The organism is Clostridium sp. MT-14, assembly GCF_042436595.1.
Classification (GTDB): domain Bacteria; phylum Bacillota; class Clostridia; order Clostridiales; family Clostridiaceae; genus Clostridium_B; species Clostridium_B aromativorans.
The window spans coordinates 115,343-173,013 of record NZ_JBHMIY010000002.1 but is presented as its reverse complement, the minus strand read 5'-3'; the positions used below and the strand labels follow the sequence as shown (position 1 = coordinate 173,013).

Sequence of the window (57,671 nt, the reverse complement as noted above, 5' to 3'; positions counted from 1 at the left end):
CAAACAAGCCATTTTATAGTGATACAAAATAGAGAAACCTTACAGAAACTAAAATTGATGGTACAAAAAGAATTTGCCGACATGGAGATTAAAGAAGGTCTCTATAAAAGTATAAAGAATTCAATTTTGGCATCAAAAAAAGGTGGCTATGATTTCATGTACAATGCTCCTACATTAATTGTAGCTGCAAATCAAAGGGAATATGGCAATGCTATGGCAGACTGCTCAGTTGCATTGGAAAATATGATGTTGGCAGCAGTGTCTTTGAATATAGGCTCTTGTTGGATAAATCAGCTTCACTGGCTAGATGATAATAAATGTATTCATAGATATTTAGTGGAACTGGGCTTAAGGGAAAATGAAACGATTTGTGGAGGACTTGCGCTTGGATATTCCCAAACGTCAGAAATGGCACCTCTCAAGAGGACAGGAAATGTTGTTACTTATGTTAAATAATTATGATCTTAATTTTCTCAATCTAGTAGAAATGGTTGATTAATGAATAAGTTTATAAATAAGAGAAAAGAAGAAAAATTAGTAGATACTAAAAAGTGTAAGCACTGTTTGAGTGATATTCCCGTAGATGCAACTAGATGTCCGTATTGTACTTCGCATCTTGATTAATACATATAAACCTAGGCCTGTGATTTCAAGGTTAAATGAAGCCGCCAATTATGTATTATAAAAGTTCAATAAAAAGCAAAGGATAAATTTAAATTAATATTATTAGCAGGTATTGTTATTGTAATTTCTGATGCATTTATCTTAGAAAATAAGAAGCTGCCGAAACAGAATAACGCAAGTAAAATTTTAGAACAATTTAATAGAAAATTTAGCTCTTTTAAAGGCTTAGATATGAAAGAAGAAGACATAAGATTAAATTTTAAAATGAAACCTCTGAGTCTTCAACTTCCTATATATAATGATAATAATAGGTTATATATTCCGGTTTCTGATCTAATCTCACAACTAAAAAACGAACAAGAACAATTAGCAGAACAAATTATATATGCACTGTTGGTTCAAGTATTGTCAACGTATTATTATAAGTATTAAGGTTAGCTTGAGCACCTATAGGTATAGCCATCTTATAAGTGCCATGCCCAGATGCTAAATTTGTCATGAGAGGTTTATTCAATGGTATTATGACTTCATTAATTAAATCTGCATATGATTTACCATATGCAGGATCACAATTTGTGCATTCACCCATAATGATACCTGCACAATCCCTAAGTTTACCTGATAATATTAAATGGTTTATATGTCTGTAGACTGTATTAATAGGTTCATGAACTTCTTCAATTAAGAGTATCTTTCCTTTAGTATCAATTTCAAAAGGTGTGCCAAGGTTATCTACAAATGATGTAAGGTTACCTCCTACTATAGTTCCTGTTACATTGCCAGGAACCCTGCTTATTAAAGGCATTCCAGGAGGATTTTCAAGTCTTCTTGGTGAGGTAAGTGTAGATGTAGCAGTGAAAAATTGATTCATGTTGTATGCGGGGGTACTTGGTTTAAAGTCTATTAAAAGAAGACTATGAAAAGTAATTAAATTGGCCCATGCATACAAAACATTTAATAAGATTGTTATATCACTGTACCCAGTGATAATTTTAGGATTCTGTGTGATAACAGGATAATCAAGATATGGTATAATACCTGCGACGCCTACTCCACCTCTTGAGGGTATGATAGCTTTTACATCAGGATTCTTAAACATTTCCATTAAATCAGATGCCCTCTGTTGTTCCGTTGCAGCAATATATCCATCATAAGAATATGTGTAGTTCCCTAAGATTACATTAAAGCCCATATTTCTAAGAGTTTGTATACCAGTATTAATGGCATCCGCGGATAATGGGCTTCCTAAAGTAACTATTCCTATTGTATCTCCTGCACGTAAAATTTCTGGCCTTATTGCCATGTCAATTCACCTTCTAAATAATTTAATAACATATAATTTCAAATTTCCTCATGAACAGAAAATTTGGATTTATAAAATTACTAGGATATTATATGAAGTTACTCAAATAGTTGTTAATTAATAATAAAATGAATTTGAAAAAAGGCAGCATAGCTGCCCTTTTTCAAATTGTTTAATGTTTTATAACTGTTAGAAGCATTTTAAATCTTTCATGGGCTTCAAGTCCATGGGGAATATCAGAAGGCATTATTATTGTTTCACCTGCTTCAACATTAAAAACATTATCACCTATAGTGATTTCAGCTGCGCCGTCTAATATTTGGACCATAGCATCTCCGGAAGTTACATGAGTGCTGATGCCTTCACCTTTATCCAGCGAGAATAAAGTAATATTCACAGAAGGTATTTGTGCAATAGTTCTGCTTATAACCTGGCCTTCTTGATAAGATATTAGATCATTTAGATTAAGCACCTTGGAAAATTTTACATTTTTAAATAAGCTATTCATATTTTTACCTCCTTGTATAATTGAATCTTTATTTTAGTATAGCGTTTTTGGTGATAAAAATATGTAGCATATGTTACCGTGTTTACAAATAGTGACAGTAAGTTATGGCGAATACTGCATATAATATAAATGTACTAGGGAAATAAATCCTTAGTGAAAAAATGAGTATTACTCTTTAAATAATTAATTGTTTTGTAGAACAGGCGCTCTTTATTTAGAGTGCCTGTTTTGCGCAAAAGTAGGTGTAAAATGTGTGGAAAGGAATTTTAATGTGAGGCTTATAGAGAGGTCAGAAATGCCTCATAGGTATCTTCGAATGATTCATAAGGGTCGGGATTTCCACCGTTTGTACTTTTACATTGATTGCTGCTGTATTCTTGACCAATTGCAAAGAGTTCTCCAACAGTTATAGGATGTCCTGCATCACAAGCTACTTTACAAAAAGTATCCATGGGATCATCTGCTGAACGGGTTGCAAGCAGCTTCTTTTTTAGCAAAGGGTCTTTTTTAGCGTCAGAATAAAGTAGTTCCAATTCAATAATTGTTTTGTTCATGATTACAGCTCCTTATTTTAAATTAATATTATTATAGCATTATATCAAAATTTGAGCTATCATTCTGATAATTTTAGAAATAGTGGTGAAGTATAATAAAAACACTATTATATCTTAAAATATTAGAAAAAATATAAAATGAGACACCCTAAAATCAACTTTGATATTCGTAGATAATATAGAGAAGTTTATATTTAATATAAAAATTGTATGGAATCAATGGGGTGATGTTGTTGAATGATTATATTTTGGGTATAATATTTTCAATTGGGTATATATCACGGGGAAGATTAATTTTTAAGAATAAGAATAAATATTTTCTTGAACAAATACAAAAAGTTTGTGGAAATAATATATATGAACAAAAGGACAAGAATAATATACAATATGTATTGAGTACTAAATACTTTAATATAGAAAAATTAAAATCCATAGGCTGGAATAATAGAAGTTCTGATGTCCGAAAATTGCCTGAATTAAATCAATACAGCGATTTCCTAAGGGCATATATAGAATTGCACAGTAGGTTTGATTATTCCACTAGATATAGAAATAAACGGAAAAAAATAAAATATAAGGCTTTACGTTTAAGAATATACGGTAATAAGGTATTAATTAAGGATATAAACAAAATATTGAATATGGATGCAAATACTACGCTAAAATCTCCTCAAAATGAAAAAAATAATAAAACTTCCTGTATATCATATACGTCCATAAATGAAATAAAGTCCATATTTCAGTATATAGAAAAGAGACCTTATTTTAACAGCTTTTGGGAAGAAATTGAAAGCAAATTGAGAATGCCTATTATAGTGTAAAAAAATATACTTAACAAATAATTAACATGTATGATATGAACACATAATATTTTTATCATACAATAAAAAATGAAAAGCTTAATGATTAAATTATAACTAACCCTATGAGTACTGAATCCCCAATCAGTACTATTTTTTTTATATATTTTATTAATAAATAGCTAATTAACAGGATATTATTTGTCGTTATGACACATTATTGTCACAATGATGATGTATAGTAATAGACAGACTAAGGAAAATCTTAGTAAAAAATTATATAACCTATGTACATGAATTGCTGTGTAATTTGATTACGCAGCAGTTCGTTTTTTTGTACAAATGCAAAACTTAAAACATTAAGAAAATGTCCATAACTTATTCATCATATAATTAAACATCCCTGTGATAATAGTAGACATTAACTGTGATAATATTTTATTAAAATAGAACTTATTGACAAATAAAATTAAAAGCATACTGCTGAAAATAATTGATATTGAATTTACAATAATAAATTTAATAAATAAAGTACCTGTATTGCCATTGGATTTAAATACCCAAAATTTATTGAAGATAAATCCGTTCATAATTCCAAGAATATATGCTATAACATTTGCTTCTATGTAATTAACGCTGATCTTTATGAGAATATTGTAGGCAATCAAGGTTATAAGTGTATTTAAAGTTCCTGAAATAACATACTTTATAAATTGTTTTCTCTTTAATAATATATTTAAAAACATTTTTTATCTCCATAAAACTTTCTATTTATATAATTATATAATATTTTTAATTTTATAAACAAATTTAATATATTATTCTTAATACTTTCTTAAAAATAATTGCTGTTGTTATAAAAAGAATATATTAATAATAGGAATTTAAAGGAATTTAAAGATTTATGTGGAATATTAAATAAATATATTTATTTTGGGGGAATTTGTATGAAAAAATTTTTTTCGTTAACTTTTATAACTGCCCTGGTTTTAAGTTTTATAGTAATACCCTGTAGAGCAGATGACAATATTAGTCAAAGGTATGTTGATTATAAAGGAGTAAAAATGTATACTGAAGTTTATAACTACCACTCAAACTCAAAGGAAGCGATTGTATTCCTGCATGGATTGGGTGGCAGTCACAGCCACGGTGAATTTTTGTACAGCAAGAATAATCCATATATGACAATAACTTTAGATTATTTAGATCATGGCAATAGTGGTCATGTACCTTTTATTTCCTGGAATACTCAATTGAATTCAATAAAGGCGGTACTGGATTCATATGGCATAAAAAAAGCACATTTAGTTGGACATTCTTTTGGAGCAGATACGGCCATGATGTTTGCTAAGAAATATCCTGAAAGGGTAAAGGATGTAGTGCTGTTGGACAGAGCTTACTATAATTTTAAGGATTTTGAAAAATTCAATGTTACAGAAGATACCATGAATATTTTAGAGTATGAATCGGATTCAGGATTATCCTATGATGAATTTTTACAGTATATGGACATGGCATGGAATAATGATATCACTAAGACTTGGAATATCAGCAAAGATGTGTTGCTGCTTGGAGGCAACTGCAAGAATTTTCTCGGAGATCCTATTACAGGTACTCCTTCATTGGCAGGAATTATTTCACTGATCAAAGAGGATCCTTTGAAATTTGGAATCGATCCTGATGAGGCTAAATTACTGCCGGATATTACAGAAAACGATGTATTATCCCTGGTCGATTTTTTGAAAAAGAAGATCAATAATTTTGGAAATGTCAATAGGAGATTTAGTGTAATACAAACCAATTATGCCCATGGAGATATGGTCAGGGATCCGGAGGCTATGAATGCCATGGAAAATTACGTTATTGAATATTTACAGAGTCAAAATAAACATATATATAAAACTAAGTGCGGTGTTGATGAAAAATATAAGCGTTCGATTTATAAATACAATTTTTTGCATTAAGAATTCTTGAACTTATTTAATGGCAATTACATATAGAGTGGATATTTCAAGAATGCAATTTTAAAATACCCACTCTATATTACTTTAAATTTTGTTTATATGCTTCAACCATTTTTTTTACCATGTTTCCACCTATAGATCCAGCTTCTCGAGAAGTTAAATCTCCATTATAGCCTTCCTTTAGGTTTATTCCAATTTCTTTTGCTGATTTTATTTTGAAATGTTTTAATGCCTCTTTAGATTGAGATGTAGTTAATTTATCGTTGTACACTGATATAATAACTCCTCCTTTTTATATTTATAATAGATCCTATCACCTATAATTAAGTTTGTGCATTTTTATGAAAATTAGTACAGGTAATTGGATGAATACGTGTAATAAAATGTAAAATTAGATTATTCATAAAATGTTCAAAAAATAAACAACTATTTAATATATATGACACAGTGTTGTAACATCAGATGTATAAAATAAAAATACAATAAGTAAACGACCTAGTTATATAGATCTCCCTTAAAAAAGTAAGCATTGGAAATGTACAGTGCTTACTTTTTGTAATATATAAACATATTTAGCGGCAAATTCGATTTTATAATTAAATAAATGCATTTATATGTACAGATGAATATATTATAATAATGATTAGAGGGGAGGAATAGCTTTGAAAAAGACTTATGTTTTAGATACCAATGTTATTCTGTATTCACCAGGGGCCATGTTGTCTTTTGGAGATGGTGATGTAGTTATACCGGAGGTGGTGCTTGAAGAATTAGATGGATTTAAAAAAGATAAAAGCGATTTAGGTGCTAATGCAAGACATGCAGCTAGATTAATAGATGGACTGAGAAAAAAAGGAAAAATCAATAAAGGCGTACAGCTGACATCTGGAGGAAAATTCAGGGTTGAAATGAATCATTATGATGTAAAGCTGCCACCAGCCTGGGATAAGAGCAAGCCGGACAACAGAATAATACAGGTATGCAAGGGACTTAAAGATCAAGGCGAAAATGTCTGCCTTATAACAAAAGATATTTTTGAAAGAATTAAAGCTGATATTATAGATATAGAGGTAGAGGATTTTTATGAAAAAGTTGTTCCGGAGGATAAAAGCCAATATACAGGAAGGATAGATATATATGCATCAAAGCAGGACATAGAAAATTTTTATAGAGAAAAGTATATGGGAACTGATAAAATCACCTGTTATGATGAAGAAACTGAAGAATATTTCATACCGGTTCTCTATGTGAATGAATTTGTCATAATACACTGTTTTGAACATCCTAAACAAACTGCTCTTGGAAGATTTGATGGGCAAAAAATTGTTCCACTTAATTTTAAGGACAGCTCGCCTCTGGGAATAAATCCAAGAAATGTTGGTCAGAAATTTATGCTGGAAGCTCTCCTTACAAATGCGGAAAAGGCTCCCCTTGTGATAATAAAAGGACCTGCTGGTACGGCAAAAACTTTTTTTTCATTGGCTGTAGGACTTCACAACATGATGGAAGAGGACAACAGAATGTATAGAAAAATGTTAGTATGCAGGCCCAATGTTACTATGGGTGAAGATATAGGATTTTTACCAGGTACAGAACAGGAGAAAATATTTCCGCTTATGAGGCCAATATTGGATAATCTTGAGATATTGGTGGATTCTGATGAGAAGGAAAGATATAAAAATGAAAAAGAATTAGAGGATAAAGTGATGGAACTGTTTGATAGAAAAATTATAACTACAGAAGCGGTGGGCTATTTGAGAGGACGTTCTATTACAAAAAATTGGCTTGTAGTTGATGAAGCTCAAAATTTAACACCTAAACAGGTAAAGGCCATAGTAACAAGGGTGGGAGTAGGTACCAAGCTGCTGTTAATAGGAGATCCAGATCAAATAGATCAAGCGTTTTTGGATTCCAGATCTAATGGATTATCCTATGCATCGGAAAAGATGAAGGGAAGTCCCCTATGTTATCAGGTTACTTTAAAGAACGATGAATGTGAAAGATCTCCACTGGCCTATGAAGCTTCTAAAAGACTGTAAATGGAATAATATTAAAGATAATGGTACCATAAAAAGATATTTTACTATGAACATATTGTTATATGTTATCATAGTGAATATCTTTTTTATTTGGCCCGTTATGAAGTTTTTATGGTATTTATAATTATTTCTATTTAAAAATTTTATCGTTTATTGTACAATATTGAAAGATATATTTTTAATTTATCATGTATTTTTAGGTTAGAAAGGAAAGGTTTTAATATATGAAAAAAAGGAGAACATCGGGTAAAAAGAGAAAATCAGTTTGGAAACTGGTGCTTTGTTTTTTGTTATTTGAGTGTATATTTACCGGAATGACGGCCCCTTTCTTGATATTTTACGGTCCTTTTGAAAACATAAAGAGAACCGTAGTAGGTGCAGCTATGACAACTTTAAGTCATCAATACATTGCAAAATTATTTTTGTCAGATGAAGATATAAAAAAAATACTGGCGGGAAATGCTGTTGAAAATGTGGATAATGTAAAAATTTTAAATTTTGAAAATAAACATGATAGCAGTATAGAAAGGGAAGATATAAGTGATGATAAAAAGAAATTTAAGGGATATATATTGATAATTCATGATCCTACTAGAGTCAAGGTTGGATACAGCAGCAAATTGGGAGTAGTGGGAGAACTCACCAGCAGAATAGCAGGCAGAAATAATGCCGTAGCTGCTATAAATGGAGGAGGATTTAAGGACAGTTCCTCTGGGGACAGTAAATGGACCGGCACCGGAGGGAAGCCTACAGGTATACTGATGAGCAATGGTAAAATTCTGTCTAACGATTTAGAAGATCCCGATAAAAAATCAGGTGTAATGGCAATTACGAGTAAAGGGCAGCTTTTAGTGGGAAATCACAGTTTGAACGATATGAAAAAAAGAGGTGTCACAGAGGCCATATCTTTTGGACCTGCACTGGTAGTAAATGGAAAAGGAACCATAACAGGAGACGGCGGATGGGGAATAGCCCCGAGAACAGCTATAGGTCAAAGGGCAGATGGAGCTATAATTTTTCTTGTTATAGACGGACGTCAGACTAAAAGTATAGGTGCTTCCCTGAGAGATCTTCAGAATATAATGATTAAATATGGAGCAATGAATGCCACAAATTTAGATGGGGGATCTTCTTCCACTATGTATTATGAAGGAGAAGTAATAAATAATCCCTGTGATACTCTAGGTGAAAGATCTGTCCCGTCTGCTATTTATGTGAAGCCATAGAAACTGTTATAGAATTATTAAAGGGGAGTGTGAGATGAAAGTTTTTAAGAGAATTATTGTATGGATATCTATATCACTGGTAGTACAATTTGCGGGATTATTTTATATAAATAATTATTTTCTGTCTTCTCAGACAGAAATAAAAGCCAAAAAGGTTTTAAAAAGTGAACCTAAGAAAAAAGATGTTGTTGTAAAAATACCACAAAATGCTAAGGATGTCAGTGTTTCCTTTGATGGAAGATATGTGGCTTATTACCAAGATAACATTTTAAAGGTTGTGGATTCAAAAACTGGTGATGGAAAAAATGTAGAATTTGAGGATGGAACGGAAATATCTTTTTATAAATGGCTTAAAGATAGAAATAGAATGCTTATAGCAGAAAAACGTAATTCTGATGAAGGTTATAAATTTAACTTGTCATATTATGAAGCTGACAAGGATATAAAAGAAAACAGCAAGGAATTGGATTGTTATGATGAAAAGGCTCAAATCAATGATATACAGGAATCTCATTATACAAATGTAATATATGTTAAAATACAGAACAGAGGGCGGAGGACAAATATATACAGAATAAATATAATGAATGAAATGCAAAAAGTATATACGAAGTCCTATGTGATAGGCAATATAGGAATTTTATATCTCGATGATAAATTAATATATGAAGATGATATATATCACAATATATATGTTACAGGCAGAGAAAAGCCTATTACCATCAAAGGAGTTAAAAATCCTGTATGGATAGGGGCTGATGAAAATGATAGGATATACATTGGAGATGAACAGAATGGAAAGATATCAAATATTTATTGCGGCAGTATCGATTCAGATGAAGATACTTATGAAAATATAAATTTAAATAAACCTGTAAATAAAGATGACATATTTTTAATGCCCTCAGGGAAAATATACATAAATGACAATTTAAAGGGAATTGTTACTGATGTAGCAACTGGAAAACAATATATATATAAGGGAAATTTTATACAGATATTTGAAGGCGGGATTGCCTCCATAAGTAATGGCCAATTGGAAGAAGTATCGTTAAACTAAAATTAAAAAAGGAAGGAATGAAATATTTGACTGAAACTATATTAGAAAAAGTACTTATCATACCTGCTATATTGATAGGATTTGCATTTCATGAGTTTGCACATGCAATTACAGCAGATAGGTTAGGAGATAAAACTCCTAAATTTCAAGGAAGGCTTACATTAAACCCCTTTGCTCATGTGGATATTATAGGATTTATAATGATATTGCTGGTTGGGTTTGGCTGGGCGAAGCCGGTGGAGATCAATCCCAGTGCTTTTAAAAATAGAAATAAAGATGATTTGAAGGTTTCTGTTGCAGGCCCACTTGCAAATTTAATAATAGCATTTTTGGCTGCTATGCTGGTAGTGCTGTTGTACAAATGGGGAGGATTGGCTACAGAAACTTCTTCAATTTTTAATCTGGTGGTTAAAATTATACTGTACATTGTAAATATAAACTGTATGTTATTTGTCTTTAATTTGATACCAATACCTGGTCTGGATGGATTCCATATATTGAGAGATATTTTTCCTTCACTGTTTTATAAGATATCAGGAAGTATATACAGATATCAGATTATAATATTACTGTTGTTTGTGGCTACTCCACTGGCCAAGTATGTAGTGGGTATTCCATCTTTTATGATATATAAGACTTTTATCAGAGTAGCCAATAACATCTTTTGATTTAAACACGTTAATTACTGTGAATGAGTTGTATAATAATAATTTATCTCTTTAAATATAGATTGTACACCTTTTCCCCAGTTTTTATCTTGTGCATATTTTTTACCTATCCAAATAAAGGGGTTATTTTCTTTCGGTCTGTTTATAGATAGATTTATAATGGTATGAGCGGCTATTCTTGAGGAATCCTCTATATTTGTGTTATACTCCTTCCAGCTGTGGTATACATTAAAAGGGTTGTTGGCTATTTTATAAGCATTAGGTGTATTTGCAGGGACAAAATTTTGCTCCTGGCCCGTTATGGCAAAAAGTAAAATAGGATTTAAATTAAATTCCCTTGATGTATTGATTATAGTGGAGAAGTAAGGCTCTTTGCATAATAGTGAATTTCGGGTGTTTAAATAGGATTTTAGCTTATTTGCATTTATACTCCGATACTTCAAATATTCCGGCAGATATACATTGGGGAAATTCTTTTTGTAACTTTCTAAGGTTATACTGTCAATTAAATTTTCCATTTGTGAAAATTTGATTGCATTAAAATTTGATTGCAGCATAAATTGACTTATTATACCTATAATTAAAATAGCTGTTAAAATAACTGTCACAGGTCTTTTTGATAATTTAAAGGGCTTTGAATCAAAAATTGGGATGCGATTGAAGATACCTTCACTGCGCTTAGTTGATGGTGAGGGCATGTCTTTTTTAATGCTTTTTTCATAATTGGTTAGATCGATTTCTTCAATTTTGTTCTCTATATTGTTGTTTACCCATTGGGTGAGTTCCTTTCTGAAATTTTCTTTTAAAAATTCATTTTTCATACAGTAGCTGAATATGTCATACATGAAGATGGATTTTTGGTCTTTAAAAAGAGTTCTTTTCAAAATATCTAGTTTTATAGTTTGCCTGTAGGTTTCAGGAAGACCATTCAACTTTTTATCTAAAATATGATGTATAGTGTTGGAGAGCATTCTTGCCTTTTCTCTTGAACTAATTTTAAGATATTTTTTGTCTATATAATTTTTGAGAATTTGTATATCATCTTTACTGATTATCTTTTTGTTTTTAAGTTCTTCTACAAAATATTCCATAATTTCACAACCCAAATGCTATTCTATGTATAATTATTTTACTTATTGTTATCGTATATTGCAGAAAAAACTTTAATATGAAATATATTTGAAGAATGCTGTTGACAAGTTTCCTGTTAAAAGAGATAATAAATTTTGTTTTAGTAAGCTGCATATCGTAAATAGAAGAGGGGAATTTTCTAATATGAGACTCAGAAAAAAATGGTGGGCCAGACCTGAAATGGAGGCCAGCTTTTTTGCAATAACAGAACCTGAAAAATGTAAGGGAAAGTGGAAAGAAAAATTTGGGAACAATAATAGCATATACTTGGAACTGGGCTGTGGAAGAGGAAAATTTTTATGCGAGCAAGCTCTGAACAATAAAAATATAAATTATATAGGAATTGATTTAAAGGATGAAGTCTTAGTATATGCGTTGAGAAAAGTAAAGGAAAATAGAATAGAGAATGTAAGGATAGTGCCTATGAACATAGTAAATGTTGAGAAAATCTTTAGTGAAGGTGAGATTGAAAGAATATATATAAATTTCTGTAATCCATGGCCTAAAAGAAGACAAAAAAAAAGAAGGCTGACTCATACTGTATTTTTAAATATGTATAAAAAGTTTTTGAAGCCGGGAAGCCAGATATGGTTTAAAACAGATGATAGGGTGCTTTTCGAAGAATCTCAGGATTATTTTACAGAGAGCGGGTATAAGATAGAGTATTTGACCTATGATCTGCATAACAGCGGCTTTGATGAAAATGTAGTGACGGAATATGAGGAGAAATTTGTTCAATCTGGTATGAAAATAATGTTTTTTATAGAAGAATTAGCACGAAATAGGTAAAAATTCTAGGTATTTAGTAGATCTTATAGACATAATATGGTAGTATATATGTAATTGAATATAATAGACATAAGGGGGAGCAAATTATGGAAAATAGAATGTCATTACACCATAAACTGATTGGTATATTAATATTGCTTGTTGTAATACCATTACTTGTAATATCGATTTTTTCCTATTTCATTTTGTCTAAAATTACAAGTGATAATGCTGAAGAACTGACTTATCAAATAGCAAAGGAGAAGGTTTCATATATTGATTTACATAACCTTTCATTAAAGCATGATCTGCAGTCATTATCAGTTAATAAAGATGTGCTTTCACAGAACAAGGGAGAGCTGTTAAATGCACTGGGCAGCATAACACAGAGCAACAAGGATATAATGCAGTCATATTTGGCGGATGAAACAAAGCAGATGGTAGTATATCCTCAAAGTGTGAAATTACCTGCAGGATTTGATCCAACATCCAGACCCTGGTATAAAGATACCATGGCTGCAAATGGGCGGATATATGTAACTGCACCTTATAAAGATGCCTTTACAGGTAAACTTGTCATAACCATTGCTAAAAAAGTTCAGCTTAGTAATGGCAAGAAGGGCGCTGTAGGTTTTGACATTGATCTATCCACATTAAGAGACAAGTTAGTTACGACTAAAGTGGGAAAAAGTGGATATGCACTACTGGTTTCAGCAGACGGCACAATTATTGCGGATTCTGATAAGAGCAAGGTAATGAAAAACATAAAAGTGGAGATTCCTTCTGGACAGTCCGTTTTAAGTGCAGGTCAGGGAAATGTGAAGTATGGAAGTGGAAAGGAATCTAAGATAGCTGGATTTAATAAATCCAAAGAAACAGGATGGACAATTATGGCGGTCAGTCCCAAAAGTGATTATGCGCAGGGATTGAATGCAGCTATCACAACGGCCATTATAATTTTATTGATTATGCTGGCAATAGCTGTTGTATGCGGCATATTTATTGCAAAATATGCGACAGAACCTTTAACTCATATACAGCAATTTGCCAAGAGATTGTCAGAATGTGATTTCAGTACTCCTATAATTGTAAAGAGAAAGGATGAATTTGCAGATGCAGCTCTTTCACTCAATAAGGCTCAGGAAAATGTGAAATCTTTGGTGAAGACCATAATTGACAATTTTGAGAATATGAGTGCTTCTGGTCAGGAACTTTCTGCAACTGTCCAGGAAATGACGTCTAAATTTGAGAACATAAACAATTCTATAAATGATATCGTAAACGGTTCTCAGGAGACAACAGCTTCTGCTGAAGAAGTTACTGCATCTGTGGAAGAGATAGATTCAAATATAAATCAATTATCAGATAAGGCAATTAATGTAAATACAAATGCAAGCAAGTCTAAGGAAAATGCTCTTTCTGTCCAGGAAAACGCTCAAAATGCCATAAAGGAATGTAAAGACATCTATAAAAATGAAGAGATGAATATACTAAAGGCTATAGATGAAGGAAAAGTAGTTTCAAAAATAAAAGAGATGGCAGATATAATAGCAAGTATTGCGGAGCAGACTAATTTGTTGGCATTAAATGCAGCCATTGAAGCTGCGAGGGCAGGGGAACATGGTAAAGGATTTGCGGTAGTTGCAGAAGAAGTGAGGACACTTGCAGAACAATCTTCTGAAACAGTTTCTACAATTCAAAATGTTGTAGTAAAAGTTCAAGAGGCCTTTAAAAATCTTTCAAATACCAGTCATCAAGTTTTAAAATTTATTGATGAAAATGTAAATGTCCAATTGGATAATTATCTGAGTACCGGAGAAAAATATTATAAGGATTCTCAATTTACATCTGATTCTCTGAAGCAACTTACGTCGATGACAGAGGAAATAAAAAGTACAACGAATGAAGTGACTAAGGCAATTAACGGCATGGCTGGAATTGCACAAAAATCTTCTGAAAGTACTAACCAGATTCAAGATGTTATAAATGATGCAGTGCAGGGTATGGTACAGATTGATAAAACTGCCAAAGACCAAGCGGATTTAGCTCAAAAGTTAAATGAAATCATTCAAAAATTTAAAATTTAATTCTATAAGGTGTTACTTACAGTAGGTATATCTGCATAAATAGGGAAAAGCTGGTTATATAACCAGCTTTTCAACATATAAGTCACTTTCTTTTTTCAAATCCAAAAAATTTCCCTCATCTAAAAGCAGAGGATTTGTCAAATCATTTACATGAACTTGAATCACCTTGTATTTTTTACCATTGTTTAACAGTACATTTTCTCCCATGAAATAATTTATTATATGGTTTAAAAATACATCACAGTATCTACAATCGAGCTTTCCAAGACTTTGTTCTTGAATGATCTTCAGAGCTTCAAAGGGGCCCCTTACTTTCTTATAGTATCTTGAGGAGTTTACTTCATCAAATAAGTCTGCAATAGCTATTATTTTAGCAAATAAATGGATTTTATCTCCAGCTATACCTAATGGATATCCGGATCCATCCATTTTTTCATGGTGCATCAACACTCCGTAACTTACAGAAGGATCCAGATATGGAATGCTTTTTATAAAATTATAACCTATGACAGGGTGGGTTTTAATAATTTTATACTCTCTAGAAGCAAGAACTCCATTTTTATTCAGTATATCTCTATTTATTTTTGTTTTGCCAAAATCATGTAATATTGCTGAATAGGTCAATAAATTTAGATCACGTTGATTTAAATTTAGCCATTTCCCCAGTATAAAGCTTATAGCGGATACATTTATACTATGCCTGTAGATGGCATCTTTTCCGCTGCCGTAAAATACAATATTTCTAATGACTATCCCCGTTGATTTAAATTCCTCCTGTATCTTTTTTGAAAAAGATCTTATTTCATTCATTTCAGGAACTTTTAACTCAGATATATTATTAAATATACGTTTTAAGCTCAGAGAAAATTCATTAAAATCATTCTCTATTTTTTGTATTGTATTTGTTTCAACAATTAAAGGACTGTCAGAATCATTTTTTACGTAGACTTCTACTTTGTCCACAAGATAGTTTTGCTTTAAATTATTTATAGTAGACGCTGTAATAATAATATTTTTAGCCAATAACATTTTACCTTCAAAAATTACATCACTTGAAGACATCATTCCAGGTTTTAATTCATCAAGTGAAAGTAACTTCTTTTCCCATGTCATATTGTCTCACCTCATATATCGTTAATTTAGAAATATATAGTAATTAAGTATTTTATCGTATCCTTTTCATAATTCTAAATATGATTGAGGCAAAATAAACCATTTTTATTATTTTCTAATCTACATGTAATTAATTTTTGAAGCTGTGAATTGGAGCAGGGATTCTACCGCCCCTATTTATAAAAGACTCACTGGAAAATTTACTTACGGACATTATGGGAGCTTTTCCAAGGAGGCCTCCAAAATTTGCTTCTTCTCCTACAGATTTATTGTAAACTGGGATTAATCTTACAGCAGTTGTCTTACAGTTTATCATTCCGATGGCGGCTTCGTCTGCAATTATTGCTGATATGGTGGATTCAGGTGTGTCCCCTGGTATCCCTATCATATCAAGTCCTACAGAGCATACACAGGTCATGGCCTCTAGTTTCTCCAAATTGAGGGAACCCGCATTTACAGCATGTATCATTCCTTCATCTTCACTTACAGGTATAAATGCGCCGCTTAGACCTCCAACTTGTGATGCAGCCATTATACCACCTTTTTTGACTGAATCGTTTAAAAGTGCAAGGGCTGCTGTTGTACCTGGACATCCGCAGCTTTCCAGTCCCATTTCCTCAAGAATTCTTGCCACACTGTCTCCTACAGCAGGTGTAGGAGCAAGAGACAAGTCCACTATTCCAAAGGGAACATTTAATCTTTTTGAAGCTTCACCAGCTACTAATTGTCCCATTCTAGTTATTTTGAAAGCAGTCTTCTTTATAGTTTCGGCTACTGTGTTGAAGTCCTTATTTTTTACTTCCTCCAATGCTGATTTTACAACACCAGGACCACTGACACCAACGTTTATTATGGCATCGGCTTCTCCAATTCCGTGAAATGCTCCGGCCATAAATGGATTATCCTCTACGGCATTTGAAAATATCACTAGTTTGGCACACCCTATACTGTCATCTTTTCTGGTGAGATAAGCGGTTTTTTTCACTACTTTTCCCATATCTTTTACTGCATCCATGTTTATTCCAGCTTTTGTAGTCGCTACGTTTACTGAAGAACATACTTTATTGGTGGATGCCAGTGCTTCTGGTATAGAGTCTATGAGTATCTTATCCCCTTTTGAGTAACCTTTATGTACAAGCGCTGTAAAGCCTCCGATAAAATCTATACCGAGAGTCCTGGTAGTTTTGTCTAGAGTTTGTGCAAATTTTACATAATCCTTATCTGAAGTTGATTGGGCCACAAGGGAAATGGGTGATACAGATACTCTTTTATGTATTATTGGTATACCATACTCTATTTCAATCTGTTCTGCAGTTTTAGCCAGATTTTCGGCATATTTGGTTATTTTATCATATATTTTTGTCCGTGCCTTTTCTCCATCGCTGTCGATACAATCCATAAGTGATATGCCCATAGTGATAGTTCTTATGTCAAGATTTTCCTTGTCTATCATTTTTATTGTTTCCATTATATTTTTAGTATTTATCATTATTGTTCACACTCCAGTTTAAATTTCTTGCATAGAAGTAAATATATCTTCTCTTTGAATCTTGACATCAACGCCTATTTCCTCTGCCTTATTTTCAAGAGCATTTTTTATACTTGTAAAATCTGCATTCATTTTACTTAAGTCTACAAGCATTATCATAGTAAAATAGTTTTCTATTAGAGTTTGATTGATATCCAAAATGTTTATGTTATTTTTAAATAGTACAGAGGTTATTTTATAAATTATGCCCACTTTATCTTGTCCAATTACCGTTATAAATGCTTTCATTTACTATGTCCATCTCCTTTTAATATTAGTTAATTTACACTAAAGTACAATTTATTTGAGAAAATAAAAAGAGATTAAAATAAGGTTTAATCTCTGGTAAACAAGGAATTAGAATAGTAAAATAGCTGAAATCTACTATTTTAAATAAAAAATCCCCCGTCCCTTTTACCTGAGAGTTTCACTGTAATCAGTTTTCCCCTTCGGTGCTCTTTGAGAGTCTCTCCAGAGGCTTGTCAGTTAACGGTCTATCAATGTATTCCACTAACTTCATCCAGCCTATTAAATTGTTAAAGTGATTATAACATGTTTCATAAATTAATTCAAATACAATATTTCAATTTTAAATCAAATTAAAAAAGAATTCTTGAGTTGTTAAAGCCCAAGGATCCTTTTATTTTAATGTACTATTTTGCTTTTTTAGCGGCATCGAGTATAGCATCAAAATTTGGCTGATTTGTAACCTCTGGAACATACTCCACATAAGTAATTTTATTTGAACTGTCGACTACAAAGGCAGCTCTGGCTAAAAGACCTAAATCATCCATATATGTTCCAAAATTTTTACCGAAGGTTCTATCTTTAAAATCAGATACCGTAATCACATTTTTTATTCCATTAGCTGCGCACCAGCGGCTCTGGGCAAAAGGCAGATCCATGGATACTGTATATACAGTTACACCAGGAATTTCTGATGTTTTTTCATTAAAAGTTCTGGTTTCTAGATCACAAACTGGAGTATCTAGGGAAGGCACTGTTAAAAATATTCTAACTCCCTTTGTATTCCCTAGAGAAATAGTATCCATTGCATTATTTATAAGTGTGAAATCTGGTACAGTATCACCGACTTTAAGGGCATTTCCAGAAACCTTCACAGTTTTTCCCTGAAATTTTAAATTCATTTATATCCCTCCAAATAAAATATATTAATTGAGAATAATTATTTATTATCATATTTATAATAGCATAAATGTGCAAAATATGCAAATTTATTATAATTTTTATTTCACATGTTGTATAGAATTAATGTATAATATCTTTTAGAGTATTACAGATTAATTTTGCTGTGGAGAGTGGGAATTTTATATGGAAAACTTAGGAGGAAAAGTTGCAGTAATTACTGGGGCATCTAGAGGTATAGGGAGAAGTATTGCTGTAAATATGGCAAAGTGCGGTGCCAGTGTGATAATAAATTTTAATCAAGACGAGGAAGGGGCTTATAAAACTCTTGAAATGGTGAAACATATAGGCTCTATTGGAGTTGTTTTGCAGGGAGATGTAAGCTTGTACAATAGTGCCGAAAAAATGATAAAAAGCACTATAGACAAAATGGGAAAAGTCGATATACTTGTAAATAATGCAGGGGTTTGCTACATAGGGCTTTTTATGGATATGCAGCAGAAACAGTGGAATTCTATAATAGATGTTAATTTTAAGGGTATGCTGAATTGTACCCACTGTGTACTAAAACATATGATTTCAAGAAAAAGGGGCTCTATAATAAATATCTCATCTATGTGGGGAAATGTAGGTGCCTCTTGCGAATCAATTTATTCTGCCACCAAGGGAGCCATAAATCTTTTTACTAAGTCACTTGGGAAAGAAATGGCACCGTCTAATATTAGAGTTAATGCTGTGGCGCCTGGAGTAATAGATACCGATATGAATGCCTGTTTAAAAGCTGATGATAGAGATATGTTGAGAGAAGAAATTCCAATGGGCAAATTTGGAAGCAGTGATGAAGTGGCAAAAGTAGTGTGCTTTTTAGCAGGAGAATCTTCATCCTATATAACTGGACAAATAATAACTGTGGATGGCGGAATGTCATAGTTAAGTAGGGCTTTTTTAAAGTAAATTTTAAATCAAACGATAAATATATATAATGCTAAAAATTTGATTTTGTAAGTAAAGTAAATACAATTTAGTAAAATATTATTAATGAAAATAGGATGATAATTATGTGTAAAGTTATAATATTGGATGATATGGCGTATATGAGATATAGAGTAAAAGACATTCTGGAAAAGACAGGAATCGAAGTATATGAATCGGGAACTTCCTTTGATTTCTTTAACAAACTTCATGATAAAAAAGAGGAAATAAATTTAATAATATTGGAAGTGGGCCTCAGTAATGAAGATGGTTTTGAAGTGCTTAGAAAAATAAAGGCCAGGAATTTAAGTATTCCAATAATGATACTTACAAAGATGAATACTAGAAGCGCATTTATAAAATGCATAAAAGAGGGAACGTCAGAATATATATTAAAGCCTTTTAACAATAAAGTGCTGCTTGAAAGGATAAATAAGCTTATAAAATCCAGTAAAAACAAAGATGAGCAGGGTGAAATAATATATTTAAATTTTCAGCAGTATATTACAAAGCAGATTATCAAAGCTAGGGCTGAAAATACCAAGCTCTCGATTATAATGGTCAGCTTGATAAAAAAATATTTTACGGCAGCGGATGAAAAAATAGATATAAAGGACAATTATCTTATATTGATGGACTCACTTTATGAAAAATTAAGACCTATTTTTAAAACACCGGATTTATTTGAAAAGTATGGATTTTCTACTCTTGTAGGTGTGCTCCCACGATGCCAAAAAGAAAAGGTTCTTTCTATTGTCAATAGAATAGATGGAATATATAACAGAATTAAATCTATAGATGAAAAATACAGCGAATATCACCTTGAGTACAGTTATGTTGTTTTTCCCGATGATGGAAAAGACAAGTCACAGCTTTTGGATAAGCTGACATCAAATATGAAAAATAAAATGGATGGAAAATAAACTGGCTTTTTAAAAAAAGATGTTTTATTATTAAAGGGGTTGGATATTAAGTTTTTAAGGGAGATGAGTATATGATATATTCATTGGTATTTGGTTTGGTAACCATGGCGTTTGGTATTATACCTAAAATAGTTAGACCTAAAAAGATCAATTCCTGGTATGGGTATCGAACTGAGATTTCCATGAAAAATCAGGACACGTGGAATGAGGGAAATAGATATTCTACTAATCAGTATATACTTGCAGGAATAATTCTTCTTATTTTAGGTAAAATAGGTTACTATTTTCTACAGGGGAAAGGCTATCTAGTTCCATTGATAGGCTTTATACCTGTTTTAATGGTTACAGTGTTTACTACTGAGAAACACCTGAAGAAAACCTTTGATGAAAACGGTAAGAGAATTGATAAATCCAGTAATTTAAAACAAAATAATATTGATGATTGATAAATAACATTGTGAATGAGATTGTAGAAAGTCAAATATTCAATTTAAAAGGGGGACAATCATGGAGGTTGTAGCTGTCTGGAAAGGTTGTCAGTATTTTAAGAATTGTAATAAAAAAATAGATGCATTTGTCATAAAGTGCACATTATATGAAACTAAATGCAAAATAGAACCTCTTCTTACGGGTATTCAAAAGCATGATTTGTTTATGAGCAATAAAACCAGATCCAGTGCTCATCCAGATTTTTATTTTTTGGTATCTGATGATATAAAATATATTGAACCACTTGAATGGTTTTGTGATGTTTTCAGTCTTTTGGGGCAAAATTCACCCTATAAAAAAATAAAAAATTTAAAAATAGAAAATTTAGAAGATATTAAAGATATTAATTATTGATTGAGGACAATCTGGAGGGAATCCAGATTGTCCTCAATCAATATAGCTAAAATATTTGATATTTAAACTCTTATATAATCCGAATGAACATATCCAATTATAGATCCTGCCTGTACTTTATACCAACGGCCATCAGTACTTAAAATTGTAACTTTACTTCCATAAGGAAGAATTGTGAGAACACGGCCTGTCCATGGACTGTTTCTTAAATTTAAGACTGAAGATCTATTATTTAAAATTACAGTGCCGGTCTTGGATTTAGAAGCTGCCGATGTAGACGAAGATTGGGAAAGACTTATATAGCTAGAGTAAACATAGCCTGTTCTACCATTTGCAGTTACTTTGTACCAGCTGCCGGAACTTCCCGAAATAGTAACCGAAGTTCCATTTGACAGGGAACCTATTATGGAACCCTGAGGTGCTGTTCTCAGATTCAAAGATGAAGAGCTATTTTGAAGTTTAACATAACCTGTTTTTGAACTGGAGGAAGAAGTTCCGCTAGAAGTTGAAGTACTGCCTCCCCCTGAATTTATGTAGGTAGAAGCTACATATCCATAGGATGAATTTAACTTGATCTTATACCAGCTTCCCACAGAGCCAACTATTTCAACGGACTGTCCCTTTCTTAAGCTTCCAAGTATTCCAAAGGACGTGCCTGCCCCATTTCTTACATTTAAAGATGAATTACTGTCTGAAATATTTACAATTCCGGTCTTATAAGTATTGGTACCTCCGGAAGAGCTGCTGCTTGAAGATGAAGTTGGAACTGATTGCCTTCCGTTCCCCACATATATGTATCCTTTTAGATATAAGTTGCCCCTGTTTTTTATGGCTTCTTTTGAGAGAGTTTTTACATTCCCGTCATAATTGCCCCTTATGCTAAAATTGCCTTCGTTAAAATATACGGTATTACCCTCCACTTTTTCTACAAAGCCAACATGTCCGTATCCAACGGGACCACCACCCCATACTATTATGGAATTTGCCTTTGGTTCAGAACCATAAGGATACACATTATCCCTTGCATTGGCATACCACCAATCAACCGCATTTCCGTAAAATTCCGAAGGAAGTGCAATCCCTAATTTTTCAAGAACCCTTCCATATGTAAACCAGGTGCATTGCCCGCTGTAGCCGCATTTGGCAAATATATTTCCAACTGCAGTATAGGCGCTGCTTTGAATATTTGGTAAAATACCAGCAGCATGTACGGTATTTATTATATTTTTGTTGTTAATAAGAGATGCAGAAATAAAAAAAGCAAAGACTAATTTCTTGTACTTATTCATGCTGTGTCCTCCTGAAAATATAATTCAATCTAAAACTTACAAAATCATTATAATTATCGTAATTAGCTAGAAATAATTTAGTTAATTGTACTATATTTTTTGGAATAATTCCATGAAATTACATAAGCTTTATGTATATTGACAAGAATAATTTCCAGATAAATAGTAAAATTTCGTGTTGACATAAAAAAAGAACCTGTTATAATTAAAAACAAATAGATTTCGTAGTTTACATTATACTAGGGAGGTAAAAACAAAGTGAAAAATATCATTGGGAGGAAAATGAAAGCAGTAAATAGAAATTACTATTACTTTACTTTTAGCTGGGGCTATTTTTATTTTAGCGCTGGTTATTTTTGCTTTCAAAAATATTTAAGATTCCTTCTAATGAGTAGATATAGTTATGTGTGTTGATTCAAATCTTCTTGCATACTGGGTGAAAATGTAATTGGTTAACTTTAGACAAGGCTCATTAAGAGGCCTTGTCTTTTTATTTTATTTAAATTTATTTACGGGAGGAATTTATAATGATAGTGATTATGAAGCCAAAGTCGCCATTGAAAGAGATAATGATGTTAAAACAAAAAATTGAGATGGATAATGATGTATCGGTAAATGTAATACAGGGAAAGGAGTATTGTGTGCTGGGTCTTATTGGAGATACTACGACAGTTGATGCAGGCAAAATTAGAGCTAATGAATTTGTGGAAAATGTAAAAAAGGTACAGCAGCCCTACAAACTTTCTAATAGATTATTTCATCCAGATAATACCGTGGTAAAAATAAAAGATGGGTCTATTGGCGGAGATGAGCTAGCTGTTATAGCAGGTCCATGTTCTGTAGAAAGTGAAGAACAGATTGTAAGTATTGCAAAAGATGTAAAAAAGAGCGGAGCTAAATTTTTAAGAGGAGGTGCTTTTAAGCCCAGGACTTCACCTTACAGCTTTCAGGGACTCAGAGTCAGAGGACTGGAGCTTTTGAAAATAGCCAGGGAGGAGACAGGACTTCCCATAGTTACGGAGATCATGTCCACTGACATGATAGATAGATTTGTTGAAGATGTGGATATAATACAGGTTGGAGCGAGAAATATGCAGAATTTTGAGCTCTTAAAACAGCTTGGGAAGACTAAGAAACCCATTCTTTTGAAAAGAGGAATTTCAGCTACTATTGAAGAATTGCTCATGTCTGCTGAGTATATAATGTCCGGTGGAAATGAAAATGTAATACTCTGTGAAAGAGGAATAAGAACTTTTGAGACTTACACAAGAAATACATTGGATTTAAGTGCTGTACCAGTTATAAAAAAATTAAGTCATCTTCCAGTAATAGTAGATCCTAGTCATGCAGCAGGAATTTGGTGGATGGTTGAACCATTGGCTAAAGCGGCAGTGGCTGTAGGGGCAGATGGGCTTATGATAGAAGTTCATAATGATCCTGTCAATGCAAAATGTGATGGACAGCAGTCCATAAAGCCAAAAGTGTTCCAAAAGCTTATGAAAGATATAGATAAGATGATAAATGCGGGAATGAGCAGGGAGTACGATGTTGTGAACATATAATACTATGATATTTAAGGAGGTGAAGTTACACGTGGAAGATTGTGACTTTAAAGTGAATATAGCTGTTGTTGGAATGGGACTTATTGGGGGGTCCTATGCTATGGCACTTAGAGTTCTAAATCCAAAGAGTATAATTGGAATAGATAAAGACAAAAAAGCTTTAGATAATGCTCTGCACAGGGGTATTATAGATAGGGGATATGAAAGCGGTGGAAGGTTCTTGAAGGAAGTTGATCTGGCTATAATAGCTCTTTATCCTAGGGATACAGTGGAGTTTGTAAAAAATAATCTAAGTAATTTTAAAATGGAAGTGCTTATAACAGATACTTCAAGTGTAAAGAAGGACGTGGTAAACAATATAAATGCATTTTTGCCTGATGGAATGGAATTTGTTTCAGGACATCCTATGACAGGCAGAGAGTGCAGAGGAATAGAGTTTGCCTCAGCGGATATTTTTACAAAAGCCAACTATATAATAACACCAAGCAGTAAGAATACTTCCAGGGGACTTAAAGTAATAGACACCATGGCCAGAAAAATGGGCTGCAGCAATGTGACTTATGTTAGTCCGGAAGAGCATGATGATGCAATCGCTTTTACCAGTCAGCTTCCACATGTTGTAGCTGTTTCTCTTATGAATTCCCATGAGGAAGGCTTTATAGACCATATGGCGCTGTTTACGGGGGGAAGTTTTAGGGACGCCACCAGGGTGGCACAGATCAACTCAGGGCTGTGGAGTCAATTGTTTATAATGAATTCTAATAAATTGGTAGATGAAATAGAAAGATTTCAAAGGAGTATAGATAGATTAAAAACAGCTATAATATACAGGGATATGAAGAGCATAGATCATATTTTTCAAAATGCAATTCGCAGGAGAAAAGCTCTAGTTAAGAGGTAAGGATAGTGATTTTATGAATATTATTAGTATAAATCTTAAAGAAAAATGTTATAAAATCTATATAGAGAGAGGAAGTTTAAAATGTATAGGAGAAAAATTGAAATCTGTATACAAAAGTAGAAATATAGTTGCAATTACTGATTGCAATGTGGGAAAATTATATTTGAACACACTTAGAGAATCACTTTTGAGTGCTGGATTTAAAGTGAATTCAATATCCATACCGCCGGGAGAAAAAAGTAAAACTCTGGATGTACTGAAAGGGGTATATGAGAATTTATGCAAGTTCAATACTAGAAGAAGTGATATTATAATTTCTCTTGGAGGTGGAGTAGTAGGAGATCTGGCGGGCTTTGCTGCAGCTACTTATTTAAGGGGAATAAGATACATTCAGGTGCCGACTTCGATTTTGGCACAGGTTGACAGCAGTATAGGAGGAAAAGTAGCAGTGGATTTACCCTGGGGAAAAAATCTGGTAGGAAGTTTTTATCATCCAGATGCTGTATTTATAGATCCTGAAGTGCTTGTATCTTTAAATGATAGATTTTTTAGTGATGGAATGTCTGAAGTTATAAAATATGGATTTATACGTGATAAAAGTATTTTAGAAACTTTAGCTTCCCTTCCCAGTAAAAACGATGTTTTAGATAATATTGAAGATATAATATGTAAATGCTGTAATATAAAAAAACAACTGGTGGAGATGGATGAAAGGGATTTAGGAGATAGGATGATGTTGAATTTTGGGCATACTCTGGGGCATGCTGTAGAGAAGTATTATAATTATGTAAAATACAGCCATGGAGAAGCTGTAGCCATTGGTATGGCTGCTATAACTAGAAGAACTGAAGAAATGGGCATTACTAAAAGCGGGACTTATGATTATATGAAATACATATTGGAGAAATATGTGCTTCCCACTTGTATACCGGATTTAAACAGGGAGGCTGCTGTAGATTCTATAGCGCTGGACAAAAAATCATCAAGTAATGGTACTTTAAATCTTATAGTTTTAGAAGAAGTGGGAAAAGCAAGAATAATGAAAGTAAAGATACCTCAAGTGCAGGAGTTTTTATTTTTAGATGAAACAAAATGAGAGGAGAATGTATTTTGAGGTATTTATACATAAAACCATCTGAATTAAAGGGAAAAGTGATTGTTCCCACTTCTAAAAGCATATGTCACAGAGCAATAATATGCGCTTCACTATGTGATGGTATTAGCAATATAGGAAATGTGGATTTTTCCAGGGATATAGAAGCTACCTGTGATGCCATGGAGAATTTGGGTGCAGAAATACAAAGGGGAAAAAATAATTTGATTGTAAAAGGAAATTCCAGGATCCATGTAAAAAATACCAGTATAAATTGTTTACAGTCAGGTTCTACCATAAGATTTTTAATACCTATAGCTGCTACAATTGATGAAGAAATTATTTTTACAGGTGAGGGAAAATTGGTGAAGAGGCCTCTTGATATTTATTATGATATATTTGACAGCCAAAAAATATATTATAAAAATTTTAAGGGAAAGCTGCCCCTGATTTTAAAGGGGAAATTGAAATCGGGGGAATACAGGGTTAGAGGAGATGTGAGTTCTCAATTTATAACAGGGCTTTTGTTTGCCCTTCCAAGGTTAAATGGAGATTCTACAATATATGTAACCACTCCGTTGGAATCCAAACCCTATGTGGATATTACACTGGATTTACTAAAAAAATTTGGAATAAATGTGGATGAAGATGGACATGGAAAATATACAGTTAGGGGAGGGCAGAAATATAAGAGCAGAGACTACTATGAGGTGGAAGGAGATTTTTCACAGTCCGCCTTTTGGCTTATCATGGGAGCCCTTGGCAAAGGTATTACTTGCTGCGGATTAAAAAAAGACTCTCTTCAGGGAGACAAGATCGTAGTAGATATACTCAGAAAAATGGGTGTGAAAATTGAATGGGAGAAAGGCGGCTTAGTTGTCAGTCCCGCCCGTAAAATTTACAGCAGCACTATTGATGCTTCACAATGTCCTGATCTTGTACCTGCACTTGCAGTTTTGGCCTCTGTGAGCTGTGGTACTACTGAAATTAAAAATGCAGGAAGGCTCAGAGTTAAGGAGTCAGACAGACTTAAGGCCATATCAACGGAGTTGAATAAAATAGGAGGGAATGTAGTAGAAAAAGAAGATGGACTCATTATAGCAGGGAGGGAAAAACTCACAGGCGGCGAGGTGAACAGCTGGGATGATCATAGGATAGCCATGGCTCTGGCATCGGTGTCTTCAAAATGTCAGAACCCTATGATAATAAAAGGAGCCGAATGTGTGAAAAAGTCCTATCCAAATTTTTGGAAAGATTTTAAGAACTTAGGAGGAAATATAAATGAGCGGAATATGGGGAAATAAAATAAAATTATCCATCTTTGGCGAGTCCCATGGAAAATCTGTAGGCATTACTATAGACGGATTGAAGCCTGGTATAAAAATTGATCTGGAATATATAAGAGGACAGATGAAAAGAAGGGCACCGGGATTTACAGAATTTTCTACAGCCAGGAGAGAGGAGGATAATTTTCAGATTTTAAGTGGGTATTTTAAAGGTAAGACAACGGGCACACCTCTTTGTGCAATTATACTGAACAATGACACTCACTCAGAACACTACGAAAAAACTTCGGATATATTGAGACCGGGGCATGCAGATTTTACTGGAAAAGTTAAATATAATGGCTTTAATGATTACAGAGGAGGAGGCCATTTTTCGGGGAGGCTCACAGCACCGCTGGTTTTTGCTGGTGCATTATGCAGAAATATATTAGAGGAAAGAGGAATAATAATAGGAAGCCGTATAGAGAGCATAGGCACAATTAAAGATAAGAAAAGCTTTGACGTTGTTTCTACCGATGAGAATATGCTCAGGGAGCTTTCAAAAGACAAATTTCCTGTACTAGATGAAGATTACTGCAAAAAAATGAAGGACAGTATATTAAAAACCAAGTCAGAAGGGGATTCCCTTGGAGGAATTGTAGAGACGATAGTTTTAAATTTACCAGCAGGTATAGGTGATCCATTTTTTGATTCGGTGGAAAGTACTCTTTCCCATCTTTTATTTTCTATTCCTGCAGTTAAGGGAGTGGAATTTGGAATGGGATTTAATATGACCACTATGAAAGGCTCAGAGGCCAATGACGAATACTATATGTCAGAAGATCATAAAATAAAAACTTACACGAATAATAACGGAGGAATTCTAGGAGGAATCACGGATGGCATGCCTCTTGTATTTAGGGCAGCTGTAAAACCAACTCCCTCTATAGCAAAACCTCAAAGGACTGTGAATATTAGAAATGAAAAGAAGGAGATTTTGAAAATAGAGGGAAGACATGATCCCTGTATTGTACCCAGGGCTGTGCCGGTAATAGAGGCGGTTACAGCTATTGGAATATTGAATTTAATGGATGAGTGAAGTGGGGGTGATATTTTGGAAAGTTTGGATGAATTAAGGAATAAAATAAATAAATTAGATGGAGAAATGGTTAGAATTTTTATTGAGAGAATGAATGTGGTTTCTAAAGTAGCTGAGTACAAGAAAGAAAATCATATGAATGTACTGGATGAAAATAGGGAAGAGAATATCATAAAAACACAATTAGAGAATTTTAAACAAAGCTCCATGAAAAACGAAATAGAAACTTTTTTGAGAGACATTATGAGTATAAGTAGAGACCTTCAAGAGAAAAAGATAAAGGAAGATAATAAACCGGAAATAATGGGGTATAACCATTCCTGTAAAGTCGGATTTCAGGGTATACTGGCGTCTTTTAGTTATGAAGCTCTAATTGACTATTTTGGGGATAAGGTTAAAACCCTAGGCTTTGATAACTTTGAAGATGTGTTTAATTCACTGGAAAATGGGAATGTAGATTATGGAATCCTTCCAATTGAAAATTCTTCTACTGGAGGAATTTCTCAAGTCTATGATCTGCTTGAAAAATATGATCTTTATATAGTGGGAGAGAAGTGTATTAAAGTAAACCATAACCTTCTAGGTGTTCCGGGAGCTTCAATAGAAGACATAGAGGAAGTATATTCACATAGTCAGGCATTTATGCAGAGCAGTAAATTTTTAAAAAAACACAAACATTGGAAGCTTATACCTTATTTTAATACAGCTAAAAGTGCTGAATACATAAAGAAAGAGAATGACAAGAGTAAAGCTTCCATAGCCAGCAGGAAAGCTGCGGAATTTTATGGATTGGATGTATTGAAGGAAAATATAAATTACAACAGCTATAATTATACAAGATTCATAGTAATAAGCAGGAATATGGTATATGATAGAAAATGCGATAAAATCACTATTCTCATTACTCTACCCCATAAAGTTGGAAGTTTATACAATGTACTCAAGTTCTTCTGGGAAAATAACTTAAATATGACTAAAATAGAGTCAAGACCTATGGTAAACAGACCGTGGCAGTATTTTTTTTGTATTGATTTTTATGGAAATATAATGGAGATGGGGACTAAAAGTGCACTGGAGGGAATAAAAAAAGAGAGCTCCTATTTTAAATTACTGGGAAATTATAGGGAAGGATAAGACAATTGACAGTTGACAAATTACAATTGTCAATTGTGCATTGTAAATTGTCAATTGCACTGGAGGTGAGTTTAATTGAGTGATTTTTATGGGCTTATAGGAAAAACATTAGTGCATAGTTTTTCTCCTGTTATACATCATCTTATTTTGGATGTTATGGGGAAGAGTGGAGAATATAATCTCTTTGAAATAGAGGGAAAAGATCTAGGCAAATCGCTGGAGAGCTTAAAAATTTTGGGGTGCAGAGGTATAAATGTGACCATACCCTATAAAGTTGAAATTATGAAGTATTTGAATGAAATATCCAAAGAGGCAAAGGACATAGGGGCCGTGAATACCATAGAGTTTATCGATGATGAATTGATAGGTCATAACACTGATTATTATGGTTTTGGATTGACCTTAAAAAGATATGATATAGAGCTATTTAATAAAACCGTAATACTGTTGGGTACAGGAGGAGTTTCCAAAGCTGTAGCCAGATATATTTTAGACAATGGGGCCAGGGATATGGTATATGTAAGTAGAGATCCGCATAAATTTCATGAATACGGATTTAAAGTTATAAGCTATGATGGACTGCGTAAAATAAAAAAAGGTGATATTATAATAAATTGTACACCCTGTGGAATGTACCCGGATATAAATGATTGTCCTGTAGATAGAGAAATTTTAAGTAAATTTAACACAGCAGTGGATTTGATATACAATCCTCAAAGTACTTTATTTCTGAAGTTGTCAGATGAGTTAGGACTTAACACCGTGAATGGATTGTATATGTTGGTGGCCCAGGCTGCAGCATCTCAGCGAATTTGGCAGGGAAGAGAAATACCTTTGAAAATTATAGATAAAATATATGATGATTTGAGACAAGGGAAAAAGATTTGATTTATGAAGAGAATATATAAAAATGTAGTTCTCATAGGTATGCCTGGATCCGGGAAAACTACCATAGGCAGAATGTTATCCAAGGAATTAAATAAGGGTTTTATAGATATAGATGATTATATAGAAAAACAGCAGGGACGTACTATTTCAGAAATTTTTGAAGGTGGAGAGAAGTTTTTCAGGAATTTAGAATTAAAGGCAGTAAGTCAAGTGAGTCAAAAAGAAAAAATTGTGATATCCACAGGCGGAGGAGTAATAAAAAATGAGGAAAATATATTAAATCTTAGGAAAAAAGGATTGATAATTTTTATAGATAGACCGCTTGAAAAAATAATCTGTGATTTGGATATAGATAACAGGCCCCTTTTAAAAAATAATACAGGGGAAATTGAGAAAATTTTTAAAGACAGATATCATATTTATATGAATTGCTGTGACTTTTCTGTTAAAAATGTAGATACTGTTGAAAGTGTATTGAAGAGTATAATTAAAGTTTATACCGGGAATCTGTAACTTTGTATGATAATAAACTGACGGTAAATTTATTTTGCTGTCAGTTTATTATCATATTTTTCATCATAATGGTAGTATTATATGTTATATAATACTATTGGAACTATTATATATCATATACAGAAAAATCGAATTTTAAGGGGTTAGATTCTAAATTGGGGAGGATATTTATGGAAAAATTAAAGGCCATTTTAACCGAAATTGCAGTTGCGGTTATAATATTACTAGTTATATGTATGGCATCACTGGTGGATATAAAATCGAGAGAATCCCCCCAGACCTCACGGATGCTGGAAGATATGAACATTACCCTTCAGCAGTATAAAAAATCAATAGATAATTTAGGAAACATCGTGCAAAAAGAGAACATAGAGCTGCAGAAGCTAAAAAACGATATGAATTCTGCTGGATTAAAAAATACTTATAAATGGAATGAAACAGTAGTGGCGTATAATAGTAAATTTACAGAATATAATTCACACGTAAGTGAATACAACAAAAAAATGGACGATTATAATAAAAGATACCAGGAGTATGAAAGCATAAAAAAGAAAAATGAAAATATAATAGAATGGATTAAAGCTGTAATTGGAGTAAATTAGAATCATTTATCAAGGTGCGTAGCAGTACTTTAGGAAGCTGGGGGTATTAGCCAATGGCAGCATTCTTATAGGATGAGATATGGAAATGAGTAAAAGGTGGGATAAAGATGAAGAGTAAAGGTAAAAATTTTCCAATTTTATTTCTGATTTTTGGACTGATTTTAGTAGGAATTATCTCTACAGTGTCCATAAAAAATTATGTTAGAATGAATTCCGGTAAAAAAGTTATCCATCAGGGTATTTTATTTAAAGAGAATGAAGGTGAAAAAATATTTTTTAAAAAACCTTCTGCATCTCCAAATAAAACTTCCATAAAAATATATAAGAGTAAAAGGGTAATGGAACTTTATGGAGATGGAAATTTAATAGGAAGATTTAAAATTGGGCTTGGAAGAGTTCCCCAGGGTAAAAAAGAAGCAGAAGGAGATAAAAAGACTCCGGAAGGAGATTATTATATATGCTATATAAATTCTCAGACAAAGTATACATATTTTTTAGGAATAAGTTATCCCAACGTAGAAGATGCACAAAATGCATTGGATAAAAATATTATCAATAGAACTCAATATGAAAGAATAAAATATGCCATTAAAAATAAAAAACAGCCGCCGTGGAATACTCCCCTTGGAGGTGCCATAGGGATACATGGAGGTGGTTCTAAATATAATTGGACTTATGGGTGTGTGGCTTTATCCAATGAAGATATGAACATATTAAAGAAGTATGCACATCTTGAAACATCTGTGAAAATATATAAGTAAAAAAAATTTTAACTCGTTACCATCAAGAGGAATATATATGTTAAAAAAAGCACAAAATAAGATAGAAAACGAGGTAAGGGGTGTTTTGATATGTCCAAATGCAAGAGAAATAATGTTATATTAGCTTTAAGTTTATTGATAGTATTTTTAATTGGTGCATTTACAACTATGGGATATAGGGCAAAATCCCTGGCAAAAGAAACGCGGGATCCAAGGAATTATTATTTTGTAATTACTGGAGAAAAAACTATATGTAAAATTGATTCCGTTACAAATCAGATTGTGAGCAGAATCAATGTGGAAGGAAGACCTGAAGATATAAGGGTATCTCCAGATGGAAAAACTTTAGCAGTAGTAGTATTGAATATTAAAGATGAAGACGATAACGGATTTATCCTATTTTACAATGTTCAAAACGACAAGCTTGTAAAGAAGCTGCAAATTGGGAGGCATCCTTCACGAATTGCTTTTGTTCCTAATAGGAATTACATAATGGTAACTAATACTAAAGACAATGACATATCCTTGATTGATTCTGAAAATTATATTGTGCTTCAACCCATATCCACTGGAAGGAGACCAAAAGCTCTCTGTCTATCTGCTGATGGCAAATGCTGTTATGTGGCGAATACTGGAGAGGATACTATAACTGTAGTGGACATGGAAAATTTTAAAAAAGTAAAAAAGTTAAGAGTGGGGAGGTATCCTACGGATATATCCTTGAATAAGGACAGTGGTAATATCATGGTCACTCTAAGCAAGGAAAAAGCTGTGGCGCTGGTAAATCCACGCAGGTCAGGTATTCAAAAGGTGAATTTAACGGATATACCTAAGAATATCTGCAGATAAAATTCAAAACGCAGATATGTGTAATGTCTGTGAATTTACTATAGTATTGATAAATATGTTAAAAAGGTATATACAAAATGAAAATTTGAGTTATAATGTAGATATAGAATGATTATTAATCGATAATAAAATTTAAACAAGAAGTTGATATTGTTTAAATTTTATATTTTTTATAAAATACCACCCCACAGGGGTGGGGAGGAGGTAGAGATGAATGAAGAAAAAAAGAGGGCTTTTCAGGCATTAAAAACTTCAAAGGGTCAAATTGAAGGAATAATGAAAATGATAGAAGATGGAAGATACTGTATTGATATATCCAATCAAATTGTAGCAGCTCAGGCTCTATTGAAAAAAGCAAATTTGTTAATACTAAAGCAGCATTTAAATCATTGTGTGAAGGATGCCTTTCTTCATAATTCTGGAGAAGAAAAGGTGGATGAAATAATGAATTTATTAGGTAAGTTGCTAGACAAGAATGGATAAAAATATAAATGTGAATTTGTTTTAGGGAGGTTTTAGAATGAAAAGTAAAATTTTTCAAATAGAGGGAATGAGTTGCGCAGCCTGCGCTAGAACAATAGAAAAGGTGAGCAAGAAAGTAGAAGGAGTGGAGGAGGCCAGTGTAAATTTTGCTACTGAAAAACTAGCTGTAACTTTTGATCCTTCTAAAATGAAAATTGACAGCTTGAAAAAAGATATCGAGAAGGCAGGATATAAAATTTTAGAAGAGGAAAGTGCTGCTGACAAAGAAAAAAAGAAAAAAGAAGAAATTGGAGAATTGAAAAGAAGGTTTATAATATCTGCTGTATTCACAATTCCACTTCTTGTTGTAGCTATGGGTCCCATGATAGCCGAAAGTTTAAATGTAATGCCTCCTGCAGCAGTGGATCCTATGGTTCATCCCAGGGCATTTGCGGTAATTCAGCTTTTATTAGTTCTTCCGGTGATAATAGTTGGGAAAAAGTATTTTACTATAGGATTTAAGTCATTGTTTAGAAGAAGCCCAAATATGGATTCGCTTATAGCTATAGGGACATCGGCAGCATTTTTGTACAGCGTGTTTTCCGTATTTAAAATATTACAGGACAACAGTTATTACCATATGTATTTTGAATCTGCAGGGGTTATACTTACTCTTATAACTTTGGGAAAATATTTTGAAAATCTGGCTAAAGGAAAGACTTCTGAAGCAATAAAGAAATTAATGGATTTAGCTCCTAAAACTGCAAATATAATGAGAGATGGAGAAGAAATAAAGATTCCAATTGATGAAGTGGAAGTTTCTGATGTGCTTGTAGTAAGGCCTGGAGAAAAAATCCCTGTGGATGGTGAAGTTATTGAAGGAATGACTTCTGTAGACGAATCGATGCTTACAGGGGAGAGTATACCGGTGGAGAAAACTCCGGGAAGTAAAATTATAGGTGCAAGTATAAATAAAAATGGTTCTATAAAGTATAGAGCTACTAGAGTGGGGAAGGACACTGTACTCTCTCAGATAATAAAACTGGTTGAAGAGGCTCAGGGATCTAAGGCACCTATTGCAAAACTGGCTGATATAATAGCTGGTTATTTTGTGCCTGTAGTGCTTGTATTGGGTATATTGGCATCTATAGGCTGGTATGTATCTGGGCAATCTGGTGTATTTGCAGTAACCATATTTATATCTGTACTTGTAATAGCTTGTCCTTGTGCACTGGGATTGGCTACACCAACGGCTATAATGGTGGGAACTGGCAAGGGGGCAGAGTATGGGGTACTTATAAAAAGTGGTGGAGCTTTAGAAATTGCCCATAAAATACAAACTGTAGTATTTGATAAGACCGGCACTATAACTGAAGGGAAACCAAAAATTACAGATATAGTTCCATTAGACACAGTGAAAGAGGATTATTTACTTCAAGTTGCAGCTTCTGCTGAAAAAGCATCGGAGCACCCGCTGGGAGAAGCTATAGTTAAAGAAGCTAAGAATAGGAGCATTTTATTGAGAAAGGTAAATTCTTTTGTTGCTATACCCGGCCGCGGCATTGAAGTTTCCGTGGGAAATGATGATGTGCTTTTAGGCAATGGAAAACTTATTCTAGACAAAAAAGTTTCTCTGGAGAATATGGAGATGGTGTGGAAAAAACTTTCTAGTGAAGGCAAAACGCCTATGTATGTAGCATTAAATAATAAATTAATAGGAATAATAGCTGTAGCGGACACGGTTAAAGAAAACAGCAGAAAGGCTGTAGAAAAGCTCCATTCCCTTGGTATAGAAGTGGCTATGATAACTGGAGACAATAAAAATACAGCTCAGGCCATAGCGGAGCAAGTTGGAATAGACAGAGTGCTTGCAGAGGTTCTTCCAGAGGATAAGGCCAATGAGGTAAAAAAGCTGCAGAATGAGAATAAGAAAGTAGCTATGGTTGGTGATGGAATAAATGATGCCCCAGCTCTGGCACAGGCGGATGTAGGCATAGCAATAGGCTCTGGCACAGATGTGGCTATGGAATCAGCGGATATTGTCCTTATGAAAAGTGACTTGATGGACGTGGTTACGGCCATAGATCTGAGCAAAAAGACCATAAAGAATATAAAAGAAAATTTATTTTGGGCTTTTGGATACAACTCATTAGGTATACCTGTGGCCATGGGAATACTTTTTATATTTGGAGGACCACTTTTGAATCCTATGATAGCAGCACTAGCTATGAGTTTTAGCTCGGTTTCAGTGCTTTTAAATGCACTTAGGCTTAAGAGATTTAAACCAGTGTACAATTGAGAAATTTAATCGGCAATTTAAGTTGGAAGTTTGAGTTAAAGCTGACAATTTAAAATAAATATAAAAATGTAAAGAGGTGTAGATATGTTTTTTAAAGGAAAAATAAAAAAAATAGCACATGTAGAGGGAATGAGCTGCCAGCATTGTGTTGAACATGTTAAATCAGCTTTAGAGTCAATAGAAGGAGTTTCAAGTGTGAAAGTGGATTTGGGAAGTAAAACTGCAGTTATAAAATCTTCTTCTGAAATCAACAATTCGGATATAGAAAAGGCTGTTAAGGATGCAGGCTATGAAGTAAAAGATATAGAGTAAAAAGTACAATATATTTTGATAATGCTGATGTAAAAATAGCTAATGAAGGTTTCTTCATTAGCTATTTTTAATTTAGTCATATTTATTTAGACAAATTATTGACATTTATAGATTATTAAAATATACTAATAGTATAAACATATGAATAATTACTCATATATTCATATGTAAATTTTAATACATATAGAAGGAAATATTATAAGCAGCTGTATAAAAGAAAGAGATGGAGGGAATTTGAATGAATGTGACTGTGGACGGCAAATTAAGTGACAGTAGGATTATAGATGTTAAAGGTAATGATAAAAAAAGAGAGTTTATACTGGAGAACTTATGCTGTGCTAATTGTGCCAGTAAAATTGAAAGTCGGGTAAAGAATATTCCTGAAATAAAGACTGCATATTTAGATTTTCTGTCTAAGAAACTTATTGTACAATTGGAAGACGAACAAAAGCTGGATTATGTTGTAAAAAAAATAGAAAATATAATAAATACGATAGAACCGGAAGTAAAGGTACTATATGGCACGAAAAATCTTAAATCGGAGGAAAAAGGAAATTGTGATGAAACAAAAAATAACAGAATGGAAAATATAATTCAGGGAATAGGTGTTGTGCTCTATATAAGTGCTATAATTTTTAACTTTCAGTTCAAAATAGAAATGACATTGTATTTGATAAGCTATATTATAATTGGAAGAGAAATATTATTAAAAGCTTTTAGAAATATAATTAGAGGACAGGTATTTGATGAGAATTTCTTAATGTGCATTGCAAGTATAGGTGCTCTTTCCATTAAGCAGTTTCCAGAGGCTGTGGCAGTAATGCTGTTTTATAGAATTGGTGAGTATTTTCAGGATAGAGCTGTAGATAATTCCAGAAAATCCATATCAAATTTAATGAATATAAAACCGGATTTTGCCAGTGTAAAAGTGGAGGATGGAGTAAAAAAGATGGCTCCGGAGGAAGTAAATATTGGAGATATAATATTGATCAAGCCGGGAGAAAAAATACCTCTTGATGGAAAAGTAATAAACGGAGATTCCATGATTGATACTTCAGCTCTTACTGGAGAATCACTTCCAAAGAAGGTTTCTATAGGCGATGAGGTATTGGGTGGATTTATAAATAAAAATGGAGTGCTGTCTGTAAAAGTAACCAAGGAATTTGGACAATCTACTGTGGCCAGAATATTGGATTTAGTTCAAAATGCCAGCAGTAAAAAAGCTCCTACTGAAAATTTTATAACCAAATTTGCCAGATATTATACTCCTGCAGTAGTTATATTGTCCTTTATGCTAGCTGTCCTTCCACCTGTTCTCATGAGTGGAGAAACTTTTTCCGACTGGTTTTATAGAGCATTGATATTTTTGGTAGTTTCTTGTCCCTGCGCACTTGTTATATCCATACCGCTGGGATTCTTCGGGGGAATAGGAAGTGCTTCTAAAAATGGAATCCTTGTAAAAGGAGGAAACTACTTAGAAGCTCTAAATGATGTAAATACGGTGGTATTTGACAAAACGGGTACTCTGACTAAAGGGGTATTTGAGGTTGCGAAAGTGAAAAACTGCGGCGATTTTAAAGAAGAAGACATTTTAAAATATGCATCCTATGCCGAGTCTTATTCGAATCATCCTATTTCAACTTCAATATTAAGAGCTTATAATAAAGGAATAGAGAGGAATTTGATAAAAGACTATAATGAAATTCCGGGAAAAGGTATACAGGCTAATGTAAATGGTGTTCAAGTGCTGGTTGGAAACGGAAATTTGATGCTGGATAATAAAATTGCGGGAGAAAAAGTTCAGGAAATAGGAACTGTAGTACATGTGGCAGTTGACCGCAATTATGCAGGATATATAGTTATATCTGATGAAATAAAGGAAGATTCCAGAGAAGCAGTGGAAAGTTTAAAAAAAGTGGGCATAGGAAAGGTGATAATGTTAACTGGAGATAGCTATTCAGCAGGGAAAAAAGTAGCGGAAAATATCGGATTGGATGAGGTGTATACAGAACTTCTCCCAGATGGAAAAGTGAAAAAATTAGAAGAAATATACGGCAGAAATAATGGAAGACATAAATTGGCATTTGTAGGGGATGGAATTAATGATGCTCCGGTGCTTGCAAGAGCAGATGTAGGAGTGGCCATGGGAGGAATTGGTTCAGATGCTGCCATAGAAGCTGCGGACGTGGTTATAATGACGGATGAACCTTCAAAAATACCAGTAGCCATTAAAATAGCGAGAAAAACCAAAAAAATAGTTGTACAAAATATAGTGATTGCCCTGGGAGTAAAATTTGTAATTTTGGTTTTGGGAGCTCTGGGAATAGCCAATATATGGGAAGCAGTATTTGGAGATGTGGGAGTTGCCCTTATAGCGGTGTTTAATTCTATGAGGACCATGAGATTTTAATCTATATAAACTTCAAATTGTTGTATAATATTACACGTAAGAATTAAAGATTGGGAGGATATATATGCTGGAAGAATTGTATAAATTGCAAAATGGAACAGATATAAGGGGAATTGCCATTGAGAACAGGGAAAAGGATATAAATTTAACTGCTGAAAGAGTGAAAATGATAACCAGAGGATTTGTGATATGGCTTAAAGGTAAAAAAAGCATAGGAAATGAAAAACTTAAAGTTGCAGTTGGTATGGATTCAAGACTGTCAGGTCCGGAAATCAAGGATGCTGTATCCGGAGAACTTTTAAATCTTGGATGTACTGTATGTGACTGTGGATTGTGTACTACGCCGGCTATGTTTATGACTACCGTACATCCAGACTATAAATGTAATGGTTCTATTATGATAACGGCGAGCCACCTGCCCTATTATTATAATGGATTGAAATTTTTTACTGAAAAGGGCGGCTGCGAGAGTGATGATATAAAATATATATTGACAAAAGCTCTGGAGGGTAATTATGAAGATGCCTGTAGGAGGGGAAAAATTTTAAAAATAGATTTTATAAGTGAATATTCTAAGCTGCTGATTGAAAAGATCAGGGAGAGTATAAATTCAGAAACAAATTATGAGATACCGTTAGCAGGTCTTAAAATCATAGTGGACGCTGGTAATGGAGCAGGAGGATTTTTTACAAGCAAAGTCTTGGAGCCATTAGGTGCTGATACCGATGGGAGCCAGTTTATCAATCCAGATGGAAGATTTTCCAACCATATTCCCAATCCAGAGGCTAAAGAGGCCATGGATTCCATAAGAAACGCCGTAATTGAAAATGAGGCTGATTTGGGAGTAGTATTTGATGCAGATGTAGACAGGGCAGCTATTGTAGATGACAGCGGCAGAAAAATAAACAGAAACGCTCTCATAGCTTTAGCCTCTTCTATAGTTTTAGAAGAACATCCGGGTACTGCTGTAGTTACTGATTCTGTAACTTCGAGAGGATTAAGTGAATTTATTGAAAATTTAGGGGGAATACATCACAGGTTTAAGAGAGGTTATAGAAATGTTATAAATGAAGGTATAAGATTAAATAATGAAGGAAAAGATTGTTTTTTAGCCATTGAAACATCAGGCCATGCAGCTTTAAAGGAAAATTATTTTTTAGATGATGGTGCTTATTTAATAGCAAAAATACTGATAAAAATGGCTAAACTTAAAAAACAGAGAAAAAATATAGAAAGTTTGATAGACAGTTTAAAAACTCCACTGCAGAGTTTAGAATTTAGGTTTCCTGTTTTAAAGGACAATTTTATAGAATATGGTTCTACAATAATAGAGAATCTAAAAGAATATATAAAAGGAATTAAAGGATGGAAAGAGGCAGCCAATAATTATGAGGGAATAAGAGTGGAGTGTGACAATAAAAATGGGGATGGATGGTTTTTATTAAGACTTTCTCTTCATGAACCGGTGTTGTGCTTGAATATTGAGTCAGATGCTGAAACGGGATCAGGGGTAATTGTGGATAGGCTAAAGCCATTTTTTACAAAATATGAGGATTTAAACAGCAGTAGTTTCAAATGAGCACATAATTTTTACTATATACGGTATGTGCTATACTAGATATCTTAATTTATACTATACATGATAAAAATGATATACTATAATATATTATAGTATATCATTTTTATATCTATAATATTTTAAGAAGGAGAAAGTAAATATGATTTTCTATGATGAAAACAATTTAGATATAATAGAAAAAGATTTAAGATATCTTCAATTATTATCCAAAGAATATCCTACAATTTCCAGCGCAAGTACGGAAATTATAAACCTTGAAGCTATATTGAATTTGCCTAAAGCTACGGAACACTTTATAAGTGATATTCATGGAGAATATGAATCCTTTACCCACATGCTTAGAAATGCCTCTGGAGTAATAAAGAGAAAAATAGATGATGTATTCGGAAATTCGCTTAGTGAAAAACAAAAAGCGGCATTGGCTGCAGTAGTGTATTATCCGGAAAGGAAGTTAGAGCTCATCAAAGAAAAAGAGGTAAATCTTCAGGATTGGTATAGAGTGACCTTATACCAGCTCATTGAATTGTGCAAAAATGTATCTTCAAAATATACCCGCTCCAAAGTTAGGAAGGCTTTACCAGAGGATTTTTCATATATAATAGAGGAACTTCTTCATGAGCAGGAAGATAGAGTGGACAAACAAGCTTATTATAATGGTATAATAAAAACTATTATAGACATAGATCGCGCTCCTGAATTTATCATAGCAATATCCAATGTAATACAGAGGCTGGTAGTGGATAGACTTCATATTATAGGAGACATATATGACAGAGGACCTGGAGCTGAAATAATAATGGATGCCCTTATGGATAATCATTCCGTAGATATTCAATGGGGAAATCACGACATGCTCTGGATGGGAGCGGCTTCCGGCTGCAGATCCTGCGTGGCAAATGTACTCAGGATATCTCTTAGATATGCTAATCTAAAAACTGTAGAGGATGGTTATGGAATAAATTTGCTTCCACTTGCGACTTTTGCCCTGGAGTTTTATAATGATGATCCTTGTAAAAGTTTTATACCGAAAATATTGGACAAGAAGATAAATGAAAATGAATTACAGCTTTTGGCAAAGATGCACAAGGCTATTGCCATAATGCAGTTTAAGATAGAAGGTCAGATAATAAAGAGGCATCCTGAATTTAAGATGGAAGATAGATTGTTATTAGATAAGATAGACAGAAAAAAATGGGAAATAACTTTATATGGTCATACTTATAAATTAAATGACACTAGTTTTCCAACTGTTGATTGGAGTGATCCCTATAAGTTGACGGACAGGGAACAGGAAATCATTCAAAAATTGACAGATTCTTTTGTAAACAGTGATAAGCTCCAGAGACATATTAAATTTTTATATGGAAAAGGCAGTATGTATCTGGTTTATAATTCCAATCTTCTCTATCATGGATGCGTTCCCCTCAATAAGGATGGAAGTCTTAGAGAAGTTAAAATAGGAAAAATAAGCTACAGGGGGAAAGAACTTCTGGACAGATATGATCGTATAGCCAGAGATGCCTATTTTTTCAAGCCCAACAGTCCTGCAAAAAGATATGCAATGGACATGATGTGGTACATGTGGTGTGGGGAGGATTCACCTATGTTTGGGAAAACCAGAATGACCACTTTTGAAAGATATTTTATTGATGATAAGGAGGCGCATTATGAGCCTAAAAATTATTACTACCAATACAGGGATAACGAACAGGTATGTAAGAATATACTGTCAGAATTCAATTTAGACCCGGATACTTCCCATATTATAAATGGTCATATTCCCGTAAAGACTAAGGAAGGAGAAAGCCCTATAAAGGCAAATGGACGGCTGCTTGTAATAGATGGCGGCTTCTGCAAAGCATATCAGCCTGAAACTGGAATTGCAGGATATACACTTATATATAATTCTTATGGATTACTGCTTACTTCTCATGAACCTTTTTCAGCTATAAAAAATGCCATAGAAGAAGACAAAGATATTATATCTTCTACTGTAATTTTGGAACATGTAGCTAAGAGAAAAAGGGTGGCAGATACGGATATAGGGAAAGAGCTGAAAAAGCAGATAGCTGATTTGGAAAAGCTTTTGATAGCCTATAGAAAGGGGCTTATTAAAGAATATAATAATCATATAGAGTAAATTATAGTAATTAATAGCTGCTTCATCAAAATTTGAATATTTTTGTGAAGCAGCTAAATTTAATTTATAATTTTTAAAGGAATTTCATTTTTAATGTAGAAACTCTATAAGTATTAGAGTATATGAAGAGGGGACTGAGTTAATGAATATTGATTTCGATAAGATAATATACTATTCTGCAGTGCCTATTTTTGTAGCATTATTTATTTTCCTTTTGGTGGTTTTTATTAAAAATTTAAAGAATAATAAAAAATAATTTAGTTAATTCACAAATTTTTATAAGTGTAATACAGCATAACCTGTGTTATAATGTTAATAGAAGTTATAATAAAAATCCATTATAAAAAACTGGGAGGGAAGAAATTGTTGAAATGCCAAATATGTGGTAGACCAGCGGATAGGCATCATATAGTTTATAAAAGTCAGGGGGGTGTGGATTTCCCTTTAAACTTTAAGTATTTATGTCCTGAGCATCATAGGGGAGATTATGGACCTCATAAGAATAGAAAATTGGATTTGAAATATAAGCTGGAGATGCAGCAAAAACTTAAAAACTTGCTTTACAAAGAGTTCTATACGTTGGATGAATTAATTGCTCTTCTTCAAATAAACAAGGGTATGTTGAAAAAACTTTTAAAGGATTGTAAATTGCACAAAGAAGGATATAGGAGTTTTGACGTAATATACAGGCTTATGGGAAGAAAGATATACACAGAATATATGATGGAAGAATATTATGATTTTATAGCGAATTTCTAATAACAGTTTTAAAATTGTATTTTAAATAATGGTAATATCAGTTATAATTAAAAAATAAACAGCAGGTTAATTTACTTTAATTTGCTGTTTAATATAAAAAATATTTACTGGACACTAATTTATAAATTATCTCTAAATAAGCACTTTATATTAACTTAAGTTTTACAAAATATAAAAGGGATAATAGATATAGTCACTTTCTAAAAAATTAAGTTAGATAAGGGGGTTATTGACATGAAAGAGAATATACTTATGTTGTTAACGCTGGAGGAAATAAGTAATATAACTAAGGGCTTGAAAATTGCAGTTGATGCTGTAAATGAGGACAATATAAAAATTGATGAAAAATTAGTGGATGATATAGAGGACGTACTTAGAAAATTACTTCAAGTAGAAGCTGAATGTTCAAAGTAACATTTTCTAAAATCCAAGGCTGTTAGGCCGATTATCATATAAAATCTATATGTTTTTATTTTAAATATTGACATTGATAATTGGCCTATTAATAGGGCTTGAATTTTTATGAACACTGAAGTTATCTAATTGAGTTACTATATTTAATTTTGAAATTGAGTATTAAATAAAGGCATTGAGGGGTAAAAACGTATGAATATAGCATTTTTTCTCACACCTAAGGCAGAAGTAGTTTATGAAACACCAAATTCGACTATGAGACAAGCGTTGGAGAGAATGGAGCTGTATAGGTATACAGCTATTCCTCTTATTGATGACAAGGGAAAATATGTGGGAACTCTTACAGAGGGTGATTTACTTTGGAAGCTTAAGAACACTCCTGATTTGAACTTTAAAAATACAAACAAAGTGCTCCTAAAGGAAATTTCAACCCGTATGAATAATAAATCGGTTAGAATCAATTCTGACATGAAGGATTTAATATCACTTGCTGTAAATCAAAATTTTGTGCCGGTAATAGATGATAAAAATGTATTTATAGGTATAATAAAGAGAAGTGATATAATAAATTACTGTTATAGAGAACTATTTGATAAAAATGACAATTCAATTATCAAAATAAAAAATAATCTGGGTTAAATCTTGGTTTGAAAAAATATGTGTTGACATTATGAAAAACAAGTGATATTATATTTTTAATTTAAATATTAAATCCTTTGACGAGGAAGAGTAACTATGTAGTTAAGTGACAGAGAGTTGGAAAAGGTGGAATCCCAATACTGAGTATGTAGTGAATGGACCTAAGAGGAGTAAATTGAAATCTACTCAAGGTAGAAAGTAGTGGTTAACGTCAGCCGTACGTTATAACGGATAGGATATGTTTGTATCTGAAAGAGAGGTGTTTTTAAATAAACACAATTTAGGTGGTACCGCGGATATCTCCGTCCTAGTTTTCTAGGATGGAGTTTTTTAATGGGAAAAATTTGAAAATTGGTGGTGTTTGTTATGCTTTGAAATGAATATATAAAAAATATATATAGATTACATCACTGTCTTAGAATTTAGTATTTAAAATTATAATTTTAGGAGTGTATCAATTATGAACTTAAAAAAAATGATTATAAATTCCATATTACTTGCAGTTGGTGCAGTACTGCATCAGATAGTGCCTCCAATTTTATTTGGTATGAAACCTGATATATCCCTTGCAATGCTTTTTATAATACTTATATTTAATAAAGATTACAAGACCTGCGTTTGTTCAGGTGTTATAGCGGGAATATTAGCAGCAGCAACTTCAACTTTTCCAGGAGGGCAATTTGCCAATGTAATTGATAAATTCATAACTATAAATGTGATGTTTGTCTTAATAAAGCCTTTTAGAGATAGAATAAGCAATCAGATAAATATAATACTGGCTACAGCAGTTGGAACGATAGTAAGCGGTACTACATTCTTAACGGTAGTTTTGTTTACGGTAGGACTTGGAGCTAGCTTTACAGCATTATTTTTAAGTGTAGTTTTGCCTGCAGCTGTTGTAAATACTGTAGTAGGTGCGGTCTTATTCAATATAATAAATGTGGCAGTGAAAAGGGGAGCAATTAAACAGGTATAATTTAAATAAAACCAAAATCACTGGAATTTTTAACAAGATTTCAGTGATTTTTTCATATTTGCTATTAATTTAATAGTTTATAAAACGTTAAATTACATAAACTCTAAATACACAATCAATAAAATACTTCAATAAAAAATCTATATGAAATAAGGAGGAATTCACTATGGCAAGAAATGGAAATAAATCTTTGATTCCAGAGGCAAAGGAAGGTCTCAATAGATTTAAAATGGAAGCAGCTAGAGAAGTAGGAGTAAGTCTAAAAAATGGATATAATGGAGATATTACATCCAGGGAGGCAGGATCCATCGGAGGACAGATGGTGAAGAAAATGATACAGGCTTATGAAGAAGGATTAAAGTAACTGTCATTTGCTCAATATGATTGGGAAAAGTGTAAAAAAAGTTGCTTGACGTATATAAATGGTAGGTATATAATGAATGCATAACTTAATAATAGGGTATATGGTTTAAATGATAATTAAAAGGGAATATGGTGAAATACCATTACAGCCCCCGCTACTGTATGAGGTGACAATTTTAATTTTTCACTGGATTGTTCCGGGAAGGAAAAAAGAGGATGAGCCGATAGTCAGGAGACCTGCCTGTACCTGTATGCATAAGAATCTTTCGGAGGGAAGGATTTATCAATTGTGATGCTGATGTTATTTTTAATAACAGAGCTTTGTAATATGGTAATTAGGGACTTCTTTCAGAAGTCCCTTTTTATATATGTTGGTGTTAACTTAAACATATCTAATCCCTTTAAAAATGCACTTATTGTGAATGAATAAGTGCATTTTTGTATTTTAAATATTTTAATATTAGGTTATAATATTGTAAAAATGATCATGAGGATCACTTGATTAATTAAAAAAAAGGAAGGATATGAATCATGCCTGAAAAATATTGGCCTGAAACCGTTATACTTTGGGGGGCTGGTGCGACTAAAAGTTTAGGACTTCATGCAACTAACGAGTTGATGAGGCTTGTTTTAAAAATTAGTAAAAAGGATTTTTCTTTCTTAAATGGGAAAGATGAAAAATTATCCAATGCTTTTAAAAAACTAATTGTAGAAGATTTAATTAAAGACACTAAAATATCAAAGATATATGATTTAAAAGCCCTTGAAGCTATAATAAGTACTAATGACAAACTTAATATGCATGAGCTTTTTACCATGCTCGATCAGCTTATTGACAATAATATGGGATTTAATGCTTTTCTTCATGGGAAAACACAATTTTTGAGAGCGGAAAGAGTTCAGGCAGCCAAAAGATGTCTTATTTTGATTATTGAAGAATTGGAGAGATTTAGCATACAAAATACTCCTGGTTATACGGATAGAGAAAAAATGGAACCTTATTATCAATTTGCAAAGATACTTACAGAACTTATGATAGAAGAGGCTCAGGAATTTGAGAACAGAGGCTATAGAAGGGATACCAGACGTTTTTACCTTTATTCCTATGCTATAATATCTTTTAATTGGGATCCTATAATTCTTTGGAATCTGTTTAATGCCCATAAAGAGAAAAATCAAAATCCAGTTAAACTAAAAGATGGTTTAAAATTGCAACTGTATGATGATTTTGGGACTCAAATTTCTTCTGCTCAATTGGATGGCAATGAATCCGGTATATGGTATGTTACAGATGAACCTCAGTGCAAAGGTATAAATGATTATAATTATCCTTCCAGGATAATAAGAATAGGAAAAATATTGTTTCCACATGGTATGTTTGGATCCAGAATTTGCCCTGAATGTGGAAAATCAATAATTAGTTTTGCGAAGAAATGGAATAGATTGTCTACAGAAATTTTTGGCCCATCTATTCTAAAACCATTGCAGAAAAATTGGAGATATACTACGCAAAAAGAGAAAATATATAAGAGAGGAGCCATAGAATGTCCCTATTGTGGGCAGATAACTTACCCCTATGATATGACTCTCATAATACAGAGCCTTTCCAAGAAAAGAAGTGTGCCAACACTAGAAGAGCTTAAAACTGAAATGGGGCTTCTTATGAAAAATGCAAAGCATATAGTTTTTGCAGGTTATAGTCTGCCGTTAGATGATATTATGGTCAAAACTTTTTTTATGTCCTCTATATCTGGAAATGATAAAAATAAATTGAAATGCACTGTAATAAATTACGATGAGGAGTACAGAGAATCAGGTTGGTTAAGTGGAAATAATATATTGGAATATGTAAAAAAATCGAAGAATAATTCTGCAGCTGAATGTATAGAAAATATATGTGATATATTTCCGCTGGAAAACATAAGGGTAAATTTGAGTGGAATACCTGATGTATTTATGGAAGATGGGAAATGCAGTAAAAAAAAGGTAATGGATTTATTGTATCCTGAAGAATATTTTAAAGAAGGATTCCCAATATACAGGGACTAAAAGACATTGTGTTTTTTTTAACTAATTTATTGTATTTTTTGTTAAAAGTGATAAAATAAAGTCGTCAGTATTTATTAAAAAACTGAACTAAATTTTATAAAGGAGGTTCCGTGTTATATCGTAATGAATAACAACGGAGAAGGTTTATGGAAAGACAAGTTAAAGGATGGTCAAAGCTCAGTGTTAGGCAGATTACTGTAATTGGCATGCTGTCTGCAATTTCTATTGTACTTGGTGTAACGGGATTGGGTTTTATACCTATTCCGCCGGTGAAAGCTACTATAATGCATGTTCCTGTTATAATAGGTGCTATTTTGGAAGGACCATTGGTAGGCGCTATGGTGGGGCTTATTTTTGGTATATTCAGTGTAATTCAATCTATAACTACACCTACTCCTGTTTCTTTTGTGTTTATGAATCCATTGGTATCGGTTCTACCAAGAATACTGATAGGATTAGGGAGTTATTATGTGTTTAGGGCTATAAAGATGAAAAACAGGTTTTTGCCTGTGGGAATAGCTGCTGCTGCTGGCTCACTTATAAACACTGCAGGTGTGCTGGGAATGATATATCTTATATACTTAGGGCCCTATTCAAAGGCATTGAATATAAGTTTAAGTGCGGCTAAAAAGGGGATATTGGCGGTAGCTTTTACAAACGGAATACCTGAAATGATTTTATCTGTACTTATTGCAGTATCCGTTGTTACTGCTGTTACTAAAATAAGACATAAATAAGTTTATTTTTTAATCAAATGAGATATGAAATTAACCCTGAGCTTTTGCTGGCTTGGGGTTTTATAGTGTGGAGGTAGATATGAAAAAAATTTTATTCAATAGTATAGATGAAATAAGAATAGGAAATGCTGAAAATTTAGAGGGACCTACAGGATGTACTGTAGTTATATGTGAAAAGGGTGCATCTGCTGGAGTGGACGTAAGAGGAGGATCTCCAGGTACACGTGAGACGGATCTTTTAAATCCTGTTAACTTAGTAGATAGAATACATGCAGTGGTTCTCGCAGGAGGAAGTGCTTTTGGATTGGATGCAGCAGGTGGTGTAATGCAGTATTTGGAGGAGAGAGATATTGGATTTGACGTAAATGTTACAAAAGTACCTATAGTATGTGAGGCTGTACTATTTGATCTCGATATAGGTGATTGCAAAATAAGACCTGATAAATCCATGGGATATAAGGCCTGTATAAATTCTGAATTTAATTTATGTAAAAATGGAAATATAGGTGCAGGAGCTGGAGCAACTGTAGGTAAAATACTGGGAGATGAATATGCAATGAAAGGGGGACTTGGGTCTTATGCTCTTCAAGTGGGAGAGCTTAAAGTTGGCGCGATAGTTGCAGTGAATTGTCTTGGAGATGTGATAGATAGTAAAAGTGGGAATATAATAGCAGGCGCATTGAGAAAGGACGGAAAATCTTTCGCAGGTACCGAAAATATAATGATGAAAATGTATTCCCAGAAAAAAAATCTGTTTAGTGGGAATACCACTATTGGTGTGGTAGTAACCAATGGAAGCTTTACAAAATCTGAAATGAACAAGATGGCATCCATGGCCCAGGATGGATATGGAAGAGCAATAAGACCTGCCCATTCCATGTTTGATGGAGATACTATATTTACCATGGCTACTGGAAAGGTAAAGTCGGATTTGAGTGTGGCTGGATTCTTAGCTGCTGAGGTGGTAGAAAAGGCCATTGTAAAAGCAGTGGAGAGTGCAGATCCAATTTTGGGATATAGAAGTTATAAGGATATTTAAATTATTACCTTAGGGCCATTATTTGTGATAAAATATAACTGTTGGCTGTAAGTATAAATGAAAAGGAGAGATATTTTAATGGCGTGTGACAAGGAAGTAAATTCAATGGATGAAGTTATCGATCAAATTGATTCAACTATGGGAAATGTAAAAAACGGAGAGATAGTAAAGGGAAAAGTGATTTCCGTAAATGATAAAGAGGCTGTAATAAGTATTGGATATATGGTGGATGGAATACTGCCTAAAAATGAAATATGCAGTGAAGAAAATATAAATATGGAAGAACTTTTAAAAGTTGGAGATGAAATATACGTATATATAATGAGTTTAAATAATGGAGAAGATGGATTGCTGCTTTCGAAGATAAAGGCTGATGAAATAAGAAATTGGAATAAGGTTGAAGATTCGTTTAAAAAGGGAGAAGCCTTTGATGTAATTGTAAAGAAAGTGGTAAAAGGGGGAGTATTGGCAGAATTATATGGCTTTAGAGCTTTTATACCGGCATCTCAGCTGTCAGTAAAGTATGTAGACAATCTGAACGATTTTCTAAATAGGACATTAGCCGTAAAGGTGATTGAACTGGATAAAAACAAGCATAAGATAGTGCTGTCAAGGAAGGAAGTTGAGCAGTTAGAACTTGAAAAAAAAGCGGATCAGTTATGGAACAATATACATAAAGGTGATAAAATAGAGGGAATCGTAAGCAGGATTACGGGGTTTGGAGCATTTGTTGATTTAGGCGGTGTAGAGGGATTAGTTCATATATCACAACTTTCCTGGAAGAGGATAAAAAACCCTGCGGAAGTAGTATCAGTGGGGGAACGTGTTAAAGTCTGTGTAATGGATACTGACAGAGAAAGAAATAGAATTTCACTTTCTATGAAGGCCATGGGAAATAGTCCCTGGGATAAAGTAAATGAAAGATATAAAATAGATGACATAGTTAAGGGAACTATAACTAAAATTATAAATATAGGTGTTTTTGTGGAAATTGAAGATGGATTGGAAGGGTTTGTACATATATCTGAGATATCTCAGGATCATATTGTAAAACCTTCGGATGTTTTAAATATAGGAGATGAAGTACAGGTTAAAATACTCAACATAGATGCAGATGCCAATAGAATGTCACTTAGTATAAAAGAAGCTGTAGATAGTCCTAAGGAGAATTTTAAAAAGTATTTAAATGATTCCGGTGATAAAATTACATTGGGAGATCTGTTTAAGGATAAATTGAAAAATATGAAATTTGATTAAAAGATAATCCATAATTTGCAAAATAATCATATGCACTTTTTGTAAAACATATAATAGATATGGGGTATTTAAAATAAAATAAGCTTTCTACAGGATAAATTAGTTAAATTGTTGCATATAGCATATATGATAACACAGTTGCAGTATTTATTGAAATAGGATTTACAGGTAAGAAAAGATGTAGTATAGATGAAAGTTGGTGTTAATATGGGAGATGGATTACCGAATATAATAAACATGAATGAACTTGAAAATTTAATGGAAAGTTTTTTTTCTATAACAGGAATATCATGTTTAGTAAAATATACTAATGGAGACATGTTTAATGTCCCCTTTAAGTCTCATTTATATCCTAACCCAGAATTTGTGACATATGAGGAGCGTATACTTTCTCGGATTAATGGGCGAAATAAGATAGGTGTTTATAAACATAAAAATGGCTTGATTTATATAGGTATACCTATAATTGTAAATAAAAAACATATTGCAACAATTTTTTTGAATCCAATATTTTTTAAAGAAGATTGCAACAAAAGTGATTATGTAGGAAAGTTAAGTAAATTTGAATTAATAAATAATAAGTATTCTATTGTCTCAAAGAAAAATATAAAAAAAATTATCAATTTTTTTTACAATGAATTTATGGTATTAACTAAACTGGAGTTTAAATATAAAAAGGTAGAGAAAATAGCTTATTATGATAGGCTAACTGAACTATATAATTTCAATTATTTTATGAAAAAAATTGAAAAGCAAATTAAAATGTATTCACAAAGTAGTTTTTCAATATTTCAAATTGAATTAAATAATTTTAAAAGTATAAATGATATTTTTGGATACGAATACGGCGATAAATTGTTAAAAAGAATAGGAAACACCTTAAAAAAATTGGACATTGGAATAGTTTCAAGAATGGGTGGAGATGGATTTTTACTCTTAAAGCAAAAAATAGATGGTGGAATAGAATTAAAAGATTTGGCTCAACATATAGTTGATACTATTAGTGGACTGTGGAGTTTTGATGGAAATGAAGTCCTGGTATCAGTTAATATAGGCATAACGATTTTCCCCAGAGATGGAGGAGAAGCTGCGAAGTTGATTAGAAATGTTGATATAGCATTAAATAGAGCTAAATTAATAGGTAAAAATACATATATATTATTTGAAAAATATATGTATGATGAGATCTTAAGGAAAACGGAATTGGAAAGAGGGTTGAGAAAGGCAATAAAAGATAATGAATTTATACTGTATTATCAACCCCAAGTTGATATGAGAACTAGAAGGGTAGTTGGATTTGAGGCCCTAATTAGGTGGAACAGTTCTAAGTTTGGCTGGATAATGCCTATGGAATTTATAAGCCTTGCAGAAGAGACAGGACTTATAGTACCTATAGGCGAGTGGGTCCTTAAAACTGCGTGCAGACAAAATAAGTTGTGGAAAAACAGGGGGTATTCCTATGATTTCATATCCATAAATGTTTCTACAATACAACTTAAAAATGATAATTTTATCAATACAGTTAGAAATGTTTTAGAAGAAACAGGCTTAAAACCTGAATATTTGGAAATAGAAATAACAGAAAGTGTCATGATGGAGTCTTTTGATTGGAGTTTAAGAGTGATAACTGAACTTAAAAATATGGGAGTTAGAGTAGCACTAGATGATTTTGGAAGTGGATATTCTTCTTTAAACTATTTAAAGAGCATTCCCATAAATACTCTTAAAATTGACAAAACTTTTATAGATGGTATATGCAAGGGAGCTTATGAAAACATTATAACTGGAGAGATAATAAAACTTGCCCATAAGATGAAGTTAGAAGTGGTAGCAGAGGGTGTGGAGATGGAACAACAGATTCGATATCTAGAGGAGGAAAATTGTAATAAAATTCAAGGATATTATTTTGGCAAGCCAATGCCGCCGGAATGTATAAATATGTTTTTAGAAAAAAGGGAAAGTTAATATGTAATAAGATAACTTGTTTACATATTCTGATAATAAGCTGGCTTACTTGCCTAAATTGGCACGGTAAAGGCTATTGACATTCCAAAAATTGTGCTTTATAATTTAATTTACAGTTACAAAAAATTCTAATTTAAATACGGAATTATTTTATAGATGTTTTATTTATTTTGTTGTAAATATAAGTTTAATTATTGGGGNGGCACGGTAAAGGCTATTGACATTCCAAAAATTGTGCTTTATAATTTAATTTACAGTTACAAAAAATTCTAATTTAAATACGGAATTATTTTATAGATGTTTTATTTATTTTGTTGTAAATATAAGTTTAATTATTGGGGTGTAGCCAAGTGGTAAGGCAGTGGACTTTGACTCCATCATTCGTAGGTTCAAATCCTGCCATCCCAGCCAGAGGTTTACTAGCTCAGTTGGTAGAGCACATGACTTTTAATCATGGTGTCCGGGGTTCGATTCCCCGGTAAGCCACCATTGAACTGAGATTATAAATTGTGAGGGTAAGATTAATATGATAAAATCCTAGTATTTATTTTTATATGCAGGTGTGGCGGAATTGGCAGACGCACTAGACTTAGGATCTAGCGCCTATGGCGTGGGGGTTCAAATCCCTTCACCTGCACCAACTATTTACAATAAAATTCGTTTTATAATGATAAGAATGGTTACAAGGTTATAATATTTAGCATAGTGAGGAATTTTATTGCAGGAATTAGACTTATCATCTAATTCCTATTTATTATCTTAGGAAATAAATGAAAGGATGTTTGATTTAGCATGGACGTTACCTGGCAGAGTATAGTATTCGAACTTATGTTGATATTAATACTCACGGTGATTAATGCATTTTTTTCAGCCATAGAAATGGCTATAGTTGCTTTAAATAGGAGCAGGATAAACTATTTAGCAGAACAGGGGGACGAAAAGGCAGAAATAATACTGAAATTATTAAAGGAACCTAATAATTTCTTAGCTACTATACAGGTGGGAATAACTCTTGCTGGTTTTTTTGCCAGTGCATTTGCAGCTACCACACTGTCGACAAAATTTGCATTTTTTTTAGATGAAATGGGTGTACCCTACAGTGATAAGGTATCTGTAATTGTGATTACACTACTGCTGTCATATATAACTCTTGTTTTTGGAGAATTACTTCCCAAGAGAATTGCACTTCAAAATTCAGAGGCCATGTCAATGGCTTTCGTAAAGCCTATTTTGTTTATAAGTAAATTGATGCTGCCATTTGTGAAATTGTTATCGGGTTCTACTGCCATTCTTATGAAATTGTTTAATGTAAGTACAGAGGATATTGAGAATAGGGTATCTGAAGAGGAAATCAGATCTATGCTTGAAGAGGGTCAGGAAACAGGTGTATTTAATCAGTCTGAAAAGGAAATGATAGAGGGAGTATTTAAATTTGATGATAAGCTGGCAAAGGAAGTTATGACTCCTAGAACAGAAGTATTCGTCATAGACATGGATGATTTGAATTCATGTACTGTGGAGAGTATAATTGAAGAAAAATATTCCAGAATACCTGTATATAAAGATGATATAGACAATATAGTGGGTATACTTTATATCAAGGATTTATTTGCTCAATTGATGAAAACTCCGGTGAGTAATATAGATATAAAATCGATGCTTAGAGCACCTTATTTCGTACCTGAAAATAAAAATATAGATGTACTTTTTAAAGAACTTCAGGGGACCAAAAACCATATGGCTATTTTGATTGATGAGTATGGAGGGTTTTCAGGAATTGTAACCATAGAGGATTTGATTGAAGAGGTAATGGGAAATATATTTGACGAGTATGACGATAATGAACAGTATATAAATAAAATTGATCAGAACACTTATCTTGTAAGTGGACTATTGTCTATAGATGAAGTTAACGAATTTTTAGATTTGGACTTAAAATCGGAAAATTCGGATACAATAGGAGGATTTGTAATGGATCTTTTGGGAAGTATTCCAAAAGAAGGAGAGGAAAATACTGTGGAGTATGGAGATGTGATTTTTAAAGTGGAAAAAGTAGACGAAAAGAGAATAGAAAATTTAAAAATATATACTCCTAAAAAATTAAACCCTCAACTTGAGGAGTCAAGTTAATATTTAAAGTCTGTATCAGACTAGTAATATATGTTTTCTGGAAAATTTGGCAGAAGCTCTTTTAATAAGAGGATCTGCCTGTTTATATATAGGTTATGTATAAGAAAAGAGGTAGTAGTAATATGAATTTAGACAAAATGTTTTTTGGAGAGTTTTTGAAAAAGATATTTTCAGACACTGTTCAGGTTAAGTACTGGGATGGTACGGAAGAGAAGTATGGAGAGGGAGAAGCCAAATTTAAAATATTCATAAATAAAGATATATCTAAAAAAGATGTTATTAGGGATCCTTTTCTCACTTTAGGGGAAGCCTATATGGACAATGTGTTGGATTTTGAGGGAAATATTAGAGAAATTATAGAATCGGTGTATAAGAACAAGGAAAGTTTTTTAAATAAAGCTGATATGTTTTCAAAATTGTATAAGGTTCTTCCCAATACTTTAAAGAAAAGCAAGACAGATGTACAGTACCATTATGATTTGGGAAATGATTTCTACAGTCTATGGCTGGATAAAACAATGACATATTCCTGTGCCTATTTTAAAAATGAAAATGATTCTATCTATCAAGCTCAGATAAATAAAGTCAATTATATACTAAAAAAACTCAATCTAAAAGAAGGTCAAAGGCTTTTGGACATAGGCTGCGGTTGGGGAGAACTTGTAATTGAAGCTGCAAAAAAATATGGCGTAAACGCAGTTGGAGTAACTTTAAGTCAGGAACAGTTTAAGAAAGCTTCTGAAAGAGTTGTAGATAATAATCTAGAGGGAAAAGTTGAAATAAAATTAATGGATTATAGAGAACTTGTGGGTAAGACAGATAAATTTGACAGAATAGTAAGTGTGGGAATGATAGAACATTCAGGAAGGAAAAATTTACCTGTTTATATGCAAGATATTAGAGACATGTTAAATGAAGGCGGAGTATCTCTCCTTCATTGTATTACTGCACAGACAGAAGGAGAGGCAAATCAGTGGATAAAAAAATACATATTTCCAGGGGGATATATTCCATCCATAAGGGAGCTGGTGAGCTTGATGGCAGACAATGATCTTCATCTTGTAGATGCAGAGAGTTTAAGACTGCACTATTATAAGACGTTAAAGTGTTGGGCCGAAAATTTTGAAAATAACTTGGATGAGATAAGAAAGATTAAAGATGATAGATTTATTAGAATGTGGAGACTTTATTTAAATGCTTGTGCGGCGTCATTTCATTATGGAGTAGTAGATATACATCAATTTTTATTTACCAAGGGCCTTAATAATGAATTGCCTATGACTAGAGATTACCTGTATGAAGATTAAATATAATGTAAAAATCAGAGCTGCGTATGCTCTGATTTTTTAAACATGAATTTGCCATGATATAAGAGGGAGGCTGGTGTATTGCTCATAGATGCAGTTATTTTTGATATGGATGGGGTCATCATAGATAGTGAGCCGCTACATAGAAAACTAGATGATGATCTATTAGCTGAATATGGTATAAAAATAAGCAAAGAAGAACAGCTTGGTTTTATAGGAGTTACAACTGGTTACAAATGGAATATAATTAAAAAGAAGTATAAATTATCTGATTCTCTGGAGGAATTGATAAGAAAGGATAGAGAATTGTATTTAGCTAACTTGAAAGAAAACAAAGACATAAAACCCATAAAAGGTGTAGATGAACTCATAAAATTTCTCTATGAAAAAAACTTGAAGTTGGCAGTGGCATCTTCATCTCCCAAAAATGTTATAGAAATTGTTATTGAAAGGTTTAAGCTGGAAAAATATTTTTCTAAATTTGTGACAGGTGATGATGTTAAAAACAGTAAGCCCTCTCCAGATATATTTTTAAAAGCAGCAGAACTTCTAAAGGTAGAGCCAAAGCGCTGTATGGTTATAGAGGATTCTAAAAATGGAGTGGAAGCTTCGAAAAATGCTGGAATGTATTGTGTGGCCTTTAAAAATTTAAATTCAGGAAATCAAGAATTGACAAGAGCGGATTTTATATCGGATTCCTTTAATTACATACTAAAAGAATTTAGAAGAAATATTTTTTAAACTTTTTTAATATTGTGTATAAACGCAAAAAATTACTTTTTTCGTTTATAATAGTGGAATAATGTAAAAAGGAGATATAATAAGGGAGATATAATCATGAATATAAGCAATTTTACTGTTTCCAGCGATAAAAATAAGCAATTTCTATATGGAGTAAAACTTATCCCTAGTTTGGCAATGGACAGATTTGTAGATGCTATTTTAATTTCTGCTGTGGAAAACGACAGGGGATATAATGAATATGAAATTTCCTTCAAGAGAAGATGCGGGATTAAAACCATTGTAAATAATTTTAAATTTAATAGAAAAAATTTTATGGCATATATAAAATTTTTGACATCTTTTAAAAGTCTAGATATAAAGTATAGAAAATTTGTTGTTGAAGAATTTGGGGAAATAGAGCTGGTCTCTCTCAATAGAAGAATGATAAAAATATCTTCAAAAAATAATTGCAATAAATTGTTTTTTGTAATTTCTAGAAAAGAGCTGGCCTCTTATATAAACATATTGAAAAGTGTGTATTTAACTCAAATAAATAATTCTTTTATATATTATGATAATTATATTGTTGATCCCCTAAGTAAGCGGGAGAGGGATGAGTTCTATAGAGAAATTTTATTGACCTTAATAGACGGAGCATTGGATGCAAGAAACAAAGGGCTTTTTAGCTATCTTTGCAATGAGCTGAAAATATTGAAATAGCCTTGGTAATTTTACACTGGAGATTTATCATCCCCAGTGTAAAGTTGTGATATTATATAATTATGTGTATTAGTAAAATTAAAATATGGAAGTTAGGAGAAGTTGATATTTTGAGTAAGGGGCATAGGAAAGTATATATTATAATTTCAATAATTTTATTTGCTGTGATATGCTTTGG

General features: G+C 32.7%; 57 protein-coding genes, 3 tRNA genes, 2 riboswitches and 1 other annotated feature (2 of these 63 running past the window's edge). Of the genes, 49 read left to right on the top strand and 11 right to left on the bottom strand.

The genetic code is table 11. The features are described from left to right. A protein-coding gene (locus ACFHWD_RS02720) for a nitroreductase family protein (RefSeq protein WP_378060149.1) crosses the window boundary here: on the top strand, positions 1 to 456 show its 3' portion. Its footprint begins 132 nt before the window's first position; 456 of the gene's 588 nt are visible here — the last part of the coding sequence; its start codon lies off the left edge, out of view; it ends in the stop codon at positions 454 to 456. A 42-nt stretch (positions 457 to 498) separates the two neighbouring features. Then, complete coding sequence (locus tag ACFHWD_RS02715) at positions 499 to 624, top strand: hypothetical protein (RefSeq protein WP_378060147.1); 126 nt, start codon at positions 499 to 501, stop codon at positions 622 to 624. A 379-nt stretch (positions 625 to 1,003) separates the two neighbouring features. Here ACFHWD_RS02715 and ACFHWD_RS02710 read toward each other — a convergent pair whose 3' ends face one another. The 3 genes from ACFHWD_RS02710 to ACFHWD_RS02700 all read right to left on the bottom strand — a co-directional run bounded on the left by ACFHWD_RS02710 (position 1,004) and on the right by ACFHWD_RS02700 (position 2,989). Continuing rightward, positions 1,004 to 1,927, bottom strand: a complete 924-nt coding sequence (locus ACFHWD_RS02710; RefSeq protein WP_378060145.1) for an LD-carboxypeptidase — start codon at positions 1,925 to 1,927, stop codon at positions 1,004 to 1,006. Between the two features lie 172 nt (positions 1,928 to 2,099). Continuing rightward, a complete protein-coding gene (locus tag ACFHWD_RS02705; RefSeq protein ID WP_378060143.1) occupies positions 2,100 to 2,435 on the bottom strand; it encodes a cupin domain-containing protein in 336 nt (111 codons plus the stop codon). 278 nt (positions 2,436 to 2,713) lie between these two features. Beyond that, the gene (locus tag ACFHWD_RS02700; RefSeq protein ID WP_150358873.1) at positions 2,714 to 2,989 is read right to left on the bottom strand and encodes a hypothetical protein; all 276 of its coding nucleotides are present in this window, start codon (positions 2,987 to 2,989) and stop codon (positions 2,714 to 2,716) included. 233 nt (positions 2,990 to 3,222) lie between these two features. On the opposite strand from ACFHWD_RS02700, the gene ACFHWD_RS02695 reads away from it, so the two are divergent. Beyond that, complete coding sequence (locus tag ACFHWD_RS02695) at positions 3,223 to 3,810, top strand: hypothetical protein (protein ID WP_150358874.1); 588 nt, start codon at positions 3,223 to 3,225, stop codon at positions 3,808 to 3,810. Positions 3,811 to 4,148: 338 nt separating this feature from the next. On the opposite strand, the gene ACFHWD_RS02690 is transcribed toward ACFHWD_RS02695, so the two are convergent. Next, positions 4,149 to 4,535: a GtrA family protein gene (locus ACFHWD_RS02690; RefSeq protein WP_378060140.1), complete on the bottom strand. Its 387-nt coding sequence runs from the start codon at positions 4,533 to 4,535 to the stop codon at positions 4,149 to 4,151. Between the two features lie 201 nt (positions 4,536 to 4,736). On the opposite strand from ACFHWD_RS02690, the gene ACFHWD_RS02685 reads away from it, so the two are divergent. After that, on the top strand, positions 4,737 to 5,753 hold the full coding sequence (locus ACFHWD_RS02685; protein ID WP_378060138.1) for an alpha/beta fold hydrolase: 1,017 nt from the start codon (positions 4,737 to 4,739) through the stop codon (positions 5,751 to 5,753). Between the two features lie 79 nt (positions 5,754 to 5,832). Here the strand turns inward: ACFHWD_RS02685 and ACFHWD_RS02680 are convergent, their stop codons facing one another. Next, the gene (locus tag ACFHWD_RS02680) at positions 5,833 to 6,024 is read right to left on the bottom strand and encodes an alpha/beta-type small acid-soluble spore protein (protein ID WP_378060136.1); all 192 of its coding nucleotides are present in this window, start codon (positions 6,022 to 6,024) and stop codon (positions 5,833 to 5,835) included. Between the two features lie 391 nt (positions 6,025 to 6,415). On the opposite strand from ACFHWD_RS02680, the gene ACFHWD_RS02675 reads away from it, so the two are divergent. From ACFHWD_RS02675 to ACFHWD_RS02660, 4 genes are all read left to right on the top strand, one after another. After that, positions 6,416 to 7,792, top strand: a complete 1,377-nt coding sequence (locus ACFHWD_RS02675; RefSeq protein ID WP_378060134.1) for a PhoH family protein — start codon at positions 6,416 to 6,418, stop codon at positions 7,790 to 7,792. Between the two features lie 224 nt (positions 7,793 to 8,016). Next, complete coding sequence (locus ACFHWD_RS02670) at positions 8,017 to 9,018, top strand: phosphodiester glycosidase family protein (RefSeq protein ID WP_378060132.1); 1,002 nt, start codon at positions 8,017 to 8,019, stop codon at positions 9,016 to 9,018. Positions 9,019 to 9,052: 34 nt separating this feature from the next. Further along, positions 9,053 to 10,078, top strand: a complete 1,026-nt coding sequence (locus tag ACFHWD_RS02665; protein ID WP_378060129.1) for a hypothetical protein — start codon at positions 9,053 to 9,055, stop codon at positions 10,076 to 10,078. A 17-nt stretch (positions 10,079 to 10,095) separates the two neighbouring features. Continuing rightward, a complete protein-coding gene (locus ACFHWD_RS02660) occupies positions 10,096 to 10,746 on the top strand; it encodes a site-2 protease family protein (protein ID WP_378060127.1) in 651 nt (216 codons plus the stop codon). 14 nt (positions 10,747 to 10,760) lie between these two features. Here the strand turns inward: ACFHWD_RS02660 and ACFHWD_RS02655 are convergent, their stop codons facing one another. Next, positions 10,761 to 11,837, bottom strand: coding sequence for a hypothetical protein (locus ACFHWD_RS02655; RefSeq protein ID WP_378060125.1), 1,077 nt, complete (start codon positions 11,835 to 11,837; stop codon positions 10,761 to 10,763). A gap of 184 nt (positions 11,838 to 12,021) precedes the next feature. Between ACFHWD_RS02655 and trmB the strand changes: the two genes are divergently transcribed. Next, the gene (gene trmB / locus ACFHWD_RS02650) at positions 12,022 to 12,666 is read left to right on the top strand and encodes a tRNA (guanosine(46)-N7)-methyltransferase TrmB (RefSeq protein WP_378060123.1); all 645 of its coding nucleotides are present in this window, start codon (positions 12,022 to 12,024) and stop codon (positions 12,664 to 12,666) included. 86 nt (positions 12,667 to 12,752) lie between these two features. Next, positions 12,753 to 14,732 (top strand): methyl-accepting chemotaxis protein, encoded by a 1,980-nt coding sequence (locus ACFHWD_RS02645; RefSeq protein ID WP_378060120.1) that lies wholly within the window; start codon positions 12,753 to 12,755, stop codon positions 14,730 to 14,732. A gap of 54 nt (positions 14,733 to 14,786) precedes the next feature. Here ACFHWD_RS02645 and ACFHWD_RS02640 read toward each other — a convergent pair whose 3' ends face one another. From ACFHWD_RS02640 to tpx, 4 genes are all read right to left on the bottom strand, one after another. Further along, a complete protein-coding gene (locus ACFHWD_RS02640) occupies positions 14,787 to 15,845 on the bottom strand; it encodes an HD-GYP domain-containing protein (RefSeq protein ID WP_378060118.1) in 1,059 nt (352 codons plus the stop codon). 130 nt (positions 15,846 to 15,975) lie between these two features. Beyond that, positions 15,976 to 17,334 carry a PFL family protein gene (locus tag ACFHWD_RS02635; protein WP_150356953.1) on the bottom strand — a complete coding sequence of 453 codons (1,359 nt, stop codon included), beginning with the start codon at positions 17,332 to 17,334 and terminating at the stop codon, positions 15,976 to 15,978. A gap of 18 nt (positions 17,335 to 17,352) precedes the next feature. Further along, on the bottom strand, positions 17,353 to 17,622 hold the full coding sequence (locus ACFHWD_RS02630) for an ACT domain-containing protein (RefSeq protein ID WP_150356954.1): 270 nt from the start codon (positions 17,620 to 17,622) through the stop codon (positions 17,353 to 17,355). 146 nt (positions 17,623 to 17,768) lie between these two features. Next, positions 17,769 to 17,858, bottom strand: a riboswitch (glycine riboswitch). Between the two features lie 168 nt (positions 17,859 to 18,026). Then, a complete protein-coding gene (tpx, locus tag ACFHWD_RS02625) occupies positions 18,027 to 18,521 on the bottom strand; it encodes a thiol peroxidase (protein ID WP_179977827.1) in 495 nt (164 codons plus the stop codon). A gap of 184 nt (positions 18,522 to 18,705) precedes the next feature. Here tpx and ymfI point away from each other — a divergent pair, with 184 nt between their 5' ends. The 4 genes from ymfI (at position 18,706) to ACFHWD_RS02605 (ending at position 21,257) form a co-directional block, all read left to right on the top strand. Continuing rightward, on the top strand, positions 18,706 to 19,449 hold the full coding sequence (ymfI, locus tag ACFHWD_RS02620) for an elongation factor P 5-aminopentanone reductase (protein ID WP_150356956.1): 744 nt from the start codon (positions 18,706 to 18,708) through the stop codon (positions 19,447 to 19,449). A 128-nt stretch (positions 19,450 to 19,577) separates the two neighbouring features. Further along, on the top strand, positions 19,578 to 20,414 hold the full coding sequence (locus tag ACFHWD_RS02615) for a response regulator transcription factor (RefSeq protein ID WP_150356957.1): 837 nt from the start codon (positions 19,578 to 19,580) through the stop codon (positions 20,412 to 20,414). 71 nt (positions 20,415 to 20,485) lie between these two features. After that, on the top strand, positions 20,486 to 20,860 hold the full coding sequence (locus ACFHWD_RS02610) for an SdpI family protein (protein ID WP_150356958.1): 375 nt from the start codon (positions 20,486 to 20,488) through the stop codon (positions 20,858 to 20,860). A 61-nt stretch (positions 20,861 to 20,921) separates the two neighbouring features. Then, entirely contained in the window at positions 20,922 to 21,257 is a 336-nt protein-coding gene (locus ACFHWD_RS02605; RefSeq protein ID WP_378060114.1) for a hypothetical protein, read from the top strand. A 62-nt stretch (positions 21,258 to 21,319) separates the two neighbouring features. Here the strand turns inward: ACFHWD_RS02605 and ACFHWD_RS02600 are convergent, their stop codons facing one another. Further along, a complete protein-coding gene (locus ACFHWD_RS02600) occupies positions 21,320 to 22,546 on the bottom strand; it encodes an SH3 domain-containing protein (RefSeq protein ID WP_150356960.1) in 1,227 nt (408 codons plus the stop codon). A 527-nt stretch (positions 22,547 to 23,073) separates the two neighbouring features. Between ACFHWD_RS02600 and aroF the strand changes: the two genes are divergently transcribed. The 35 genes from aroF to ACFHWD_RS02425 all read left to right on the top strand — a co-directional run. Then, positions 23,074 to 24,108 carry a 3-deoxy-7-phosphoheptulonate synthase gene (gene aroF, locus ACFHWD_RS02595; RefSeq protein WP_150356961.1) on the top strand — a complete coding sequence of 345 codons (1,035 nt, stop codon included), beginning with the start codon at positions 23,074 to 23,076 and terminating at the stop codon, positions 24,106 to 24,108. Between the two features lie 31 nt (positions 24,109 to 24,139). Then, positions 24,140 to 25,009 (top strand): prephenate dehydrogenase, encoded by an 870-nt coding sequence (locus tag ACFHWD_RS02590; protein WP_150356962.1) that lies wholly within the window; start codon positions 24,140 to 24,142, stop codon positions 25,007 to 25,009. Between the two features lie 13 nt (positions 25,010 to 25,022). Continuing rightward, the gene (aroB, locus tag ACFHWD_RS02585; RefSeq protein ID WP_378060111.1) at positions 25,023 to 26,105 is read left to right on the top strand and encodes a 3-dehydroquinate synthase; all 1,083 of its coding nucleotides are present in this window, start codon (positions 25,023 to 25,025) and stop codon (positions 26,103 to 26,105) included. A gap of 14 nt (positions 26,106 to 26,119) precedes the next feature. Then, a complete protein-coding gene (gene aroA, locus ACFHWD_RS02580) occupies positions 26,120 to 27,406 on the top strand; it encodes a 3-phosphoshikimate 1-carboxyvinyltransferase (protein WP_150356964.1) in 1,287 nt (428 codons plus the stop codon). Beyond that, positions 27,384 to 28,466 carry a chorismate synthase gene (gene aroC / locus ACFHWD_RS02575; RefSeq protein ID WP_150356965.1) on the top strand — a complete coding sequence of 361 codons (1,083 nt, stop codon included), beginning with the start codon at positions 27,384 to 27,386 and terminating at the stop codon, positions 28,464 to 28,466. Before aroA ends, aroC begins: the two co-directional genes overlap by 23 nt. 15 nt (positions 28,467 to 28,481) lie before the next feature. Next, entirely contained in the window at positions 28,482 to 29,600 is a 1,119-nt protein-coding gene (locus ACFHWD_RS02570) for a bifunctional chorismate mutase/prephenate dehydratase (RefSeq protein WP_150356966.1), read from the top strand. Between the two features lie 75 nt (positions 29,601 to 29,675). Then, positions 29,676 to 30,488: a shikimate dehydrogenase gene (gene aroE / locus ACFHWD_RS02565; protein WP_378060108.1), complete on the top strand. Its 813-nt coding sequence runs from the start codon at positions 29,676 to 29,678 to the stop codon at positions 30,486 to 30,488. A 3-nt stretch (positions 30,489 to 30,491) separates the two neighbouring features. Further along, positions 30,492 to 31,001 (top strand): shikimate kinase, encoded by a 510-nt coding sequence (locus tag ACFHWD_RS02560; RefSeq protein WP_378060106.1) that lies wholly within the window; start codon positions 30,492 to 30,494, stop codon positions 30,999 to 31,001. Positions 31,002 to 31,171: 170 nt separating this feature from the next. Next, entirely contained in the window at positions 31,172 to 31,603 is a 432-nt protein-coding gene (locus ACFHWD_RS02555) for a hypothetical protein (RefSeq protein WP_150356969.1), read from the top strand. Positions 31,604 to 31,710: 107 nt separating this feature from the next. Continuing rightward, the gene (locus ACFHWD_RS02550; protein ID WP_150356970.1) at positions 31,711 to 32,364 is read left to right on the top strand and encodes a murein L,D-transpeptidase family protein; all 654 of its coding nucleotides are present in this window, start codon (positions 31,711 to 31,713) and stop codon (positions 32,362 to 32,364) included. Between the two features lie 90 nt (positions 32,365 to 32,454). Beyond that, entirely contained in the window at positions 32,455 to 33,213 is a 759-nt protein-coding gene (locus tag ACFHWD_RS02545) for a YncE family protein (RefSeq protein WP_150356971.1), read from the top strand. Positions 33,214 to 33,423: 210 nt separating this feature from the next. Beyond that, entirely contained in the window at positions 33,424 to 33,696 is a 273-nt protein-coding gene (locus tag ACFHWD_RS02540; RefSeq protein WP_150356972.1) for a metal-sensing transcriptional repressor, read from the top strand. Positions 33,697 to 33,733: 37 nt separating this feature from the next. After that, on the top strand, positions 33,734 to 35,974 hold the full coding sequence (locus ACFHWD_RS02535; protein ID WP_179977821.1) for a heavy metal translocating P-type ATPase: 2,241 nt from the start codon (positions 33,734 to 33,736) through the stop codon (positions 35,972 to 35,974). 84 nt (positions 35,975 to 36,058) lie between these two features. After that, complete coding sequence (locus ACFHWD_RS02530; RefSeq protein ID WP_150356974.1) at positions 36,059 to 36,286, top strand: heavy-metal-associated domain-containing protein; 228 nt, start codon at positions 36,059 to 36,061, stop codon at positions 36,284 to 36,286. Positions 36,287 to 36,524: 238 nt separating this feature from the next. Continuing rightward, the gene (locus ACFHWD_RS02525; RefSeq protein WP_150358978.1) at positions 36,525 to 38,696 is read left to right on the top strand and encodes a heavy metal translocating P-type ATPase; all 2,172 of its coding nucleotides are present in this window, start codon (positions 36,525 to 36,527) and stop codon (positions 38,694 to 38,696) included. Between the two features lie 64 nt (positions 38,697 to 38,760). Beyond that, positions 38,761 to 40,275, top strand: coding sequence for a phosphomannomutase/phosphoglucomutase (locus ACFHWD_RS02520; RefSeq protein ID WP_179977820.1), 1,515 nt, complete (start codon positions 38,761 to 38,763; stop codon positions 40,273 to 40,275). Positions 40,276 to 40,414: 139 nt separating this feature from the next. Next, a complete protein-coding gene (locus ACFHWD_RS02515; RefSeq protein WP_150356915.1) occupies positions 40,415 to 42,415 on the top strand; it encodes a fructose-1,6-bisphosphatase in 2,001 nt (666 codons plus the stop codon). 363 nt (positions 42,416 to 42,778) lie between these two features. Next, on the top strand, positions 42,779 to 43,174 hold the full coding sequence (locus ACFHWD_RS02510) for an HNH endonuclease (RefSeq protein WP_150356914.1): 396 nt from the start codon (positions 42,779 to 42,781) through the stop codon (positions 43,172 to 43,174). A 234-nt stretch (positions 43,175 to 43,408) separates the two neighbouring features. Further along, on the top strand, positions 43,409 to 43,588 hold the full coding sequence (locus ACFHWD_RS02505) for a hypothetical protein (protein WP_150356913.1): 180 nt from the start codon (positions 43,409 to 43,411) through the stop codon (positions 43,586 to 43,588). A gap of 192 nt (positions 43,589 to 43,780) precedes the next feature. Beyond that, on the top strand, positions 43,781 to 44,227 hold the full coding sequence (locus ACFHWD_RS02500) for a CBS domain-containing protein (protein WP_150356912.1): 447 nt from the start codon (positions 43,781 to 43,783) through the stop codon (positions 44,225 to 44,227). A 68-nt stretch (positions 44,228 to 44,295) separates the two neighbouring features. Then, positions 44,296 to 44,540 (top strand) — a binding site (T-box leader). 147 nt (positions 44,541 to 44,687) lie between these two features. Then, a complete protein-coding gene (locus ACFHWD_RS02495; RefSeq protein ID WP_150356911.1) occupies positions 44,688 to 45,203 on the top strand; it encodes a tryptophan transporter in 516 nt (171 codons plus the stop codon). 166 nt (positions 45,204 to 45,369) lie between these two features. Next, entirely contained in the window at positions 45,370 to 45,567 is a 198-nt protein-coding gene (locus ACFHWD_RS02490; RefSeq protein WP_150356910.1) for an alpha/beta-type small acid-soluble spore protein, read from the top strand. 84 nt (positions 45,568 to 45,651) lie between these two features. After that, a riboswitch (cobalamin riboswitch) is annotated at positions 45,652 to 45,826 on the top strand. Between the two features lie 271 nt (positions 45,827 to 46,097). Then, complete coding sequence (locus tag ACFHWD_RS02485) at positions 46,098 to 47,615, top strand: hypothetical protein (RefSeq protein ID WP_150356909.1); 1,518 nt, start codon at positions 46,098 to 46,100, stop codon at positions 47,613 to 47,615. Between the two features lie 146 nt (positions 47,616 to 47,761). Beyond that, positions 47,762 to 48,352: an ECF transporter S component gene (locus tag ACFHWD_RS02480; RefSeq protein WP_150356908.1), complete on the top strand. Its 591-nt coding sequence runs from the start codon at positions 47,762 to 47,764 to the stop codon at positions 48,350 to 48,352. 79 nt (positions 48,353 to 48,431) lie between these two features. Next, the gene (locus ACFHWD_RS02475) at positions 48,432 to 49,391 is read left to right on the top strand and encodes a P1 family peptidase (RefSeq protein ID WP_150356907.1); all 960 of its coding nucleotides are present in this window, start codon (positions 48,432 to 48,434) and stop codon (positions 49,389 to 49,391) included. Between the two features lie 78 nt (positions 49,392 to 49,469). Further along, a complete protein-coding gene (rpsA, locus tag ACFHWD_RS02470) occupies positions 49,470 to 50,648 on the top strand; it encodes a 30S ribosomal protein S1 (RefSeq protein WP_179977819.1) in 1,179 nt (392 codons plus the stop codon). 189 nt (positions 50,649 to 50,837) lie between these two features. Then, on the top strand, positions 50,838 to 52,613 hold the full coding sequence (locus ACFHWD_RS02465; RefSeq protein WP_378060098.1) for an EAL domain-containing protein: 1,776 nt from the start codon (positions 50,838 to 50,840) through the stop codon (positions 52,611 to 52,613). A 336-nt stretch (positions 52,614 to 52,949) separates the two neighbouring features. Then, positions 52,950 to 53,024 (top strand) — tRNA-Gln (locus ACFHWD_RS02460). Between the two features lie 2 nt (positions 53,025 to 53,026). Next, positions 53,027 to 53,102: transfer RNA gene (locus tag ACFHWD_RS02455), tRNA-Lys, on the top strand. Positions 53,103 to 53,169: 67 nt separating this feature from the next. Next, a tRNA-Leu gene (locus ACFHWD_RS02450) sits at positions 53,170 to 53,253 on the top strand. A 152-nt stretch (positions 53,254 to 53,405) separates the two neighbouring features. Continuing rightward, on the top strand, positions 53,406 to 54,743 hold the full coding sequence (locus ACFHWD_RS02445; protein ID WP_150356904.1) for a hemolysin family protein: 1,338 nt from the start codon (positions 53,406 to 53,408) through the stop codon (positions 54,741 to 54,743). 122 nt (positions 54,744 to 54,865) lie between these two features. Next, positions 54,866 to 56,050, top strand: a complete 1,185-nt coding sequence (locus ACFHWD_RS02440) for a cyclopropane-fatty-acyl-phospholipid synthase family protein (RefSeq protein ID WP_150356903.1) — start codon at positions 54,866 to 54,868, stop codon at positions 56,048 to 56,050. A gap of 81 nt (positions 56,051 to 56,131) precedes the next feature. After that, the gene (locus tag ACFHWD_RS02435) at positions 56,132 to 56,791 is read left to right on the top strand and encodes an HAD family hydrolase (protein WP_378060095.1); all 660 of its coding nucleotides are present in this window, start codon (positions 56,132 to 56,134) and stop codon (positions 56,789 to 56,791) included. Positions 56,792 to 56,887: 96 nt separating this feature from the next. Beyond that, positions 56,888 to 57,493, top strand: a complete 606-nt coding sequence (locus tag ACFHWD_RS02430; protein ID WP_378060093.1) for an IDEAL domain-containing protein — start codon at positions 56,888 to 56,890, stop codon at positions 57,491 to 57,493. Positions 57,494 to 57,603: 110 nt separating this feature from the next. After that, on the top strand, positions 57,604 to 57,671 hold the 5' portion of the coding sequence (locus tag ACFHWD_RS02425) for a hypothetical protein (RefSeq protein ID WP_378060091.1). The gene runs 430 nt beyond the window's last position; only the first 68 of its 498 coding nucleotides appear in the window; the start codon lies at positions 57,604 to 57,606; the stop codon falls past the right edge of the window.

Coding starts and splice junctions, on each gene's coding strand:
- ACFHWD_RS02715 (WP_378060147.1), top strand. CDS start 499: ATGAATAAGTTTATAAATAAGAGAAAAGAAGAAAAATTAGTAGATACT.
- ACFHWD_RS02710 (WP_378060145.1), bottom strand. CDS start 1,927: ATGGCAATAAGGCCAGAAATTTTACGTGCAGGAGATACAATAGGAATA.
- ACFHWD_RS02705 (WP_378060143.1), bottom strand. CDS start 2,435: ATGAATAGCTTATTTAAAAATGTAAAATTTTCCAAGGTGCTTAATCTA.
- ACFHWD_RS02700 (WP_150358873.1), bottom strand. CDS start 2,989: ATGAACAAAACAATTATTGAATTGGAACTACTTTATTCTGACGCTAAA.
- ACFHWD_RS02690 (WP_378060140.1), bottom strand. CDS start 4,535: ATGTTTTTAAATATATTATTAAAGAGAAAACAATTTATAAAGTATGTT.
- ACFHWD_RS02685 (WP_378060138.1), top strand. CDS start 4,737: ATGAAAAAATTTTTTTCGTTAACTTTTATAACTGCCCTGGTTTTAAGT.
- ACFHWD_RS02670 (WP_378060132.1), top strand. CDS start 8,017: ATGAAAAAAAGGAGAACATCGGGTAAAAAGAGAAAATCAGTTTGGAAA.
- ACFHWD_RS02665 (WP_378060129.1), top strand. CDS start 9,053: ATGAAAGTTTTTAAGAGAATTATTGTATGGATATCTATATCACTGGTA.
- ACFHWD_RS02660 (WP_378060127.1), top strand. CDS start 10,096: ATGAAATATTTGACTGAAACTATATTAGAAAAAGTACTTATCATACCT.
- ACFHWD_RS02655 (WP_378060125.1), bottom strand. CDS start 11,837: ATGGAATATTTTGTAGAAGAACTTAAAAACAAAAAGATAATCAGTAAA.
- trmB (WP_378060123.1), top strand. CDS start 12,022: ATGAGACTCAGAAAAAAATGGTGGGCCAGACCTGAAATGGAGGCCAGC.
- ACFHWD_RS02645 (WP_378060120.1), top strand. CDS start 12,753: ATGGAAAATAGAATGTCATTACACCATAAACTGATTGGTATATTAATA.
- ACFHWD_RS02640 (WP_378060118.1), bottom strand. CDS start 15,845: ATGACATGGGAAAAGAAGTTACTTTCACTTGATGAATTAAAACCTGGA.
- ACFHWD_RS02635 (WP_150356953.1), bottom strand. CDS start 17,334: ATGATAAATACTAAAAATATAATGGAAACAATAAAAATGATAGACAAG.
- ACFHWD_RS02630 (WP_150356954.1), bottom strand. CDS start 17,622: ATGAAAGCATTTATAACGGTAATTGGACAAGATAAAGTGGGCATAATT.
- tpx (WP_179977827.1), bottom strand. CDS start 18,521: ATGAATTTAAAATTTCAGGGAAAAACTGTGAAGGTTTCTGGAAATGCC.
- ymfI (WP_150356956.1), top strand. CDS start 18,706: ATGGAAAACTTAGGAGGAAAAGTTGCAGTAATTACTGGGGCATCTAGA.
- ACFHWD_RS02615 (WP_150356957.1), top strand. CDS start 19,578: ATGTGTAAAGTTATAATATTGGATGATATGGCGTATATGAGATATAGA.
- ACFHWD_RS02610 (WP_150356958.1), top strand. CDS start 20,486: ATGATATATTCATTGGTATTTGGTTTGGTAACCATGGCGTTTGGTATT.
- ACFHWD_RS02605 (WP_378060114.1), top strand. CDS start 20,922: ATGGAGGTTGTAGCTGTCTGGAAAGGTTGTCAGTATTTTAAGAATTGT.
- ACFHWD_RS02600 (WP_150356960.1), bottom strand. CDS start 22,546: ATGAATAAGTACAAGAAATTAGTCTTTGCTTTTTTTATTTCTGCATCT.
- aroF (WP_150356961.1), top strand. CDS start 23,074: ATGATAGTGATTATGAAGCCAAAGTCGCCATTGAAAGAGATAATGATG.
- aroB (WP_378060111.1), top strand. CDS start 25,023: ATGAATATTATTAGTATAAATCTTAAAGAAAAATGTTATAAAATCTAT.
- aroC (WP_150356965.1), top strand. CDS start 27,384: ATGAGCGGAATATGGGGAAATAAAATAAAATTATCCATCTTTGGCGAG.
- ACFHWD_RS02560 (WP_378060106.1), top strand. CDS start 30,492: ATGAAGAGAATATATAAAAATGTAGTTCTCATAGGTATGCCTGGATCC.
- ACFHWD_RS02555 (WP_150356969.1), top strand. CDS start 31,172: ATGGAAAAATTAAAGGCCATTTTAACCGAAATTGCAGTTGCGGTTATA.
- ACFHWD_RS02550 (WP_150356970.1), top strand. CDS start 31,711: ATGAAGAGTAAAGGTAAAAATTTTCCAATTTTATTTCTGATTTTTGGA.
- ACFHWD_RS02545 (WP_150356971.1), top strand. CDS start 32,455: ATGTCCAAATGCAAGAGAAATAATGTTATATTAGCTTTAAGTTTATTG.
- ACFHWD_RS02540 (WP_150356972.1), top strand. CDS start 33,424: ATGAATGAAGAAAAAAAGAGGGCTTTTCAGGCATTAAAAACTTCAAAG.
- ACFHWD_RS02535 (WP_179977821.1), top strand. CDS start 33,734: ATGAAAAGTAAAATTTTTCAAATAGAGGGAATGAGTTGCGCAGCCTGC.
- ACFHWD_RS02530 (WP_150356974.1), top strand. CDS start 36,059: ATGTTTTTTAAAGGAAAAATAAAAAAAATAGCACATGTAGAGGGAATG.
- ACFHWD_RS02525 (WP_150358978.1), top strand. CDS start 36,525: ATGAATGTGACTGTGGACGGCAAATTAAGTGACAGTAGGATTATAGAT.
- ACFHWD_RS02520 (WP_179977820.1), top strand. CDS start 38,761: ATGCTGGAAGAATTGTATAAATTGCAAAATGGAACAGATATAAGGGGA.
- ACFHWD_RS02515 (WP_150356915.1), top strand. CDS start 40,415: ATGATTTTCTATGATGAAAACAATTTAGATATAATAGAAAAAGATTTA.
- ACFHWD_RS02505 (WP_150356913.1), top strand. CDS start 43,409: ATGAAAGAGAATATACTTATGTTGTTAACGCTGGAGGAAATAAGTAAT.
- ACFHWD_RS02500 (WP_150356912.1), top strand. CDS start 43,781: ATGAATATAGCATTTTTTCTCACACCTAAGGCAGAAGTAGTTTATGAA.
- ACFHWD_RS02495 (WP_150356911.1), top strand. CDS start 44,688: ATGAACTTAAAAAAAATGATTATAAATTCCATATTACTTGCAGTTGGT.
- ACFHWD_RS02490 (WP_150356910.1), top strand. CDS start 45,370: ATGGCAAGAAATGGAAATAAATCTTTGATTCCAGAGGCAAAGGAAGGT.
- ACFHWD_RS02485 (WP_150356909.1), top strand. CDS start 46,098: ATGCCTGAAAAATATTGGCCTGAAACCGTTATACTTTGGGGGGCTGGT.
- ACFHWD_RS02480 (WP_150356908.1), top strand. CDS start 47,762: ATGGAAAGACAAGTTAAAGGATGGTCAAAGCTCAGTGTTAGGCAGATT.
- ACFHWD_RS02475 (WP_150356907.1), top strand. CDS start 48,432: ATGAAAAAAATTTTATTCAATAGTATAGATGAAATAAGAATAGGAAAT.
- rpsA (WP_179977819.1), top strand. CDS start 49,470: ATGGCGTGTGACAAGGAAGTAAATTCAATGGATGAAGTTATCGATCAA.
- ACFHWD_RS02465 (WP_378060098.1), top strand. CDS start 50,838: ATGAAAGTTGGTGTTAATATGGGAGATGGATTACCGAATATAATAAAC.
- ACFHWD_RS02445 (WP_150356904.1), top strand. CDS start 53,406: ATGGACGTTACCTGGCAGAGTATAGTATTCGAACTTATGTTGATATTA.
- ACFHWD_RS02440 (WP_150356903.1), top strand. CDS start 54,866: ATGAATTTAGACAAAATGTTTTTTGGAGAGTTTTTGAAAAAGATATTT.
- ACFHWD_RS02430 (WP_378060093.1), top strand. CDS start 56,888: ATGAATATAAGCAATTTTACTGTTTCCAGCGATAAAAATAAGCAATTT.